The sequence below is a fragment of the Sanguibacter sp. A247 genome (assembly GCF_052324925.1).
In the GTDB taxonomy this organism is placed as follows: Bacteria; Actinomycetota; Actinomycetes; order Actinomycetales; family Cellulomonadaceae; genus Flavimobilis.
The window spans coordinates 632,507-690,177 of the sequence record NZ_JBQPRE010000002.1 but is presented as its reverse complement, the minus strand read 5'-3'; the positions used below and the strand labels follow the sequence as shown (position 1 = coordinate 690,177).

The 57,671-nt window shown below is 71.0% G+C and carries 53 protein-coding genes and 1 other RNA gene (2 of these 54 running past the window's edge); 19 read left to right on the top strand and 35 right to left on the bottom strand.

Going from position 1 to position 57,671, the window contains the following annotated elements:
- From ACTVCO_RS07230 to ACTVCO_RS07180, 11 genes are all read right to left on the bottom strand, one after another.
- Positions 1–3,551, bottom strand: the 5' portion of a protein-coding gene (locus tag ACTVCO_RS07230; protein ID WP_443727721.1) for a carboxypeptidase regulatory-like domain-containing protein. 2,590 nt of this gene lie to the left of the window's left edge; only the first 3,551 of its 6,141 coding nucleotides appear in the window; it begins with the start codon at positions 3,549–3,551; the stop codon falls past the left edge of the window.
- Positions 3,548–6,058: a carboxypeptidase regulatory-like domain-containing protein gene (locus tag ACTVCO_RS07225; protein ID WP_443727720.1), complete on the bottom strand. Its 2,511-nt coding sequence runs from the start codon at positions 6,056–6,058 to the stop codon at positions 3,548–3,550. The genes ACTVCO_RS07230 and ACTVCO_RS07225 overlap by 4 nt, the downstream gene beginning before the upstream one ends.
- On the bottom strand, positions 6,058–8,283 hold the full coding sequence (locus ACTVCO_RS07220) for a carboxypeptidase regulatory-like domain-containing protein (protein WP_443727719.1): 2,226 nt from the start codon (positions 8,281–8,283) through the stop codon (positions 6,058–6,060). The genes ACTVCO_RS07225 and ACTVCO_RS07220 overlap by 1 nt, the downstream gene beginning before the upstream one ends.
- Positions 8,280–8,858 (bottom strand): DUF4255 domain-containing protein, encoded by a 579-nt coding sequence (locus tag ACTVCO_RS07215; RefSeq protein ID WP_443727718.1) that lies wholly within the window; start codon positions 8,856–8,858, stop codon positions 8,280–8,282. The genes ACTVCO_RS07220 and ACTVCO_RS07215 overlap by 4 nt, the downstream gene beginning before the upstream one ends.
- 213 nt (positions 8,859–9,071) lie before the next feature.
- Positions 9,072–9,461: a DUF4280 domain-containing protein gene (locus tag ACTVCO_RS07210; RefSeq protein ID WP_443727717.1), complete on the bottom strand. Its 390-nt coding sequence runs from the start codon at positions 9,459–9,461 to the stop codon at positions 9,072–9,074.
- Complete coding sequence (locus tag ACTVCO_RS07205; protein WP_443727716.1) at positions 9,461–9,931, bottom strand: septum formation family protein; 471 nt, start codon at positions 9,929–9,931, stop codon at positions 9,461–9,463. Before ACTVCO_RS07205 ends, ACTVCO_RS07210 begins: the two co-directional genes overlap by 1 nt.
- 11 nt (positions 9,932–9,942) lie before the next feature.
- Positions 9,943–10,407, bottom strand: coding sequence for a hypothetical protein (locus ACTVCO_RS07200; RefSeq protein ID WP_443727715.1), 465 nt, complete (start codon positions 10,405–10,407; stop codon positions 9,943–9,945).
- On the bottom strand, positions 10,404–13,376 hold the full coding sequence (locus ACTVCO_RS07195) for an eCIS core domain-containing protein (RefSeq protein WP_443727714.1): 2,973 nt from the start codon (positions 13,374–13,376) through the stop codon (positions 10,404–10,406). Before ACTVCO_RS07195 ends, ACTVCO_RS07200 begins: the two co-directional genes overlap by 4 nt.
- Positions 13,377–13,477: 101 nt before the next feature.
- Positions 13,478–15,400: an ATP-binding protein gene (locus ACTVCO_RS07190; protein WP_443727713.1), complete on the bottom strand. Its 1,923-nt coding sequence runs from the start codon at positions 15,398–15,400 to the stop codon at positions 13,478–13,480.
- Positions 15,397–16,041, bottom strand: a complete 645-nt coding sequence (locus tag ACTVCO_RS07185; RefSeq protein WP_443727712.1) for a CYTH domain-containing protein — start codon at positions 16,039–16,041, stop codon at positions 15,397–15,399. The genes ACTVCO_RS07190 and ACTVCO_RS07185 overlap by 4 nt, the downstream gene beginning before the upstream one ends.
- Before the next feature lie 164 nt (positions 16,042–16,205).
- Positions 16,206–16,712 carry a MarR family winged helix-turn-helix transcriptional regulator gene (locus ACTVCO_RS07180; protein WP_443727711.1) on the bottom strand — a complete coding sequence of 169 codons (507 nt, stop codon included), beginning with the start codon at positions 16,710–16,712 and terminating at the stop codon, positions 16,206–16,208.
- A gap of 106 nt (positions 16,713–16,818) precedes the next feature.
- Between ACTVCO_RS07180 and ACTVCO_RS07175 the strand changes: the two genes are divergently transcribed.
- From ACTVCO_RS07175 to ACTVCO_RS07165, 3 genes are all read left to right on the top strand, one after another.
- The gene (locus ACTVCO_RS07175) at positions 16,819–17,391 is read left to right on the top strand and encodes an NADPH-dependent F420 reductase (protein WP_443727710.1); all 573 of its coding nucleotides are present in this window, start codon (positions 16,819–16,821) and stop codon (positions 17,389–17,391) included.
- A gap of 148 nt (positions 17,392–17,539) precedes the next feature.
- The gene (locus ACTVCO_RS07170; RefSeq protein ID WP_443727709.1) at positions 17,540–18,052 is read left to right on the top strand and encodes a methylated-DNA--[protein]-cysteine S-methyltransferase; all 513 of its coding nucleotides are present in this window, start codon (positions 17,540–17,542) and stop codon (positions 18,050–18,052) included.
- Positions 18,049–18,666: a DNA-3-methyladenine glycosylase I gene (locus ACTVCO_RS07165; protein WP_443727708.1), complete on the top strand. Its 618-nt coding sequence runs from the start codon at positions 18,049–18,051 to the stop codon at positions 18,664–18,666. The genes ACTVCO_RS07170 and ACTVCO_RS07165 overlap by 4 nt, the downstream gene beginning before the upstream one ends.
- 111 nt (positions 18,667–18,777) lie before the next feature.
- On the opposite strand, the gene ACTVCO_RS07160 is transcribed toward ACTVCO_RS07165, so the two are convergent.
- Both ACTVCO_RS07160 and ACTVCO_RS07155 read right to left on the bottom strand, forming a co-directional pair.
- Positions 18,778–20,478 carry an FAD-dependent oxidoreductase gene (locus ACTVCO_RS07160; RefSeq protein ID WP_443727707.1) on the bottom strand — a complete coding sequence of 567 codons (1,701 nt, stop codon included), beginning with the start codon at positions 20,476–20,478 and terminating at the stop codon, positions 18,778–18,780.
- A 10-nt stretch (positions 20,479–20,488) separates the two neighbouring features.
- Complete coding sequence (locus tag ACTVCO_RS07155; RefSeq protein WP_443727706.1) at positions 20,489–20,662, bottom strand: hypothetical protein; 174 nt, start codon at positions 20,660–20,662, stop codon at positions 20,489–20,491.
- A gap of 109 nt (positions 20,663–20,771) precedes the next feature.
- On the opposite strand from ACTVCO_RS07155, the gene ACTVCO_RS07150 reads away from it, so the two are divergent.
- Positions 20,772–21,029: a metal-sensitive transcriptional regulator gene (locus ACTVCO_RS07150; protein ID WP_443727705.1), complete on the top strand. Its 258-nt coding sequence runs from the start codon at positions 20,772–20,774 to the stop codon at positions 21,027–21,029.
- 122 nt (positions 21,030–21,151) lie between these two features.
- Positions 21,152–22,102, top strand: coding sequence for an SPFH domain-containing protein (locus ACTVCO_RS07145; RefSeq protein ID WP_443727704.1), 951 nt, complete (start codon positions 21,152–21,154; stop codon positions 22,100–22,102).
- Between the two features lie 1,161 nt (positions 22,103–23,263).
- On the opposite strand, the gene ssrA is transcribed toward ACTVCO_RS07145, so the two are convergent.
- The 6 genes from ssrA to prfB all read right to left on the bottom strand — a co-directional run bounded on the left by ssrA (position 23,264) and on the right by prfB (position 28,781).
- Positions 23,264–23,632: a transfer-messenger RNA gene (ssrA, locus tag ACTVCO_RS07140) on the bottom strand.
- A gap of 115 nt (positions 23,633–23,747) precedes the next feature.
- Positions 23,748–24,275, bottom strand: coding sequence for an SsrA-binding protein SmpB (gene smpB / locus ACTVCO_RS07135; protein ID WP_443727703.1), 528 nt, complete (start codon positions 24,273–24,275; stop codon positions 23,748–23,750).
- A gap of 166 nt (positions 24,276–24,441) precedes the next feature.
- Positions 24,442–25,821 (bottom strand): peptidoglycan DD-metalloendopeptidase family protein, encoded by a 1,380-nt coding sequence (locus ACTVCO_RS07130; protein WP_443727702.1) that lies wholly within the window; start codon positions 25,819–25,821, stop codon positions 24,442–24,444.
- Between the two features lie 2 nt (positions 25,822–25,823).
- On the bottom strand, positions 25,824–26,738 hold the full coding sequence (ftsX, locus tag ACTVCO_RS07125; RefSeq protein ID WP_443727701.1) for a permease-like cell division protein FtsX: 915 nt from the start codon (positions 26,736–26,738) through the stop codon (positions 25,824–25,826).
- 12 nt (positions 26,739–26,750) lie between these two features.
- Entirely contained in the window at positions 26,751–27,440 is a 690-nt protein-coding gene (gene ftsE / locus ACTVCO_RS07120; RefSeq protein WP_443727700.1) for a cell division ATP-binding protein FtsE, read from the bottom strand.
- A gap of 219 nt (positions 27,441–27,659) precedes the next feature.
- Complete coding sequence (gene prfB / locus ACTVCO_RS07115) at positions 27,660–28,781, bottom strand: peptide chain release factor 2 (RefSeq protein WP_443727699.1); 1,122 nt, start codon at positions 28,779–28,781, stop codon at positions 27,660–27,662.
- 218 nt (positions 28,782–28,999) lie between these two features.
- Here prfB and ACTVCO_RS07110 point away from each other — a divergent pair, with 218 nt between their 5' ends.
- The 6 genes from ACTVCO_RS07110 to ACTVCO_RS07085 all read left to right on the top strand — a co-directional run bounded on the left by ACTVCO_RS07110 (position 29,000) and on the right by ACTVCO_RS07085 (position 37,021).
- Positions 29,000–31,279, top strand: coding sequence for an LLM class flavin-dependent oxidoreductase (locus ACTVCO_RS07110; protein ID WP_443727698.1), 2,280 nt, complete (start codon positions 29,000–29,002; stop codon positions 31,277–31,279).
- Positions 31,280–31,413: 134 nt separating this feature from the next.
- Positions 31,414–32,229, top strand: a complete 816-nt coding sequence (locus ACTVCO_RS07105; protein WP_443727697.1) for an aldo/keto reductase — start codon at positions 31,414–31,416, stop codon at positions 32,227–32,229.
- 249 nt (positions 32,230–32,478) lie between these two features.
- A complete protein-coding gene (locus tag ACTVCO_RS07100; protein WP_443727928.1) occupies positions 32,479–33,261 on the top strand; it encodes an ABC transporter ATP-binding protein in 783 nt (260 codons plus the stop codon).
- A gap of 145 nt (positions 33,262–33,406) precedes the next feature.
- On the top strand, positions 33,407–34,414 hold the full coding sequence (locus ACTVCO_RS07095) for an ABC transporter substrate-binding protein (protein ID WP_443727696.1): 1,008 nt from the start codon (positions 33,407–33,409) through the stop codon (positions 34,412–34,414).
- Positions 34,411–36,531: an iron ABC transporter permease gene (locus ACTVCO_RS07090; RefSeq protein ID WP_443727695.1), complete on the top strand. Its 2,121-nt coding sequence runs from the start codon at positions 34,411–34,413 to the stop codon at positions 36,529–36,531. Before ACTVCO_RS07095 ends, ACTVCO_RS07090 begins: the two co-directional genes overlap by 4 nt.
- Before the next feature lie 67 nt (positions 36,532–36,598).
- Entirely contained in the window at positions 36,599–37,021 is a 423-nt protein-coding gene (locus ACTVCO_RS07085; protein WP_443727694.1) for a hypothetical protein, read from the top strand.
- A gap of 16 nt (positions 37,022–37,037) precedes the next feature.
- Here ACTVCO_RS07085 and ACTVCO_RS07080 read toward each other — a convergent pair whose 3' ends face one another.
- The 14 genes from ACTVCO_RS07080 to ACTVCO_RS07015 all read right to left on the bottom strand — a co-directional run bounded on the left by ACTVCO_RS07080 (position 37,038) and on the right by ACTVCO_RS07015 (position 47,657).
- Positions 37,038–37,754 (bottom strand): HAD-IA family hydrolase, encoded by a 717-nt coding sequence (locus tag ACTVCO_RS07080; protein ID WP_443727693.1) that lies wholly within the window; start codon positions 37,752–37,754, stop codon positions 37,038–37,040.
- Positions 37,755–37,903: 149 nt separating this feature from the next.
- A complete protein-coding gene (locus tag ACTVCO_RS07075) occupies positions 37,904–38,422 on the bottom strand; it encodes a hypothetical protein (RefSeq protein WP_443727692.1) in 519 nt (172 codons plus the stop codon).
- Between the two features lie 158 nt (positions 38,423–38,580).
- Positions 38,581–38,766: a helix-turn-helix domain-containing protein gene (locus tag ACTVCO_RS07070; protein WP_443727927.1), complete on the bottom strand. Its 186-nt coding sequence runs from the start codon at positions 38,764–38,766 to the stop codon at positions 38,581–38,583.
- Between the two features lie 59 nt (positions 38,767–38,825).
- Positions 38,826–39,509, bottom strand: a complete 684-nt coding sequence (locus ACTVCO_RS07065; RefSeq protein WP_443727691.1) for a hypothetical protein — start codon at positions 39,507–39,509, stop codon at positions 38,826–38,828.
- Between the two features lie 232 nt (positions 39,510–39,741).
- Positions 39,742–40,989 (bottom strand): GmrSD restriction endonuclease domain-containing protein, encoded by a 1,248-nt coding sequence (locus ACTVCO_RS07060; protein WP_443727690.1) that lies wholly within the window; start codon positions 40,987–40,989, stop codon positions 39,742–39,744.
- 60 nt (positions 40,990–41,049) lie between these two features.
- Positions 41,050–41,514: a hypothetical protein gene (locus tag ACTVCO_RS07055; RefSeq protein ID WP_443727689.1), complete on the bottom strand. Its 465-nt coding sequence runs from the start codon at positions 41,512–41,514 to the stop codon at positions 41,050–41,052.
- A complete protein-coding gene (locus ACTVCO_RS07050) occupies positions 41,511–41,948 on the bottom strand; it encodes a pilus assembly protein (RefSeq protein WP_443727688.1) in 438 nt (145 codons plus the stop codon). The genes ACTVCO_RS07055 and ACTVCO_RS07050 overlap by 4 nt, the downstream gene beginning before the upstream one ends.
- Positions 41,945–42,367, bottom strand: coding sequence for a TadE/TadG family type IV pilus assembly protein (locus tag ACTVCO_RS07045; RefSeq protein WP_443727687.1), 423 nt, complete (start codon positions 42,365–42,367; stop codon positions 41,945–41,947). The genes ACTVCO_RS07050 and ACTVCO_RS07045 overlap by 4 nt, the downstream gene beginning before the upstream one ends.
- On the bottom strand, positions 42,351–42,602 hold the full coding sequence (locus ACTVCO_RS07040; protein WP_443727686.1) for a hypothetical protein: 252 nt from the start codon (positions 42,600–42,602) through the stop codon (positions 42,351–42,353). The genes ACTVCO_RS07045 and ACTVCO_RS07040 overlap by 17 nt, the downstream gene beginning before the upstream one ends.
- A gap of 54 nt (positions 42,603–42,656) precedes the next feature.
- Entirely contained in the window at positions 42,657–43,589 is a 933-nt protein-coding gene (locus ACTVCO_RS07035) for a type II secretion system F family protein (protein ID WP_443727685.1), read from the bottom strand.
- Entirely contained in the window at positions 43,586–44,440 is an 855-nt protein-coding gene (locus ACTVCO_RS07030) for a type II secretion system F family protein (RefSeq protein WP_443727684.1), read from the bottom strand. Before ACTVCO_RS07030 ends, ACTVCO_RS07035 begins: the two co-directional genes overlap by 4 nt.
- 1 nt (position 44,441) lies before the next feature.
- Positions 44,442–45,677 carry a CpaF family protein gene (locus ACTVCO_RS07025; RefSeq protein WP_443727683.1) on the bottom strand — a complete coding sequence of 412 codons (1,236 nt, stop codon included), beginning with the start codon at positions 45,675–45,677 and terminating at the stop codon, positions 44,442–44,444.
- Positions 45,678–45,905: 228 nt separating this feature from the next.
- Entirely contained in the window at positions 45,906–46,391 is a 486-nt protein-coding gene (locus tag ACTVCO_RS07020) for an RrF2 family transcriptional regulator (protein ID WP_443727682.1), read from the bottom strand.
- A gap of 42 nt (positions 46,392–46,433) precedes the next feature.
- Positions 46,434–47,657 (bottom strand): multidrug effflux MFS transporter, encoded by a 1,224-nt coding sequence (locus ACTVCO_RS07015; protein WP_443727681.1) that lies wholly within the window; start codon positions 47,655–47,657, stop codon positions 46,434–46,436.
- A gap of 70 nt (positions 47,658–47,727) precedes the next feature.
- Between ACTVCO_RS07015 and ACTVCO_RS07010 the strand changes: the two genes are divergently transcribed.
- Positions 47,728–48,462, top strand: coding sequence for an SOS response-associated peptidase (locus ACTVCO_RS07010; protein ID WP_443727680.1), 735 nt, complete (start codon positions 47,728–47,730; stop codon positions 48,460–48,462).
- Positions 48,463–48,473: 11 nt separating this feature from the next.
- On the opposite strand, the gene ACTVCO_RS07005 is transcribed toward ACTVCO_RS07010, so the two are convergent.
- Complete coding sequence (locus ACTVCO_RS07005) at positions 48,474–49,505, bottom strand: adenylate/guanylate cyclase domain-containing protein (RefSeq protein WP_443727679.1); 1,032 nt, start codon at positions 49,503–49,505, stop codon at positions 48,474–48,476.
- Positions 49,506–49,529: 24 nt separating this feature from the next.
- Positions 49,530–50,393, bottom strand: coding sequence for a biotin--[acetyl-CoA-carboxylase] ligase (locus tag ACTVCO_RS07000; RefSeq protein WP_443727678.1), 864 nt, complete (start codon positions 50,391–50,393; stop codon positions 49,530–49,532).
- A gap of 184 nt (positions 50,394–50,577) precedes the next feature.
- Between ACTVCO_RS07000 and ACTVCO_RS06995 the strand changes: the two genes are divergently transcribed.
- The 7 genes from ACTVCO_RS06995 to ACTVCO_RS06965 all read left to right on the top strand — a co-directional run.
- A complete protein-coding gene (locus tag ACTVCO_RS06995; protein WP_443727677.1) occupies positions 50,578–52,206 on the top strand; it encodes an acyl-CoA carboxylase subunit beta in 1,629 nt (542 codons plus the stop codon).
- Positions 52,203–52,769: a hypothetical protein gene (locus ACTVCO_RS06990; RefSeq protein ID WP_443727676.1), complete on the top strand. Its 567-nt coding sequence runs from the start codon at positions 52,203–52,205 to the stop codon at positions 52,767–52,769. Before ACTVCO_RS06995 ends, ACTVCO_RS06990 begins: the two co-directional genes overlap by 4 nt.
- Positions 52,770–52,774: 5 nt before the next feature.
- Positions 52,775–52,999, top strand: a complete 225-nt coding sequence (locus tag ACTVCO_RS06985; protein ID WP_443727675.1) for an acyl-CoA carboxylase subunit epsilon — start codon at positions 52,775–52,777, stop codon at positions 52,997–52,999.
- Positions 53,000–54,188: 1,189 nt separating this feature from the next.
- Positions 54,189–55,472, top strand: a complete 1,284-nt coding sequence (locus ACTVCO_RS06980; protein WP_443727674.1) for a cytidylyltransferase domain-containing protein — start codon at positions 54,189–54,191, stop codon at positions 55,470–55,472.
- Entirely contained in the window at positions 55,469–56,374 is a 906-nt protein-coding gene (locus ACTVCO_RS06975) for an N-acetylneuraminate synthase family protein (RefSeq protein ID WP_443727673.1), read from the top strand. The genes ACTVCO_RS06980 and ACTVCO_RS06975 overlap by 4 nt, the downstream gene beginning before the upstream one ends.
- Positions 56,375–56,412: 38 nt before the next feature.
- Entirely contained in the window at positions 56,413–57,408 is a 996-nt protein-coding gene (locus ACTVCO_RS06970) for a glycosyltransferase family 2 protein (protein ID WP_443727672.1), read from the top strand.
- A protein-coding gene (locus ACTVCO_RS06965) for a hypothetical protein (RefSeq protein ID WP_443727671.1) crosses the window boundary here: on the top strand, positions 57,405–57,671 show its start. Its footprint extends 1,236 nt past the window's final position; only the first 267 of its 1,503 coding nucleotides appear in the window; its start codon is at positions 57,405–57,407; the stop codon falls past the right edge of the window. The genes ACTVCO_RS06970 and ACTVCO_RS06965 overlap by 4 nt, the downstream gene beginning before the upstream one ends.

The following is a 57,671-nucleotide window of genomic DNA, read 5'->3' as shown; positions in this document are numbered from 1 at the left end:
GAGGTGCCGGCGGGGAAGTTCGTCACCGAGTAGGTGACTTTCTGCGCGAGCGTGAGCAGATCTGCGCTCGTCGCCCCGGTGACGCCCGCGAACGCGACGACGCCGTCAAAGGCCCGCGCAACCGGATCCACCGTGAGCGTCACGGTTCCATTGGTGTCGACGCGCATCGCTGACCGTCGCGTGCCGTCGTAGGCCGCGTCGCCGTCGACGACGACGTCGAAGGTGTTGGAGACGAGCACGAGACGCTCGAGGGCCGAGCCGTCCGGATCGGTGCCGACGTCAAAGGTGCCGTCCGTGCGGGTCGTTCCCGAGGCGCTGCCGCGCACCGCGGTGATGCCGTCGTAGCCGACGACGCCCGTGACGGTGACCTTGCGGCCGCCGAGCCCCGTCGGGAGCGTTCCGTCGAGGAAGCTCACGACGCGTCCCGAGAACCTCGTGACCGACGAGGCGACGACGACGGGCCGCGCGACCTCCTGGTTGAGCGCGACCTCGACCCCGGTCGCCACGGTCGTCGTTCCCGAGTCCGGGGCTACGACCTCGATGCGATAGGTCCCCGCGGTCAGGTGCGTGAGAAGAGCCGCCCCGTTGGCGCTCGCCACAACCGTCGACCCGCGCGTCCCGTTGGCCGCGATGGGGGTGACGAGCGCGTTCGGCAGCGGGTCGAGCCCCGAGCCGCCCGTGTCGACGAGGGCTGTCACCGCGATGCGGCCGAGCCGCTCGAGGGTCGCGTCAAAGCGCGCAACCTGTCCCGCGACGAGCGTGATCTCCGTCGCCGCGACCGGGTAGAGGTAGTCGGCGTCCCCCGGCAGGACGGTGACGGTGTAGCCACCTGCCCGCAGTCGCTCGACCTGGTAGGCCCCGTTCGTTCCGGTGCCCGCGCACCGGTGCGGGGCGTCGATCGTGCACGTCGGGCTTCCGTCGTTCGCCGCCGCGACGGTGCACCGGGCCGAGTCGGGCAGGGGTGTGCCCGTCGGCGACACGACGACGCACGTCCCGGAGGGCACCGAACCGACCCGGGCCTGCACGGTTCCCATGATCGAAGGCGACGGGAAGAGCGCGACGTTCGTCGCCGTCACCGTGCGCCCCATGGGCACCTCGACCCGGACCGTTCCCGGCTCGTAGCCGGGGACTGTCAGCTCGACGGTGTAGAGGCCGGGCAGCAGACCGGGCTCGTCGGCCGCGGGGATCGTGTACTCCAGGTCCGGGGTCGTCGTCACGCGTACCGTGCGCGCGACCCCCTCACCGTTCGTCGCCGTGAGCGTCGCGGTGACGAGGCACTCCTCCGTGACGGAGTCCGCGCATTCGATCTGCCCGTTCGAGCGGGCGTCGACCGCACGGCCGCGGATGCGGGCATCGGTCGTCACCCCACCGTCTGCGCTCGCGCCCAGGACGAGGTGGGCGAACTTTGTGTCGCCCGGACCGACGACGACCTCGGCCCGTGCGGTCGTCCTCCCGAACGCCTCAGCCGTGACGACGTACGTCCCCGGAACCATGCCGCCGACGCGGAACGACCCCGAGCCCTCAGTCGTCGACATCGTCTTGTACGTCTGCTCGGAGCCCGTCATCGTCACGCCGACGCCTCCCAGCCCCTCACCGTCGGCGGTGCGGACCGTGCCGCCGATCGCGGCCCCCGCGGCGGGCAGACGCACGTCGCTCTGCGCGGTGCGGCCCGTACGCAGCCTGACGGGCTTCGTCACGGGCGTGAACCCGGGGGCAGACACCTCGAGGGTGTACGTGCCCGGAACCGGCAGCCCGTCGAGCACGTACGTTCCCGTGCGACCCGCGGTTGCGGTCGTCACTGCCCGTTCGACGCCCTCGCCGCGGACGACGATCCTCGCTCCGCCGACCGGGCCGACAACCCCGAGGCCGTCGGGGCCGCGCACAGTTCCTGAGAGCGAAGACTCGCCGTGGCGCAGCCGCATCGTCACACGCTCGGCATCCGAGGCGTCGAGCGTCACGAGGCGCGACGCCGTTCCGAGTCCGTCGGCGGTCACCGTGACGAGGTACGTCGACGGCGTCGAGAGACCGTCGACCTCCCACGTGCCGACGTCCCCCCGCGTCCGGGTCGACGTCGTGATGGTGGCCGTGCCGTCCGTGATCGTCACGGTTGCGCCGCCGACGTGGCCGCCGGGGCCCCTCACGACTCCCGAGAGGCGGCCCGCCCCCGCATGCAGCTCGGCATCCAAGCCGGCCGCGGCCTCCGCACCGGTGACGACGCGCCGCACCGTCTGGTAGCCAGGCTTGGACAGCTCGACGAGGTAGGTCGCGGTCGGGGTGAGGCCCGCGACGGCCCACGTGCCGTCCTCAAGGGTTCGCGTCGTGCGCTCGCGTGCGAGCGTCGACGTCTCAGGGACGAGCGCCCCCGCGGGCGTGCGGGTGAGCGCCGCCCGCTCGGCGCGCACCGGCTCGACCGGCGCCGCAGCCGCATGGACGAGGACGGCGCGCGCACGGCCGCCGGACGCCCCGCCCGACGCTCCCGCCGCGCTCGCACGGCCGGTCGTGGCACCACGGCCGCCCGACGCTCCGCCGGCGCTCGCGGCGCCGCTCGCGCTCTCTGCCCCACCGACTCCCGGAAGCTGCGCGCCGCGGTAGGGCGAGAGCCGCACGGTGACGCCGCCGGGCTCGTCCGACGTGACGAGACCCGCCGCGCGCACGGTTCCCGCAAGATCGTCGGGAGCCGCGTCGGGCTCCTCACCCTCGCCCGGCTCCGCGCCGGGGGTCGCGCCGCCCGGCGCCGTCGTCCCGGGACCCGCGATCGTCTCGGTCGGAGTCGGCGCCGACTGCTCGCCGACCGCCTCACGGATCCGCGGAATCGCGACGAACAACCCTCCCGCCCACAGCGCAACGACGAGCACGAGCGCAAGCGCCCGCATCATCGCGGCCGTGACGAACGGCATCGCGGTGACCCCGCCGCGGAACGTTGCGGGGGCCTGCTGCCCGTGCGCAGCCAGCTCATAGCCGCGCCGGTCGCGGTGCCCCACCCACGACGGCCGCACGATGCGAGCACGTGCCGAGACCCGCGTCGTCGCCCGCGCGGGCACACGGACCTTCCCGGGGACCTCGATGCGCAGGCCGCGGTCAGCGCGAGAGACCAGGTCAAGCTCGACCGGGTCCTCGCCCGTGTTCGAGACGACGACGCTCACGCGCCGCGAGATCCGAGCCCGTGCCTCGGCGGGTTCGACCGCGAGGACGACGTGACTCGGTGCGTCGACCCGCACCTGCGCAGGCGCAATCGTCGACTGCGGCTCGACTCGCAGCCCCGTCGGGACGGTGTCGACGATGACCGCGCACGCGTACTCCCCTGCCATGGCACCCGCGGGAGCGGTGACGGGGAGCGCGACGGTTCCCGTCTCGTCGGGCGCGAGCGCCGACAGCACGCCCGGGGTCGGCGCCCAGCCGTCGTCGAGGCCGCGCACGTGCACGACGACGTCGAGCGGCACGGACGCGATCGAGCGCACGTGGACGACGAGCGTCGCGGTGCGCCCCGCGGGGGCGTGCGCGTCGTCTGCGACGAGAATCGTGCAGGACGTGCCAGGGACGACGGTGCTCACGGTGCCTCCACGGTGACAGCAAGGTGCGCGGCCTGCGACTGGGTGACGGTGACGACCGCCGACGCTGCCAGGACTGACCCCTGGCTCGAGACGATCTCGACGATGTACGTCGCGGGAGCGTCGACGTCCTCGAACCTGAAGGCGCCCTCGCCGTTCGTCGTCGTCGTGGCCACGGGCGACTGGCCCGTCCCGTACGCGGCCGCGGTCCACAGGCGCGCGGTGACCCCCACGAGCTCCGCACCACCCGAGGTCACGGTTCCCGCGAGGGAGGCCGGGGCAACGAGCACGGGGTCGAACGGCGTCGTCGTGCCCGCCGTCACGGTGACGGTCGTCGACACGGGACGGGTTCCCCGGCGCTCAAACGTCACGGACCACGTGCCCGGCTCCAGGTTCTCCACGACGTACTCACCACGGTCGGCCTCGGTCGTCGCAGTGCGCACCCGCAAGGTCGTCGCACCCGAGGTGAGGGTCACAGCAACCCCGCCGACACGCGTCGCGTTGCCGTCAAGGTCCTTCTGCGACACCGTGCCGACGAGAGCTCCACGCGCGGCCCTCATGGGCGTCCGCACGCTTGAGGTCGCCGCGCCACCGGCACGCATCGCCCCCGTCGCATCAAGGCTCACGGACACCACTTGCGTCCCCAGGTCGGCGCGCGAGAGCGTCACGGTGTAGGTCGAGGGCACAGGAAGTCCGGCGACGCGCCACGCCCCCGCGGGCTTCGTCGTCGTCACAGTCTGACGAGTCACGGCGCCGTCGGTCACGGTGACGAGCACGCCGCCCGGGCTCGTCCCCTGGGGGACGGTCACGAGACCGGCGACGCTTCCCGACGCGACGCCGAGCGAGACGGCGACGCCGTCGAGCTGCTGACCACGCGCGAGATCGAGCGCAAGCGTCTCGGAGGCGAGGCCCGGGTGGGACACCTGGACGGTGAACGTCGCCGGCGTCGGCAGGTCGCGCAGCGTGAAGGTCCCCGCGTCCTCACCCTCGGTCTGCGTGAGCGTGCGCACGACAGTGGTGCCCCACGTCGCGACGACGGTCGCCCCCGCCACGGGGCCCGCCGCGCTCGAGACGATCCCGGTAATCGCACCATCCCCCGTGCGCAGGTCGATCTCGACTCCCTGACGATCCTCGCCGGCGCCCACGTCGAGACGGTGGACCTGGGCGGAGAACCCCTCCTTCGACACGACGAGGTCGTAGACGCCGGGCGAGGGGACGGAGGTGAGCAGGAAGGCGCCGTCGGACCCCGCAACCGAGGTGCGCAGAACTGCGCCGTCACCCTCACCCGGGGTCGCGGACGGTGCCGCGCCGTCGGCGGCCAAGACGTCGAGCGGAACCTGCAGCTCGACGCGCGCCCCCGCGACGTCGGGGCCCGACACCGTTCCCGCGATCGTCGCGGGCGTGCCACCGAGCATGACCGTGAGGCCATCGACCGTGCGCCCCCCGCTCAGCTCGATCGGTTCGGCGTCCGCGTCGGACAGCGCAGCCGGGTACCAGACCTCAGCGAAGCCCGCGCCGCGCAAGCGCAGCTTGTACTCCCCCGACGCGAGACCCCCGACGCGGAACGCCCCCGCATCGTCCGACGCGGTCGAGGCGACAACCGCCGTGGCATCGTCGGCCGCGGTCACGTCGACGGACACACCAGTGAGCGGCGCTCCGTCCGGTTGCATGACCCGGCCGGCGAGCGTTCCTGTGCCGGCGATCGTCACATCACGGTCGCGGGCCTGAGCAACCGTGATCGCGAGATTCCGGTCAGCCTCGGACCGCGCCAGAACCGAGCCGAGCCCGACCGAGATGACGACCGCGAAGACCGACACGGCCGCGAGGAGGCCAAGCATCGACAACAGCCCGCGCGAGAAGCGCGGTCGCTGCACGAAGGCGCCGAGCGCAAGCGGCCGCGACCCAGGGTCGGGCGCGTTCGCGGCCAGGTCGTCGGAGGCGTGGACCTCGATCTGCCGCACGACCGGCGAGCCAAACCACGCGCGTCGTGCGCGCAGCTCGACCCGCCCGGCGAGGTGCTCGCCGGGGGCGAGGTCGAAGGTCGCCGGGTCCGCGACGAACCGCGTCGCAGCTTCGGGGTCGACGCCGTGCAGGCGCCCCATGAGCCGCGTGTTGCCCTCGTTGGCGACCTCGACCGAGAGGATGCCCCGGCGTCCGCCCGTCACGGTTGTCGGATCGAGGCGCACGCGCAGGCCTGGCGTGGCGGGGACGTGCACGGTGAGGTCGAGGATCTCGATCTCGTCGTCCGTCGTCGTGGCCCGCACCTGGACCGCAAGGCGTCGCGGCCCCGCCGCGACGCCCACGGGAAGCGTGAGCGCGATCCGCACCGTCCCCGTCGTGCCCGGGAACAACCGGGGCTCGCCGTCGACCTCGACCCAGCGCGGGTCCACACCCAGGACGCGCACGTCGTAGGCCGCGATGACCTCGGACGTGTTCGTCACGACAACGCTCACGTACGCGGGGCTTCCCGGGACGCCGTCGAGGACCGCAGGGGTGAGTTCGGCGCGCATCACGCGGTCCGCAGGTTGCAGCGGGCCGTCGAGCCCGCTCGGACGCGGGCGAGGCCGGTTGCGGACCGGCCAGAGTCGGCGGACGCGGTCACCGTGTAGGTGCCCGGAGCCAGAGCGGGGAAGACGTACGCCCCGGTGTCCGTCGTCACGGCTTCACGCTCGGTGAGGCCGTCGGTGAGGATGACGCGCGCTCCGGCGACGGCCGCGCCGGTCGCCTCGTCCCTCACAGTTCCGCGGACGTCGCCCGTCGCGGCCCCGAGCCGCACCGTGAGCGCCTCGGTGGCCGCGGCGGTGCCACCGTCCTCGGTCACGACGCGGCCCTCAGCGTCGAGGTTGACCGGGATCGAGGTCGTCGCGAGGCCGTCGGCGCTCACCGTGAAGGTGTACGCACCGGATGCGGCAAGGCCGCTCACGGTGAAGTCCCCCTTCTCCTTCTCAGTGAGAGTCGTGACCGTGAGAGGTTGCGCACCGCCCGAGACCGTGACGGTTGCACCCCCGACGCCGGTTCCGTCCGGGCCCAGGACGCGGCCGGTCACGGTTCCGGCCCCGTCGACGAGCTCGACGACGTCGGCCTCGCGGACTTCGCCCGCGGCGAGCGTGAGAACCGCGGTGGTCGAGCCGAAGCCCTCACGCGAGAACGTGAGGAGGTAGGTTCCGGGCGTCGGCAGGCCAGGCAGGACGTAGCGGCCGACCTCGCCGAGGGTCGGCGTCCCGACCGTGAGGTCGCGTCCGGCGACGGACGTCGTCACAGTGACGCCGCCGAGCGGGCGGCCACCCGCGGTGACCGTCCCCGAGATCTGGCCGGGGGTCGTTCCAAGGCGTAGATCGGGGACGAAGCGCGACTGCCCGCCCGCGACCTTCTCGCGCGTCACGGCCGGCTGGTAGCCCTCGGCGGACGCCGTGATCTCGTACGTGCCGGGCGCGGGCAGCTCGGCGACGCTCCATGTGCCATCGGCGCCCACCTCGGCGGAGCGCTCGGGTTCGTCCTGCGACCACGTGGCGCGCACCGTGACCGTGACCTCGACGTCGTCGTCGCCCGTGATCGCGCCCGTGTCGACGCGGCCGTGCAGGGTCGCCGGGTCCCCCACGACGACGACGTCGACGGTGCCCGTCACGTCACGGCTCGAGGCCCGCACCGGGGTCCACGAGCTGGATCCCGTCGCGTACCACGTCGTCTCATAGCCGTCCGCGCCGACCTTGACGAGGTACTCCCCCGGGAAGAGTCCGGCGATCGTGAAGGTCCCGTCCTCGAGCGTCGCCGACGAGGCGATCGTCACGAGCCCGTCGTCCGTGCGCCGCACGGCCTCGACCGTCAGCCGTCCGACACCCTCGCCCGAGGCCGCGGAGGTGACGCGACCCGTCAACGTCCCGCCGACGCCCGCAGGCACCTGCCCTTCCTTGGGAAGGGCTCCGTCGGGCGCAGGACCCACCGTTCCGGGCGCGGCACCCTCGGCGGGCGTCGCGGCAAAGTAGGACGTCGGCGCCGTGCGCGTCACGGGATCGGCGCCGAGCGCACCGCGAATTCCGAGCAGCAGGACGACGGCCCACAGCGCGATGATGAGCACGAGCGTGAGGACCGTGAGCAGGCCGCGCGAGAGAACGGGCTTGCGTCGCAGGACGAGCTCGAGCCCGTCCGTGAGGTCTCCTGCGGTCGCCTCAAGATGCACGGTGAGGTCCTGCTCCGACCCCGTCCACGCGAGCGGTGCGCGCACGCGCACGCGCGTGGCGCGCGAGCCGCCCGCAGGGACGGAGAGCGTCGAGGGAACAGGCTCGCAGCGCAGCGTGCGCTCGGCATCGCGCGCCCGCAGGGCGACGTCGACCGGGACGTTGCCCGTGGCGAGCACCTCAACGTCGAAGAACACCTCGCGTCGCGCGCGGATGCGCGAGGGTGCGGCGCGCAGCGCGAGCCCCGCAGCCGCGGGAACGACGACCTCAAGGTCGTGCTGCGCGACGGGGGCCCCGCTCGCCGAGGTCACGAGGACGGCGACGAGGTGGGAGCCCGCGGGAAAGTCGCCAGGAAGGTCGAGCGCGAGGACAAGATCGGCCGACGCCTCAGGGAAGAGGCCCACCGCGTCGGACGTGCACGTGACCGTCTCTTCGGGCAGGCCGACGACGTGCGCGGAGAACGAATCGATGACGCCCGTCGTGTTGACGACGGTGAGCGGGATGCGGGCACTGCCCTCGGGCGTGACATCAACACGCGTGAGCGCGCTCAACACCCTCATGGCGTGGCGACCCCGGAGCGCGGCAGCACGCTCGTCGCGGCCTCGACTCCCGTGACCTGCGGCGGAGCGACCTCCCAGGCGTGGACGTCGGCGACAACCGTGACGACGATCCCGAACGACGCCTTGACCTGGCTGCCGAGCGTGCCCCACAGGTCGCGCGGCCGATGGGCGTCGTCCGTGCGGACCGCGATCTGCACCGAGGACGCGAGCGTCTCGGGAACAGCCCACTCGGGAACAGCCTGTGCGCCGAGCAGGCGCGTGAGCGCCTCGCCGAGCAGCTGGTGCTCGTCACGCACGGACCCCGCCCACGCCGAGACAAGGTAGGAGAGCTCGACGAGGGGCTGGGGCGGCCGACGTTCGAGGCGACCGTCCGCGCCGGGTCGCTGCTGCGCGGGCCGTGGCGGCTGCGGGCTGCGGGCGACCTGGTGGAGGAAGAGGTTGACCGTGAGGCGGTTGACCTGCGCGGACCACGTTGAGGTGGGCGTCTCGAACGAGATGTCGCCCTCGTGGTCTGAGAGTGGGAGGGTGCGGCGCAGAAGCTGCTCGAGCGCGCGGTCGACGTCGGGGATGAGCACGGTTGTTCCTCCCAACGTCGTCGCGGTCCCGTCCGGGGAGTCGCACCTGCAGGTCTCGGCGTCGTGCCGCGGCCGGCCGGCTTCGGGCGCGGCGGCACGCCGCGTCACCTGGACCGGATGATCGACGGTAGGACGCAGGTCCCGCACGCGGCATCGGTAATCGCTACCGAATACCGCGACGAGCTCGCTGCAGCACCCGCTGAGCGGGTGAGATCAGCCGGTCTGCGTGCGCACCGTGCCGGGGACGACGACCTGGATCGTGCCCCCGAACGCGCACTGGCACGAGGCTCCCTGGACGAGCGCGGGCTTGCCCCCGATGAACACGGTCATGGAGCCACCCACCCACGGCGTCGTCACCGGTATGCACGGCATGGGCGTGAGGACGCCGAGCGCCGCGGCCGTCGCTGCCGCGACGGTCGGGTTGGCGAGCGACATGCACATACCGAAGGACGGCACGTTGACCATGGGTGCGGCATCGAGAACCGTCGCGGCCGGCTTGCCCTCGACCAGGACGCGCGCTGCTGGCAGAACGTTGAGCGTTCCCGGTCCGGCGGCGAACGGGCACACGAGCGTGGCCGTCCCCGCCACCTGGCGGCGTCCCACTAGCTCGTCCCTCCGCGCACCGACGCCGTCAACTGCGCGCCCGTCGTGGTGACGAGGCACAGGACCGAGCGGTCGCCGTCCTCCCAGCCGCGTGCGTTGGGCTGCAGGTACGTGAAGAAGAGGTCGGAGTCCCGGTAGTCGACGCCGACGTAGCCCTCGAACTCCGAGGCGCATGCCCCGTCAGAGAACGACTTGAGCCACGCATCGCCCGGGAACGTGTCGATCTCCGCGCCCGACTCGTCGACGACGGGCACGGACGCGTAGGCCTCCTGCTCGTGCGGGTCGGAGCACGCCACGCGCGTCACGGTCTCGACCTCGCCGCTCACCTCGGCCGGTGCGCGCAGGCAGTCCCCGACGACGACGTCCGTCACGTGAGGGGCCTCGTCATCGTCGGACGTGCACCCCGCGAGCGCGCACGCGAGGACGGCGCACGCGCCCGCGGCGCGCCATGCCGTCGCCGGACGTCTCACGCGGGTCGTCCTCATGCGTCGAGCACCGCCGCAACCGTCGCGGGTGGCACCGTCCCGGCGACGACACCTGCGAGCGGCTCGCGCACGAGCGCCCACGTCGCGCGCACCTCGTGCGCGGCCGTGTCGATGAGGCCACCGAGGTCCTCGGGCAGCAACGTGAGGTCGCCGGTCGCCACCGCAGAGCGCACGGCCAGGAGCCCGAGCGCCATGTCGATCTCCACGGCAGTCGTCGACAGTCGGGAGTTGAGGTACGCGGAGGCGAGGGCGACCCGTTCCCGGTCGCCCTGGGGCACGACGTCGTCCGCGACGGCGTACACGGTGATGCCCGCGCGCACCTGGGTGACCACGCCGACGGTGCCGTCCGTCAGGGTGAACGTCTCTTCACCCCAGTCCATCGTGTGCTCGATGCCTGCGGCGTCGAGCGCCGCGTGGGCAGCGTGGGCGAGCTGGCTCGCGAGGGGCGTCTCACTGGTCACGGGGTGCCTCCTGCGGTGGCTGCGGTCTTGGCCTTCTCGGCGAGGAAGAGGAGGACCGCCTCGCGGACGGTCGCGGGGTTCCGGGGGTCGTTGAGGGCGTGCTTGAGCTCGCCGTCGGTCGAGTTCTCGAGCACGGCGAGGACCGTGGCGGCACTCGCCCCCGCGGGGATCTCGGTGGGGCCGACCCAGCCGCTGCGGTGTTCCTCGCGGCGCAGGTCTGTGCGTTCCATCCGCCGCTCGTGCGTCTCGCTGCGTGCGAACATCTGGCCGAAGCGCCACATGAGGCCGCGGTTCTTGCCTTCGGGGCCGCCTTGGGCGGCGGTGTCGCGGTCCATCGCGTTCTTGCTCGAGGCCATGCGTCCAGTGTCGCGGAACCGGTCGAGAACTGAGCCGCCTGCCTCTTTGACGGTCGACGCGTAGCGGTTGAAGATGTGGGCCGGGTTGCCGTCCTCGCCGAGCTCGTCGAGAACAGCGTCGCGGACCTTGACGAGGGTGTCGTCGCCCGAGCCGTCGTCGAGGTCCGATGTCGAGACGCCCGCGAGCATCGCGGCGTCGACGGGCGTGTCGTCGACCGAGAAGCCGGAGAGGAAGGACAGCGCGATCGCGTCACCTCCCGCGGCACGCACGATGATGCCGTCGACGGCCGTCGCGGGGCTGCGCTCGAGCAGCTTCTCGGCGCTGCCCTCGAGCCGCCCGGTCTCCTCGCGCAGCGCGCTGCGCTCAAGTCCGCGCAGAACTTCGTTCGCGATCATGTGGCCGACGTCGTGCAGCGCATCGACGACGGACATGCCGACGCCGACGGCTGCGGGGATGCCGAAGCCACCCGCGGTCGCAACCGTCGCGATGGCGACGCCTAGGTCACCGACCGCCTTGCCTGCGCTCCATGACGCCTTCTCCAGGTTGATCGTCGTCGACTGCGCGACCCGCAGCAGGGGCCGCACCATGACGTCAGCGCCGTTGTTGTCCTTGCCGCGCACGTAGGCCTGCGTGAGGTTGCCCTTCGTCGTGTTGAACGCACGGGACGAGGCAACGACGTCGGTCACGGCCGAGACGACGCCGAAGACGGTCGTGACGATGTTGAGACCGGGAACGACCTTGGCGACGTTGTCGCCCACCTTGTCTGCGACCCCGGCGGCGAACTTCGCGGTGCTCGTCGCGGTCGAGCTCAGTGCGCCGAGGGCGTCGGCTCCCGACTTCACGCTCGTGAGCATCTCGCCTGTGTTGACACCCTCGGTGTGCATCGTGCGCGCCGAGGCCACGAGCTTCTTGAGGTTGACGACGGCCGATTTGAGATGCGTGACGATCGACAGCGCGTCCCCGAAGACCTCCGTCGCGGCTTCTTGCTTCGACGGGTCGTCCTTCGCGTCCTCGAACTGCTTGTCGGTGCGCAGGCCGTCCTTCTTGCGCTTCTTCACGTCGGCGATCGCGTCGACGAGCTCGCCGGCGCCGAGCGGCGTCTGGGCGAGGGCTCGTTCTCCGGCCGACTTTGACCGGTCGGTCATGCCGCTCAGCCCGGCGACCGTCTCGAGGCCCTCCGTAGCGGTGTCGAAGCCACTCTCGACGCGCCCGGCGGTGAGAAGCGGGTTGGCCTCGGGTTCGGGCGTCTCGCGCTCGGCGCGCACGATCGCGCGGCGGCGCATCTCGAGGTCGAGGGTTGAGCCGGGTGTGGGGCGCTTGCGCCGCAGCTTCTCGGCTGCTTGCGCCCATTCAGCCTCGATGAGGGTCGACGCACGCGCCCCCACGTCGACGGGTGCTGCTCCCCCGCCGGGCGGAGCTGTCGGCGCGGCTCCTGAGGCGCGAGCCGCCGCTTGGGCGGCGACGCTGCTGCCCTGCGCACGCTGGGCCTGGCGCGCCTCCTCCACGGCGGCCTTCGCCGCGCGCACGTACACCGCCTCAACATCACGTTCGAGGAGGCCGCCCGCGTCATCGGTCGCGTTCGAGGCGGCCGTCGCGTGCGCTCGTGCCTTGCGGATGAGCGACATGAGCCGCTCGGACTCCGTCCCGCGCGCGGGTGCCCATGGCCCCAGGTGCTCGTGGGTTCCGCCGGGCAGCCACGTCTCGTCGTAGGCCGACTGCGCTGCCTCGGCCGCGCTCATCCCGGCGTCGGCCTTGCTCGAGGCGAGGTCGGACTCTGCCGCGAGCGCCTCGGCGAACTCCTTGTTGATGTCCGTGACCTTCGACTGCGCGGCCCCCAGGTCGCTCGTCGTGCCCGGTGCACCGTAGATGTCGGTCACGGCCGACGCCCGCGCGGCCGTGTTCGTCTCGCGCTGCTGCTTGAGCTTCGCGTCCTCGTTCTTCTTGCCCTTCTTCCCTGCCTCCAGGTCGGCCTTCGCAGCCTCCTTGGCCGGGTCCTTCGGGCCGAAGATCGCCGACTTGAGCGTCCCGAAGATGCGACGGACGCCCGATCCGGTTTCTTGGACGACGTGTGCGATCTCGTGCGCGAGAACGCGCGTTCCTTCGGCCGAGGACGTGTCGACGTCGCCCAGGAACACGTCGTTGCCCGTCGTGAACGCCGTCGCCGACATGCCGCGTGCGAGGGAGCGCGCGGTCGCGTCGTCGTGGATGCGGACGTGACCGAGGCTCGTCCCAAACGCGCCCTCAAGGTCGCGGCGCACGGGGGCGTCGAGCGCGCGGCCGGCGCCGCGTCGCGATTCGATGCGGCTCGTCGTGGCGGTGTCAAGATCGCCGCCTGCGCGCCCGACGGCCGCACCGCTCATCGGGGTGGCGTGCCGGCGCAGGTGGCCGCAGCCCGCGTCGTGCGCGTGCGGTCCGTCCTCACCCTGCGCCTCGCGTGCGCCGGCAAGTCGCGTGAGCACGGTGTCGGCGAGCGCGTCGGCCCGCTCCTCAGCGTGATCGTCGGCGGCGCCCACCGTGAGCGGCACGGGCGCCGCAGGGGCGGGGCCTGCGACGGCGGGCGCGGCTGCGTCCGGGGTCGACGTCGCACGGGTGTGGTCGTGCGTGACGGTCATGGTCCCTCCCCGGGGCACGGCGCGCTGTGGTCGGGACCATCGTCCCGCGCGGCCAGCGGCCCGGTCGTCGGTAGTCGCTACCCAAATCGCGCGGTGCGCACTCAGAACGCCGGGCTGCGGCGGCCGAGCTTGGCCAGCTCGCGGCTTGCTGCTGTGGCGAGGTGACGCATGCCCACGGTCTCGCCTGCGGCGACCGCGTCGTGCGTCGCGGCGAGCACGACGTTGCGTATATCTCCGCCGGCGACCTCGAGACGGGCGGCGAGCACGGCGACGTCGATCGGGTCGGCGGCATCTGTTGCGGGCAGCTGCGCGAGGTGGTGCTGCCACAGCCGGGCGCGGGTCGCCTCGTCGGGATCCGGGAAGTGCACCATGAACTGCAGGCGACGCGCGAACGCTGGGTCGAGGTTGCCGCGCAGGTTGGTCGCGAGCACCGTGATGCCGTCGAACGTCTCCATGCGCTGCAGAAGGTAGGCGACCTCTTGGTTCGCATACCTGTCACGCGAGTCGCCCACCGCCGAGCGCTTGCCGAAGAGCGCGTCGGCCTCGTCGACGAAGAGCACGCAGTTGAGCTGCTCGGCCTCGGCGAAGATCTTCTCGAGGTTCTTCTCGGTCTCGCCCACGTACTTGTCGACGACTGCCGAGAGATCGATCTGGAAGAGCTCCATGCCGAGCGAGTCGGCGACGACGTGCGCGGCGAGGGTCTTGCCCGTTCCGGGACTGCCTGAGAAGAGCGCGGCGACGCCCGTTCCCTTGCCGCCCTTGCCGTGGAGGTCGCCGAGCGCGGCGACGTCGTCGCGGTGCCGACCCCAGGCGACGAGCCGTTCGATCTCGGCCCGGGCATGGGACGGCAGGACGAGGTCGTCAAGGGTCGCCCCTGCTCCGCGCCGCGTGGTTCCGCGCCCAAGCCTGCGCACGGCGGCGATGAGCGTCGCGTCGTCGGGGTCGTGCTCGCCCGCGTCGACTCGCGCGCGTTCCGCCGCGCGCGCGACATCGCGCGGCGCGAGCCTGAGCGTTGCGACGGTCGGGCCGGGCTCGAGGCCATCGAGGTGGCGGCGCCACAGCACGGTGCGCTCGGGCGTCGTGAGGACCGGAGCCTCGAGCGTCACGGGAAGCCACGTGGCCCAGCGTGCGTCCCAGCGCCGGGCTCCGACCGCGAGGACGGGCACGGGTGAGGCGAACAGCGCGGGCATGCACGCGGAGGCCGCGTCTGCGCCCGCGAGGATGAGCGCGTGTCCGTCGAGAAGCGCCTCGAGAAGGAGTGCGTCGACGATGTCCGCGGTTCCCGCGAGCGATCCCGGGCGGAGGTGGTGGTCGGCGTGCGCGAGGTCGGCGACGAGGCAGCCGATTCCGAGGGCTGTGCAGGCCGCGGCCGCGAGGGCTGCGCCGGTCGCGCCGGGTCCCGACTCGATCCACACGAGCGGATCGTCACGTTCAAGCGCTGCCATGACCTCGCCTGTTCCGGTGACCGCGACCGCGACCGGCGCTTCGATGAGGTCGGCCACGAGGGCGGCGGGCGCGTCGTCACCGCGCATGTGGTCGGCGACGCGCTCGGGGACGACGGCACGGCGCGCAAGAAGTGGCAGGTCGCCGGGGGTGCTGAGGAGACCCGTGGCGCGCAGGGGCGCGGTGGCCGCGAGGTGGCGCAGCGCTGCGGGGTCGGTCGCGGGCAGGCCCGCGAGCTCGAGGGCCGACGCTGTCGTCGGCCGGGCGGGTTCGCCGTCGCCCGCGAGCAGACCCGTGAGGTGCAGGGCGAGAGGGTGGAGCTCGGGCAGGAGCGCGGCGGCGAGGATCCGGGCCGCGCCGTCGTCGAGGCCGGTGCGCCGGGCAAGGGCGTTGAGGCGGGTCTCGGCCGTGCGGACGAGAGCGGAGCCGGCGAGGTCTGCGCGGATGACGTCGCACAGCGTGCGTGCGGTCGCAGCGTGGTCCCACCCCACCTCGCTGCGGCGTGCGACGGCGGCGTCGAGCCGCGCGAGAACCTCGCGCAGCGGCGTCGTCCGGGCAGGCGCCGCGGAGACGGCGCTCACGCGAGCGGGCTCGCCAGCGTGTTCGTGCCGAACCCTGCCGCGAAGCGCGGCCCCTCGACCGCGAGCTCGGTCGCGAAGGTGTGCTGCCACGTGGGGAAGGGCGAGTGCGCGAGCGACTCGTTGGCGAAGCGGCGGTCTCCCGTCACCTCGGTGACGCAGAATGCGGGGATCGTGAGGTCGGTGACGGGGGCGCCGCGCTCGCACTCGGCGATGATGAGGCCGCGGTTGCGGCCCGCGAAGACGTCGACGACCCAGCCGTCGGTCCCGAGCCAGGCGGAGTAGCGGTTCTTGATGATGCGCGCGCCGCCGCGACGCATCATCTCGACCCCGACGTGGACGTCGATCTCGCGCTCGGCCTCGTAGCGGGTGCCGCCGGCCTCGGGGCCCTTGACGGTGAGGGCGCAGAAGTCGAACCGGTCGGCGTGCGCGTCAAGAATATCGACCGCGTCGAGGTTGGCGGCGGGGTCGAGGAGGATGCCGTCGGCCTGGACCCTCAGTCGCATGGCGTAGCCGTCGACGGCGAGGAAGTAGGACTGCACGATGAGTGTGGGCGTGGGGTCGTTGCGGACCTCGTCGGGCAGGCTGCGCACGAAGAAGCGCCGCTCGAACTCGAAGTCGCCGTAGCCGGTCTCGGTCGTCATCACAGGGTCCTGAGGTCGGGGCTGGGGTGCGACGGCGTCGTGCCGTCGGCCCGAACGTAGCACCGTCCGGCCTGGAATGGCGGGATCTCGCGCCCAACAGGTCGTTCAACAGCGGATCGGCACACGTGCGCGTCGATCGACCACCCCGCCGACGGGGCGGGGGGCTAGCCCTCGTAGGGCAGGGATCGCCTGCCGTCGGGGTCGATGCGCTCGAGGATCGTGTCGCTGATCCGGTGGAGATCGGCGACGTCCTTCGGCGTGAGCCCCGCGAAGACGGCGTCGCGGACCTGGGCCGCGTGCCCGGGCGCGGCGGCGACCACGGTGCTCCACCCGGCGTCGGTGAGCGTCGCGTTCATGGCGCGGCGGTCCTCGGCGCACTCAGCACGGACGACGAGGCCGCGCTTCTCGAGCCGGGTGACGACGTGCGAGAGCCGTGGGAGCGTGGAGTTCGTGCGCGCGGCGAGGCCGGTCATACGCAGGGTGCGCCCGGGCGCCTCGGAGAGGATCGCGAGCGTGTAGTACTCGAAGTGGCTGAGTCCCGATTCCCGCTGCATCTGCGTGTCGAGGACGCCGGGGAGCAGCTGGACGACGGCGATGAAGCGCACCCAGGCGCGCAGCTCGTCGTCGCGGAGCCAGACGGCCTGGTCGGGGGTGGGTTCGGCGGTCGACATGACAGACAGCCTACCGCATAGGTTGACGCTTAAATCATTACGGGGTAGCGTGTTGGTTGTTGCTTAAACCAAAGACGGCGGTTCCGCCGCGTTCGAGGAGGACCTCATGACCACGTTCACCATCATCGGCACCGGATCCATGGCACAGGCGATCGGTGGCGTGCTCGCCGCAGGCGGCGCCTCCGTCCAGTCCGTCCCCCACGCCGAGACCCCCACGCTCACGGGCGACGTCGTCGTCCTGGCGGTCCCGTACCCCGCCCTCGCGGATGTCGTCGCACGCTTCGGCGCACAGCTCGACGGCAAGATCGTCGTCGACATCACCAACCCCCTCGACTTCTCGACGTTCGACTCGCTCGTCGTGCCGGCGGGCTCCTCCGCAGCAGCCGAGCTGGCCGCACAGCTTCCGGGCGCGCGGGTCCTCAAGGCGTTCAACACGAACTTCGCCGGAACGCTCTCCTCGGGCACCGTGGGCGCTGCGACGACGACCGTGCTCGTCGCGGGCGACGACGCCGACGCGAAGGCCACGCTCCTCGCCGCCGTCGAGGCAGGCGGGCTCGCCGGCGTCGACGCGGGTGCCCTCTCGCGCGCTCACGAGCTCGAGGCGATCGGCTTCCTCCAGCTCACGCTCGCGGCCGGCGAGAAGATCTCGTGGACGGGCGGCTTCAACCTCAGCCGCTGACCCCCTCTCCTGCGGGCAGCGCCCCTCGTCCTGCCCACAGGTGGACGGCATCCCCTGGCCGTCCACACGACGCCCCCGTCGCACTCCGCGACGGGGGCGTCGTGGCGTAGCGTCGGCACCACCCCGACGACCGCCCGCAGGAGGACGCATGACCACGACCGAGATCGCCGTGAGGACCGTCGCAAGCCCGGTCGGCGACCTGCTCCTCGCAGCAACCCCCGTCGGCCTCGTCCGGGTGGCGTTCGCTGCCGAGGACCACGAGGCCGTGCTCAGCGACCTGCGCCGGCGCGTCTCCGCGCGCCTCGTCGAGGCGCCCTCCCGCCTCGACGAGGCGGCACGCGAGGTCGACGAGTACTTCGACGGGCGCCGCACACGCTTCGACATCCCGCTCGACCGTCGTCTCTCGGCAGGCTTCCGGCTCGCCGTCCTCACCCATCTGTCCGCCGTCCCCTTCGGGCGCACCGAGTCCTACACGCAGGTCGCGGCGGCTCTCGAGAACCCACGCGCGGTGCGCGCGGTGGGGAGCGCGTGCGCGACCAACCCCCTCCCCGTCGTCGTGCCGTGCCACCGCGTGCTGCGCTCCGACGGCGCCCTTGGCGGGTACATCGGCGGGCTCGAGGCCAAGACCCTCCTGCTCACTCTCGAGGGAGCCCTCGCGTGACGACCCCCTCCCCGAGCGTCCGGCCCACCGATCTCGTCATCGGCGACGACGGCCTCCGCCGACCGCGGTGGGCGGCATCCGACGCGCTGCTGCGCGAGTACTACGACACCGAGTGGGGCATGCCCGTGCGCGACGAGCACGGCGTCCTCGAACGACTGAGCCTCGAGGCCTTCCAGTCGGGGCTCTCGTGGGCCACGGTCCTGCGCAAGCGTCCCGCGTTCCGCGAGGTCTTCGTGGGGTTCGACCCCGAGGCCATCGCGCACTTCGGCGACGCCGACGTCGCGCGCCTGCTCGAGGACGCGCGCATCATCCGCAACCGCGCCAAGATCCTTGCCACGATCCAGAACGCACGGGCGACGCTCGAGCTGCGCTCGGACGCCGGTCTTGCCGAGCTCGTCTGGTCGTTCAAGCCCGAGGTCAACCTCGCGCCGCGCACCCTCGCCGACATCCCCTCGACCTCCCCCGAGTCACGCGCGCTCGCCAAGGAGCTCAAACGACGCGGGTTCTCGTTCGTCGGCCCGACGACCGCGTTCGCGCTCATGGAAGCGATCGGTATCGTCGACACCCACCTCCTCGGGTCTCACCGGCGCGGCAGCTCAGGCATCTGGCCCTGAGCAGGACCACCTGGCACCGGGCCGGCGACGCCGGTGCGGAGCCCACCGCGCCCCGGTGCTCGTCACGGATGACGCCGTGGGGCACCCAGGGAGCGCGGTGGGCCCGGACGGTCAGACGGTCGCGGGAACTGTTCGCGAGGCGGTCACCCACGTCTGGTACCCGCCGTCGAGGTTGGCGACGTCGTAGCCAAGCTGGGAGAGGATGCGCGCTGCGGTGTGGCCACGTTGACCAACGGCGCAGTGGACGACGATCGAGTGGCCCTCGAGCTCGTGGTGACGGTCGCGAAGCTCGTCGACGGGGATGTTGCGCGCGCCAGGGATCGCGCCGCCGGCATTCTCGGAGGCCGTGCGCACGTCGACGAGCACGGCGCCGGCCGCACGTGCGTCCGCGAGCTCATGCCACTGGAGGGTGCGGGTCGTTCCGGACGCGAGGTTGTCGGCGATCATGCCGAGCATCGTCACGGGGTCCTTGGCTGAGCCGAACTGCGGAGCGTACGCGAGCTCGAGATCGGCCAGGTCAGACGCGGTGAGGCCACCGCGCATCGCGGTCGCGATGACATCGATGCGCTTGTCGACCCCTGATTCGCCGACGCCCTGCGCGCCGAGGATCGCGTCCGTCGCGGCGTCGATAACGAGCTTGAGCGCCATGCGCCGCGCTCCCGGGTAGTAGCCCGCGTGGTCAGATGGGTGGGTGTGGACGACGCGCACGTCGCGGCCCGCGGCGCGAGCCCGCTTCTCCGACCACCCGGTGGCCGCCGCGGTGAGCCCGAAGACTCCGACGATCGCAGTTCCCAGGACCGGCAGCGCATGCACCTCGCGTCCGACGATCGCGTCGGCCACGAGTCGCCCGTGCCGGTTGGCTGTCTGTGCGAGCGGCACGAACGCGTCCGCGTCGTCGACGAGGTCACGCTTGAGCGCGACGTCACCGACCGCGTACACGTGAGGATCCTGCGTGCGCTGGGCGTGGTCGACGAGGATCGCGCCGCGCGCCCCTGTCTCGAGGCCAGCCTCGCGCGCGAGTCGGGACTCGGGGACGACCCCGACGGCCATGACGAGCAGGCCCGCGGGGACACGCGAGCCATCGGCGAGGATGAGGTCGTCGCCCTCGACCGCGGTGGCCCCAGTTCCGGTGCGGACCGTGACGCCGTGGGTGTCGAGCCGATCCTGGACGAGTCGCGCCATCTCGGGGTCGAGCGGTGGGAGCACCTGGTCGGCGAGATCGACGAGCGTGACGTCGAGACCGCGGTGAGCGAGGTTCTCGGCCAGCTCGAGCCCGATGAAGCCAGCGCCGACGATCGCGGCGGTCCGCGGTGCCGCCGCGACCTGCGTCGGGCCGCCCGCGCCGAGCACGGCGTCCGCGCTGGCCGCGCTGAGCGCGGCGACGATGCGATCGACGTCGGCGATGTCGCGCAGCACGTGGGCGCGTTCGGCGCCCGGAATGCTCGGGCGCACCGGGGCGGCGCCCGTCGCGATGACGAGGTCGTCGTACGCGATCGACTCCTCGCCGGCTGCGGTCCGGACGGTGACGGTGCGGGCGTCGCGGTCGATCGACCGCACGTCGTGGCCGGTGCGGACGTCGAGGTCGAAGCGCACGCGCAGCGCCTCGGGCGTCTGCAGGAGGAGCGCCGAGCGCTCCTCGATGACGCCGCCGACATGGTAGGGCAGGCCGCAGTTCGCGAACGAGACGTGCTCACCGCGCTCCAGGACGATGATCTGGCGGAACTCGTCGAGGCGGCGCAGACGGGTTGCGGCCGACATTCCGGCGGCGACGCCGCCGATGATGACGGTGCGTGGACGACGATTCTCGGTCACGACGGCCCCCTCAGCGACCGAAGAGCCGCGAGAAGAAGTTGCCCGACGGCGCGGCGGGTGCGGCATCACGGTCGCAGCGGCACCACTGCGCGGCGGGAACGCCCGCCTTGACGCTGTCGACGTGCTGGCCGCAACCGGCCCAGGTGGTTTTGCCGCAGGTGGCGCAGGTGACGGGACGGCACATGACGAACTCCTCGAAACTCGGTCTCGATACCCCCACGGGTATCGCTTGAGTTCGAGAGTACACACCCCGGGGGGTATCGGCAAAACACCCCGGGGGGTATGCTGACTCCATGCTCCTGCCCGACGACACGACCCAGTCAGCCCTCCGACGCCTCAAGCGCGCACAGGGTCAGATCGGCGGCATCGTCCGCATGCTCGAAGAAGGCCGCGACTGCGAGGACGTCATGGTCCAGGTCGCAGCCGTCGCCAAAGCCATCGACCGTGCCGGGTTCGCGATCATCGCGGGCGGCATGCGCGAGTGCCTGATCTCCGAGAGCGGCGACGGCAGCACGGAGCGCCTCGAGAAGCTCTTCCTCTCCCTCGCCTGACGCGCCCAACCCGAGAGCCCCTCCAAACTCCGGCCACCTGCCCACACAACCGACTGGCGCACGCGGTCAGTAAAGTGATATCACTTTGCTAGCAGCACACCGGATCGAGAGAAGGGCACCCCATGAACGACATCGACGAATCCGTCGGAGGCACCCCGAGCGCCGTCCCTGTCGGCCACGACGGCGTCCGGGTCGACGTCGACGAGCGCACCGTCACCATGAAGAACGGATGGGCCGCGCTCGCGATCGCAGTTCTCCTGCTCGCCGCCGCAGTGGGCTCGTTCGTCGGGACCGAGCTCGTCGAGGGCGCAGGACTCACCGCGCTCTTCGCCGTCCTCGGCGCCACCCTCACCATCCTCTCGGTCGTCATCTTCAGCGCGCTCACGATCGTCAACCCAGGCCAGACGAAGGTCGTGCAGTTCTTCGGCCGCTACGTCGGCACGATCCGCCGCACAGGCTTCGTCCTCACCCCGCTCCTGTCCAGCCGCAAGACCGTCTCGGTGCGCGTGCGCAACTTCGAGACGAGCGCTCTCAAGGTCAACGACGCTGACGGCAACCCCGTGAAGATCGGTGCGATCGTCGTCTGGCAGGTCGCCGACACCGCACGCGCGACGTTCGCCGTCGAGGACTTCGTCGACTTCGTCGAGGTCCAGGCCGAGGCAGCGCTCCGGCACGTCGCAACCTCGCACCCCTACGACAACGCCGACGCAGGCGAGGCCACGTTGCGCGGCTCGACCGACCAGGTCTCTGCAGAGCTGGCTCACGAGGTCGCCGAGCGCGTCGCCCTCGCCGGCGTCGAGATCGTCGAGGCCCGCATCTCGCGCCTCGCCTACGCTCCCGAGATCGCCCAGGCGATGCTCCAGCGTCAGCAAGCTGGGGCGATCATCGCGGCCCGCGAGAAGATCGTCGAGGGCGCCGTGAGCATGGTCGAGACTGCGCTCGAGCGCCTCGAGAGGGACGCGATCGTCACGCTCGACGACGAGCGTCGTGCCGCCATGGTCTCCAACCTCCTCGTCGTCCTGTGCGGCGACTCGCGCGCGACACCCATCGTCAACGCGGGCACGCTCCACTGAGGCACGGATGACGGAGGCGCACCACGACCCGCAGGACCCGGACGCCGCTGGCGATCCGGGTTCTGCGGCACCCGCGCGCCGACCCCGCGCAGCTCGCAAGCAGGTGCTGTTGCGGCTGGACCCGGCGGTGCACGACGCCGTCGCCCGCTGGGCCGACGACGAGCTGCGGTCGGTCAACGCTCAGATCGAGGTTATCCTCCGCGAAGCGCTCGGCAAGGCAGGTCGCGCGCCACGGAACGCCGCCCCGATCCCCCGCCGAGGCAGGCCCCCAGCTCCCCCTCCCTAGCTCCCCTCCCCAGCTCCCCTCCCTAGCTCCCCAGCTCCCCCTTCCCCGGTCGATAGGCGATCCGCACAAGTCACGTGTCCCGATCCGCTATCGACGCTCGCGGGTAGGGCACAGCCTCGCGGGTAGGGCACGGCCTTGCGGGTGCAGCACGACGACGGGCCCCTCGCTGGCGAGGGCCCTTCGTTCACAGCCGAGGCAGGCCCCCAGCCCCCTTCCCCAGCTTCCCCTCCCCAGCTCCCCTTCCCCCGTTCCCCCTCCCTCAGTCGATAGTCGATCCGCACAAGTCACGTGTCCCGATCCGCTATCGACGCTCGCGGGTAGGGCACCGCCTCGCGGGTAGGGCACATTCTCGCGGGTGCGCGGGCACGGCACGCCGAAGGGCCCCTCGCCAGCGGCGAGGGGCCCTTCGCTCACAGCGAAGGCCGGCTCCCAGCCCCCCTCCCTAGTTCCCCTTCCCCGGTCGATAGGCGATCCGCACAAGTCACGTGTCCCGATCCGTTATCGACCCTTGCGGGTCGGGCACAGTCTCGCGGGTAGGGCACGGCCTTGCGGGTGCAGCACGACGACGGGCCCCTCGCTGGCGAGGGCCCTTCGTTCACAGCCGAGGCAGGCCCCCAGCCCCCTTCCCCAGCTTCCCCTCCCCAGCTCCCCTTCCCCCGTTCCCCCTCCCTCGGTCGATAGGCGATCCGCACAAGTCACGTGTCCCGATCCGCTATCGACGCTCGCGGGTAGGGCACAGCCTCTCGGGTGGGCACAGCATCGCGGGTGGGGCACCGCCTTGCGGGTACGGCACCGCCTTGCGGGTCGGGCACCGCCTTGCCGGTACGGCACGCCGAAGGGCCCCTCGCTAGCGGCGAGAGGCCCTTCGTTCACAAGGGTGGAGGTGCGGGGAATCGAACCCCGGTCCGGTGACGCGTATCCAGATCTTCTCCGGGCGCAGTCTGCTAGTGGATTTTCTCGGCCTCAGCCCTCGAGCAGACGCTCAGCTGACAGGCCCAGTCGCCTAAAAGTCCCCGCGTCGTCAGCGACGAACGACGCGAGCAGTGGCTTCCTGGATGACGCCAGGACCCGGGACGGAAGCTAGCCCGGACTGACGGACTTCGAGGCTCGCTCAGGCGGCGAGGGCGAAGTCGGTGCGCTTGGAATCGGCACCTATTGGTTTGCAGACATCGTTGACGAGATGAGTCTGCATTCTCGGCCCGCTTCTTCTCGAAGCACGACCACCGTCGAAACCGATCACCCCCTGTGAAGTTGTCAAGCACTGCCCGTGAAGGCGGCCCCGCGGGGCGTACCTGACGAACATGACCACTGTAGTCGATGAACGCTCAGCGGCTCCACGTTATTTCCGCGGGCGCCGGTCTACCCGAGCTCTCGCTTCCGCATCGCACGGTGCGCCTCGAGGTTGTCCTGGCGTTCGCGGAGCGTCTGCCGCTTGTCGTACTCCTTCTTGCCGCGCGCGAGCGCGATCTCGACCTTGGCACGGCCGTCGAGGAAGTAGATCTGCAACGGGACGATCGTCGTGCCCTTGGCGTCGGCGTCGTTCGCGAGCCGCACGATCTCCTTCTTGTGGAGCAGGAGCTTGCGCTTGCGTCGCGGCGAGTGGTTGGTCCACGTGCCCTGCGCGTACTCCGAGATGTGGGCACGCTCGAGCCACGCCTCGCCGCGGTCGATGAGCACGAACGCGTCGACGAGCGACGCGCGGCCGGCGCGCAGCGCCTTGACCTCGGTGCCCGTGAGCACGATCCCCGCCTCGTAGACGTCCTCGATCGTGTAGTCGTGGCGCGCCTTCTTGTTGCTCGCGACGAGCTGCCGCACGGGCGCGCGGTCCGTATGGGTCCGCTTCTGCGTGGAGCCGTCGGGGATCTGGTACACCTTGCCCTTGGCCATCACCCCTCCTCTCCGTCGCGGCGCACCTCGCCGCACACGTATGCCCCGTGGGTTGCGGGGACGACCTCAACGATACCGGTGGGGTACGCGAGGGCACGAACGCATTTGCGCGCGGACCGCGCCCGCTGCGCCGCGCATCAGAGCACCGCGCCCGCTGCGCCGCGCGTCAGAGCATCGACATCGGGTTGACGGTCTGCCCGTCGACGTACAGCTCGAAGTGCAGGTGGCAGGCCGTGCTCGTTCCGGTCGTGCCCGAGTAGCCGACGAGCTGGCCCTTCTTGACCTTCTGCCCGCTCGAGACCGCGAAGCGTGAGAAGTGGTTGTAGCTCGACATGAGGTTGCGGCCGCCCACCTCGCCATGGTTGACGAGCACCTGGTTGCCGAACCCGCCGCGGTACTGCGCCCACACGACGGTCCCGCCCGCGGCCGCATAGATGGCGGTGCCGCAGTAGGCCCGGAAGTCCGTCCCGGCGTGCAGGCGCACGTAGCCGAGGACGGGGTGCAGACGGTACCCGTACGACGACGTGATGTGGGGAACCTTCGTCGGGTAGGAGAAGAACCCCTTGCCCGCAGGAGGACGCGGGTCGCTCGGGGGCGCGGGGTTGCTCGGCGTCTTGCCGTCCTTCTTCGCCTCCTCAGCCGCGCGCCGCGCCTCCTCCTCGGCCTTCTTGCGGGCGGCGGCCTTGGCCTTGCGGATACGGTCCTTCTCTTTCTTCGTCAGACCGATGATGTCCTGGATGTCGTTCGCGAGGTCCTGGGACGCCTGCTCAGCCTCGGCCTTGGACGCGAGCTGTGCGGTCTTGCGCTTCTCGATGACAGCGAGGTCCGCCTTCTCCTTGGCGAGCAGTCCCTCGACGGTCCTGCGCTTGTCGGCGGCCGTCGTGCGTGCCTTCTCGGCGGCGACGACGGCTGCGTCGGCCTGCTTCTTGAGATCGGCGATCGTGTCGCGCACGGCCTCGAGCCGCGCCTGGGAGTTCTTCGCGGTCGCCTCGGACTCCTGCAGGTCGGTGAGCGTGTTCGTCTGCACGCGCAGGGCCGCCTGCGACAGTGCGTAGCGATTGACGAAGTCGGTCGCGGACTCAGCTCCGACGACGAGGCTCATCGAGTCGGGTGCGCCCTCGCCGCGGTAGGCCCGGCGCGCGAGCTCGGCGATCGACGCCTGTGTGGTCTTGGTGAGCTTGGCCTGCTCGTCGATCTTGGCGACGAGGGCCGCTTCTTCAGCCTTGGCGTCGACGAGGCGGTCGGCGAGCTTCTTCGCCTCGCTCTCGGCTGCCGTGAGGCGGGCTTGCGCGACGTCGAGCGCTGCTTGTGCGACGCCGAGATCGGCGCGCACCTGCGTGAGGCGCACGTATGCCGCGGCCATCGCGTCGTCCGTGTCTTCGAGGTCGTGCTCGAGCGTCTCGATCGTGCTGTCGGCGTCGGCCTTGCGCTTCTCGGCGGCGGCCTGACGTTTCTCGAGGTCTCCGAGCGTGTCGGCGCCTGCGGGCGGCGCGAGGACAGCCAGCAGGACGGCGGACAGGAGGACGGCGAGCATTCGGCGCAGCATGATCACACCTTCATGTACCGGCGCAGGGTAACGACCGACGCGACGAGCGCGAGGATGATCGCAACAGCGAGCAGGAGCGGCGCAACCGTCAGGACGTCGGACTGTCCGACGAGCGGCACCCAGGCGACCTCGCCGGCGAGCCAATCGGTGATGAGGTACTTGACACCGAGCCAGAGGCCGCCGCCCGCGAGCAGCGCGCCGATGCCCGCGGCGATCGCACCCTCGAGCATGAACGGCAGCTGGATGAAGAGATTGGAGGCGCCGACGAGCCGCATGATGCCGGTCTCACGGGAGCGGGAGAGGGCTGAGAGCCGGATGGTCACCGTGATGAGCAGGGTCGCGGCGACGAGCATGAGCGCGGCGAGCCCGACCGTCATGACGGAGGCACGATTGAGGACGAGGAAGAGCGAGTCGAAGATCTTGCGCTGGTCCTCGACCGACTCGACGCCGGGGCGTCCCGAGAGGACGTCGGAGACGATCTGGTAGCGCTCAGGGTCCTTGAGCTTGATGCGGAACGACGACTGCATGTTCTCGACCTTGATCGCCTGCGCCCAGTCTTGGCCCTCGAAGTACTCCTGGAAGGACGCGAATGCCTCTTCCTTGGTCTCGAACCAGGTCTCCTGGATCTCGGGGGCGAGCTCGGGCGAGGTGAGGAGCGCCTTGACGCCCTCGATCTGCTCGGGGGTGGCCTCGCCGTCTGCGCACTGCACCTTGGCGGAGCCCGTCGGGCACAGGAAGACCGAGACCTCGACCTTGCCGTACCAGTCGTCCTTGAGCTTGCCGACCTGGATCTGCAGGAGCCCGGCAGCGCCGACGAACGTGAGCGAGATGAACGTCACGAGGATGACGGCCACCGTCATCGAGAGGTTACGGCGCAGGCCGATGCCGATCTCGGACAGGATGAACTGAAGTCGCATCGTCGTCCCCTCTCAGCGCTGCGAGCCGTAGACGCCGCGGCGCTGGTCGCGCACGAGCTCGCCCGTGGCGAGCTCGAGGACGCGCTTGCGCATCTGGTCGACGATCTCGTCGTCGTGCGTCGCCATGACGACGGTCGTTCCGGTGCGGTTGATGCGGTCGAGCAGGCGCATGATTCCCAGGGAGGTCGTCGGGTCGAGGTTGCCGGTCGGCTCGTCGCACAGGAGGATCGGCGGCCGGTTGACGAAGGCGCGTGCGATCGCGACGCGCTGCTGCTCGCCGCCCGAGAGCTCGTGGGGGCGGCGCTTCTCCTTGCCTTCGAGGCCGACCATCTCGAGGACGTCGGGCACGACCGTCATGATGTGGTGCTTGGGCTTGCCGATGACCTGGAGCGCGAACGCGACGTTCTCGAACACGGTCTTGTTGGGCAGCAGCCGGAAGTCCTGGAACACGGCGCCGATCTGGCGGCGCAGTGCCGGCACCTTCCAGCTCGAGAGCGTTGCGAGGTCTTTGCCGGCGACGGTGACGGAGCCCGACGTGGGGCGTTCCTCGCGCAGGACGAGGCGCAGGAACGTCGACTTTCCGGAGCCTGAGGCACCGACGACGAACACGAACTCGCCCCGCTCGATCTCGAGGGACACCGAGTCGAGCGCGGGCCTCGCGCCGCGCGCGTAGACCTTACTGACGTTGTCGAGGCTGATCACGAGTGGTGCACGTTCCGTTCGGTCGGGTCGGGCGGCCGGCCGCGAGCGGGCACGACGGGATCGTGCGGCAGCGAGGCCCTCTCGAGACTAGGCACGCGCTGGCGTCGATCCGTGCGGGACACGCCGCGCACGACGTCCAGGGACCTCACAGGCTCACCGGACGCGTGACGGCCGCGGCCCTTGGGGGCGCGGCCGTCACGGCAGGCGGTCCGGGCTGCGTCAGCCCTGCTCGGCCTCGATCTGCAGGTTGCGTCGCCAGCGGATGCCGGCGGCCATGAAGTCGTCGATGTCGCCGTCGAAGACCGCGGAGGTGTTGCCGACCTCGTGACCCGTGCGCAGGTCCTTGACCATCTGGTAAGGCTGCAGCACGTACGAGCGCATCTGGTCGCCCCAGGACGCCTTGATGTCGCCCGCGAGCTCCTTCTTCTTCGCCTTCTCCTCGGCCTGACGTTCCAGGAGGAGGCGCGACTGCAGGACGCGGAGCGCTGCGGCACGGTTCTGGATCTGTGACTTCTCGTTCTGCATCGAGACGACGATCCCGGTGGGCAGGTGCGTCATGCGGACGGCGGAGTCGGTCGTGTTGACCGACTGACCACCGGGGCCGGACGAGCGGAAGACGTCGACCTTGATCTCGGACTCGGGGATCTCGACCGAGTCGGTGTGCTCGATGAGCGGCACGACCTCGACCGCGGCGAACGACGTCTGACGTCGCCCCTGGTTGTCGAAGGGCGAGATGCGCACGAGACGGTGCGTGCCAGCCTCGACCGAGAGGTGACCGAACGCGTAGGGCGCCTTGACCTCGAAGGTTGCGGACTTCAGGCCCGCCTCTTCGGCGTACGAGGTGTCGAGGACCGCGGTCGCGTAGCCGTGACGCTCGGCCCAGCGCAGGTACATGCGCATGAGCATCTCGGCGAAGTCAGCGGCGTCGACGCCACCGGCGCCCGCGCGGATCGTGATGACGGCCTCGCGCTCGTCGTACTCCCCCGCGAGGAGCGTGCGGATCTCGAGCAGGTCGATGTCGCGGCGGATCGTGGCGAGCTCGGCTTCGGCTTCGGCCAGCGTGTCGGCGTCGTCGTCCTCGACGCCCATCTCGACGAGGACCTCGAGGTCATCGATGCGTGAACCCATGCCTGAGACACGTTCGAGCTCGGCTTGCACCTGCGACAGCGCCTGCGTGACCTTCTGTGCCGCGTCGGGGTCGTCCCACAGGTCGGGGGCGGCCGCCTGCTCGGTGAGGACCTCGATCTTTGCGCGGAGCGCTGCCGGGTCGCTCACGGCGGCGATCGTCTCGAGGGTCGTCCTCAGTGCGCTGATCTCAGCGGGAAAGTCAATGGTGGCCACGGTCCCCAAGGGTACGCGACTCATGGGCCGCCGGGTCGCGGGGAGCCCCGTGGCGACCAGACGTGGGCACTGTCACGCCCGCGGACGTGCCCCGAGGTCCGTCAACGCCCACCGTCGCGCACGGGCGTGCACCGACGTGCGGGAATGGAGACACGTGGCAAAGCATTGGACGGGGTGGGGCGGCGTGTGCCGCGGCCACGACGACGGAAGGATGCGACGTGCACTACGGACACCGGGTCGAGACGGGGGTGTTCCTCACCCCGACGGCGCGTCCCGCGCAGAACCCGGTGAGGCTCGCCCAGCTCGCCGAAGAGCTCGGCTTCGACCTCGCAACCTTCCAGGACCACCCGTACCAGCCGTCGTTCCTCGACACGTGGACGCTGCTGTCGTGGGTCGCGGCGCAGACGTCACGGATTCGCGTCATGGGCAACGTCCTCAACGTTCCGTTGCGTCAGCCTGCCGTCCTCGCGCGTTCGGTCGCAAGCCTCGACCTGCTTTCGGGCGGACGCGTCGACCTCGGTCTGGGCGCGGGCGCGTTCTGGGACGCGATGGTCGGGATGGGCGCGGACCGTCTCAGCCCCGGCCAGGCCGTCACGGCGCTCGGCGAGGCGATCGACGTCATCCGTGGCGTGTGGGACGAGCACGAGCGGCGTCCGCTGCGGGTTGCCGGGGAGTTCCACCGCGTCGATGGCGCCAAGCGTGGCCCGCAGCCGTCGCGTGAGGTTCCGATCGTGCTGGGTGCGCTCAAGCCCCGCATGCTGCGGCTCGTCGGGCGCAAGGCCGACGGGTGGCTGCCGTCGCTCGCCTATCTCGCGCAGATGGACTCCGGGACGGGGGTTGAGGCGTTCGTCAAGGGCAACGCGACGATCGACGGGGCCGCCGAGGACGCGGGCCGTGACCCGCGTGAGGTCAGGCGCCTTCTCAACATCGCAGGTCGCTTCTCGCCCGTCCGCACGGGGTTCCTCCAGGGGCCTGCGGATTCGTGGGTCGAGGACCTGCTGCCGCTCGTCGCGGAGCACGGGCTGGGGACGATCATCCTCAGCACAGACGAGACCGCGGTCATGCAGGAGTTTGCGCAGGAGGTCACGCCCGCGCTGCGCGAACGCCTCGACGCCGAGGTTGCGGGCGGCGCGAACGGCGTGCGGGTGCGCTCGCGCAGATCGCTCGAGCTGCGGACGTCGACGGTCGAGTACGACGCGGTTCCCGCGTCGCTCGCCGAGATGGCCGTCGAGCCGGGTGATCGCGACTACCAGCGAGCTCGTGGCGGCTATATGCGCGGGGGTTCCCCCGCGCTCGTGCTGCGGCCTCGCTCGACCGACGAGGTCGGCGACGCGCTCGCGTTCGCGCGACGGCACCCGGACGCTCCCCTCGGGATCCGCTCGGGCGGTCACGGCATCTCAGGACGGTCGACGAACGACGACGGGATCGTCATCGACCTTGGCCTCATGCGGACCGTCGAGGTCGTCGACGAGGCCGCACGCCTCGTGCGCGTCGAGCCGGGTGCGCGCTGGATGGATGTGGCGCGTGAGATCGGGCCGCGCGGGTGGGCGATCAGCTCGGGCGACTTCGGCGGGGTGGGTGTCGGCGGTCTGGCGACCGCGGGCGGCATCGGCTTCCTCGGTCGCGAGCACGGCCTGACGATCGACCACGTGCGTGAGGTGGAGGTCGTGCTTGCCGACGGCTCCGTCGTCGTCGCGAACGCCGAGGCGAACCCGGAGCTCTTCTGGGGCGTGCGCGGTGCGGGCGCGAACCTCGGCATCGTCACGTCGTTTGTCCTCGAGGCCGCCGAGGTCGGCGAGGTCGGCTGGGGTGTGCTCACGCAGGACGCGGAGGACACGGCGGGGTTCCTCGAGCGCTGGGGCACGTACGTCGAGGACGCGCCGCGCGACACGACAAGCTTCCTGCTCATGGGGCGCCCGCGCGCGGGGCAGCCGCCCGTCGTGCAGACGATGACGATGGTTGCCTCGGCGGACGCGACGACGATCGTCGAGCGGCTCCAGCCGATCGCCGCGATCTCGCCGCTCTACGGCCAGGACGTGCGCCTCACGACGTACTCGCAGGTCATCACGAACGCGCCCGAGGAGGGGCACGTCTCCGAGGGCGAGCCGCACTCGCGCTCGGGCCTGCTCGAGCGGATGACGCCCGAGTTTGCGGCGGCGGCGGCCGAGATGCTCGCGTCGGGCGACGTCTTCTTCTTCCAGATCCGCGCAACCGGCGGTGCGGCCTCCGACGTCGCGCCGGACGCGACCGCGTACGCGCACCGCTCGGCGTCGTTCGCGGTGAGCGCGATGGGTGTCGACGACGCGCGCCTCGAGCGCGCGTGGGCGCCGCTGCGCGCGCACCTCGTCGGGCTCTACTCGTCGTTCGAGACGGACGTGTCACCCGACCGCGTACGTGAGGCGTTCCCGCCCGCGACCCTGGCGCGCCTCAAGGCGCTCAAGGCTGCGGTGGACCCGGATGACGTGTTCAACGCGAACTTCGACGTGACGAAGGGGTGAGCCGGCTCCCACAGCCACCTGCCACCCACGTCAAGACGGACAACCTCGTGAAGGCGCTCCGCGGCGTGCTCTGACACCTCACCGCAACCGCTCGCGCGTAGCCTCGGAGGAACCGCTACCGACGAGGAGAACCCATGAGCATCTTCACCACGACGACGACCTTCACCAACGGTGTCGAGATCCCGACGCTCGGCCTCGGCACGTGGCAGGTCCCCGACGGCCCCGAGACGTACGACGCGGTCGCCGAGGCCCTGCGCGTCGGCTACCGGCACGTCGACACGGCGCGGGCCTACGGCAACGAGGCGTCGGTCGCCCGGGCAATCGCCGACTCCGGGATCCCGAGCGAGGACATCTTCGTGACGACAAAGATCCCCGCGCAGCTCAAGACGTATGACGAGGCGGTCGAGTCCATTCGTCGCTCGCTCGACAAGCTCGGCCGCATCGACCTCCTGCTCATCCACGCACCGTGGCCGTGGGACGCGATCGGCTCTGACCACACGGCCGGCAACGCCGAGGTGTGGCGGGCCATGGAGGAGGCGTACGAGCGCGGTGAGCTCCGCGCGATCGGCGTGTCGAACTTCGAGGTCGAGCACCTCACGGCGCTCCTCGGCACCGCGAAAATCACGCCGCACGCCAACCAGATCCGCTACTTCCCGGGACACGCGCAGGCGAGCGTCTCATCCTTCTGCGCCGACCGCGGGATCGTCGTCGAGGCGTACTCGCCGCTCGCGACGGGTGCGCTGCTCGGCAGCAGCGAGCTCGCGGCGGTTGCTGAGCGGTACGGCCGCACGGTCGCGCAGCTCTCGATCCGGTACGTCTTGCAGAAGGGTGCGGTCGCGCTGCCCAAGACGACGACGCCGTCGCGCATGGTTGAGAACGCCGACGTCGACTTCGAGATCTCCGCGACGGACATGGCCTACCTTGACGGGCTCGCCGACCCGACGGCCTGACCTTCGGGCGCACCAGGGAGGCCCGTCACGCTCACGCGTGGCGGGCCTCCGCCGCGTGCGGCGGACCTCCGCTGCCTGTGGCGGCCGCCGCGACCGTCGGAGGTGATCAGATCGCGAGACGCGTTCGTCATCGACTTTGGTGAGGCTAACCTCACTCGGGTGACGTTATCTTCGACCGACGACCATGCGGCCCCCGACCCCCGAGCCGACTGCCGCGCCGACTCCCCACGCCTCGACGGCACGGACCTCGTGCTCAGCTACGGGCGACGAACCGTCGTGCACCGCGCAAGCCTGCGCCTCGAGGCCGGGCGCGTCACTGCGCTCATCGGCCCGAACGGTTCGGGCAAGTCCACCCTGCTGCGCTCGCTCGCCCGGCTGCACAGGCCGACGTCGGGCCGCATCAGCCTGCCGGACGAGCCCGACGCGCTCGTCCTCCACCCCAAGGACTTCGCGCGGCGCGTCACCCTGCTGTCGCAGACCCGCCCAACCCCCAACGGCGTCACGGTGCGCGACGTCGTCGGGTACGGCCGCCACCCCCACCAGGGGCGGCTGCGCAAGGGAGACCCCGACGGCGCCCGCGCGGTCGCCGACGCGATGGAGGCCACCGGTGTCGCCGACATGGCCGACCGCGGCATTGACGAGCTCTCTGGCGGAGAGCTCCAGCGCGTGTGGCTCGCGACCTGCCTCGCGCAGGACACCGGTGTCCTCCTCCTCGACGAGCCAACGACCTACCTCGACCTGCGCTACCAGGTCGAGATCCTCGACCTCATGCGGGACGTCGCCGACGACCACGGGGTCGCCGTCGGCGTCGTGCTCCACGACCTCAACCAGGCAGCCGCCGTAGCCGACCACGTCGTCCTGCTGCGCGACGGCGTCGTCCAAGCATCCGGCCCGCCGGCCGACGTCCTGCAGGCCGGCCTGCTCAGCGCGACCTACGGCCTGCGTATCGATGTGATGCGCGACCCCCTCACCGGTCTCGTCCGCACCGAGCCGGTCGGCCGCCACACCGGCCGCGCCGCCGTCCCCGCCTAGCGCCTCCCCGCTCGGCGCCGCCGCATTGCGGCAGCGCGGTCAGGCGGGCGCCGTGCATACGCACCACCCCGCTTCTCGTCACGTCCTGCCACGAGGCCGGACGCCACCGCCGCATGCAGCGGCCCATCATCCCCGAAGGACTCCGATGCATCTTCCCAGATCCCTAGCGCGCCCTGTCACCCTGCTCGTCGCCGTGCTCGCCCTTGCCGCGTGCGGCAGCACCGAGGCAGCGACCACATCGCCCTCCACACCGCCGACGCCGCCCGCCGCGTCGAGCGGGACTGTTACATACACGGACGAGCGCGGCGAGCACACGCTCGACGCGCCCGCGAGCGCCATCGTCTCCCTCGAATGGGGTCTCACCGAGAACCTCCTCGCCCTCGGTGCGGCCATCGTCGGCCAGGCCGACGTCTCCGGATACAACACCTGGGCGCAGGCCATGCCGCTGGACGCGGGAACGCCTGACGTCGGCACGCGCGGCGAGGCGAGCCTCGAAGCGGTCAGCGCGCTCGAGCCAGACCTCATCGCGGTGACGACCGACACCGCCGAGCCGGTTCTCGAGCAGCTCGAGAAGATCGCCCCGCTCGTTGTGCTGCGCGGCTCGGACGGATCAGACCCGATGAGCTACATGCGTTCGACCGTCGAGACGCTCGCGACCGTCACGGGCACAACCGCGAAGGGCGCAGAACTCCTTGCCGCATTCGACACGAAGGTTGCCGAGGCCAAAGCTGCGCTCGCTGCCGCCGACGTCGCCGGTGCAAGCTTTGCGATGGCAGACGGCTGGATCGCAAACGCCACCGTGTCTGTGCGCATGTACACCCCTGGGTCGTTCTTCGGCGCGCTCGGCGACGAGCTCGGTCTCGTCAACGCGTGGCCAGGCGAGGGCGACCCCGTCTACGGCCTCGAGACCACGGACGTCGAGGGCCTCACGGCACTGTCCGGCGCCGAGGACCTGCACTTTGTGTATGCGAGCAACGGCGACGCCGAGGCTGACCCGTTCGCCACCGGCCTCAAGGACAACGCGATCTGGAAGCAGCTGCCGTTCGTCGCGGCCGACAACGTGCACCGCCTGCCTGACGGCATCTGGATGTTCGGAGGCCCGGCCTCCGCGTCCAAGTACATCGACGCGCTCGTCGCTGCGTTCACCGCGTGAGCACCGCGCAGGAGCGGATCGGCGCGGCGCCCTCCCCCACGGATGACAACGGGCAGCCCAGCTCACCAGCTCTCCGGGAGGCCGTTCCGCTCCTGCGCGCGGCCACGGTGTTCTGCGGCGCAGCTCTCGTACTGCTCGCCCTCGTCGCGGTCCACCTCACGCAGGGCACCGCGTCATTGACTGTCACGGACGTGCTGCGCGCCCTGGTGCGGCCCGTCGACGGCGACACCGCGTCGGCGGTTCTCGTCGCGTCCCGCATGCCACGCCTGGTGGCCGCGATCCTCGTGGGCGCGGCGCTCGGCGCTGCGGGCGCGGCGCTGCAGTCGATCGCACGCAACCCTCTCGCCTCCCCCGACACCCTGGCCGTCAACGCGGGCGGCTACGCAGCGGTCGTGGGCGCAGCGGTCGTGGGCGTGTCCCTGCCCTTCTACCTTTCGGGTCTGCTCGCATTTGTCGGCGGGTTGGCAGCTGCGGGCCTCGTGCTCGCCCTTGCGCAGGGCGGGCGCTCCGGTCCGACGCGTCTCATCCTTGCCGGCGCTGCCACAACCCTCGCGCTCAGCTCCCTGACGAACATGCTCCTCGTCGTCTTCCAGCAGGAGACCACTGGGCTGTTCGCCTGGGGCAGCGGGTCCGTCGTCCAGTCCGGAACGCGCGTCGTCACGCTCGCCGCGCCCGTGATCCTGCTCGGCCTGACATCGCTTGGGCTGCTCACCCGGCGCTTGGATCTGCTTGCGCTCGGTGATGACGCCGCGCAGGTTCTCGGGGTCGACGTGCGGACCACGCGGGTGTTCACCGTCGTGGCCTCAGTCCTGCTGGCTGCCGCCGCCGTCACGGTCGCAGGTCCGATCGGCTTTGTTGGACTGTGCGCGCCCGTCCTCGCACGGTTGGTGGCGGGGCGCGTTGGCGGCTTGAGCCGGCACGCAGTGCTCGTGCCACTCGCCGCGGTGCTCGGCGTCATCGTCGTGCTCGCGGCCGACGTCCTGCTGCGCGCCGTGCTGCCCGCTCAACACAGCGCCGCTGTTCCCACAGGCATCGTCACGAGCATCTTCGGCGCCGTGGTCCTCGTCGTTCTCGCACGCCGGCTCCGGGACACAGGGCCTGGGGGCGCTGCGACGCGGGTTCGACCGCGCACGCAGCGACGATCGGTGATCGTGGCTGGGGTACTCGCGGTCCTCGTGGCGGGTGCCGCCGTCACGGCGGCGTTGCTCGGTGATCGGATGCTGCTGCTCGGCGACGTTGTGCACTGGATCGACGGCGTCGCGGGACGCCAGGTGGCTTTCACGCTCGATCAGCGCATGCCGCGTGTGCTCGCGGCGTTGCTCGCTGGCGCTGCGCTCGGGCTTGCGGGCTCGATGGTGCAGTCGGCGTGCCGCAATCCGCTCGCTGAGCCAAGCTTGCTCGGCGTCACCGCCGGTGCAGGTCTGGGCGCGGTGTCCGTCATCATCTTCTTGCCGTGGGCGCCGGTGTGGATGCTGTCCGCGGCGGCGGGCGTCGGCGCACTTGTCGCGTTCGGGGGCGTGTACGCACTCGCGTGGCGCGGGGGTTTGAGCTCGGACCGATTGGTGCTCATCGGCGTCGGGATGAGCGCGGGCGCCGCGGCGCTGACAACGCTCGTCATCGTCGTGGCACAGCCGTGGAACCTCAACCTTGCGCTCACGTGGCTCGCTGGGTCAACGTACGGGCGGACGTTCGAGCATCTTGTCCCGGTGATCGTTGCGCTGGGTGTGGTGACGCCTGTGGCGGTGTGGCGACGGCGAGACATGGATCTGCTCGCGCTTGACGAGGACATTCCGCGGAGCCTCGGCGTTTCGCTCGAGCGGACGCGACTCGTGCTGCTGGGATCAACAGTCATCGTGACGGCTGCTGCGGTGTGCGCGGTGGGCGTCGTGGGCTTCGTTGGGCTCGTTGCTCCGCACGCGGCTCGGGCGCTCGTGGGGTCAAAGAATGCGCAGGTGGTTCCCGTGGCCGTACTCCTCGGCGCGCTGCTCGTCAGCGTCGCTGACACACTCGGGCGCACCGTCGTCGCACCTGCGCAGATCCCGGCCGGGCTCACGACAGCGCTCATCGGTGCACCGTACTTCGTGTGGCTCCTGTGGCGAGGGCGAGCTCGGGAGTAACGAGCGTCTCGTGCGTACCGCCGCGTTCCGGTGAGGTCGGCCCCGCGCGGGCGTCTAGGCTCGGAGGGTGGCGACCTTCTCTTCTGTGACCCGACAGCACATCCTCCAGGCGATCGCCGAATACGACGATCGTGGGGCCGAGGACTTCCTCGGCGTCTACGGGTTCATGCCGTCACGGGACTACACGCTCACCCACGAGGGTCGGACGTACGACTCCAAGGCGATCCTCGGCGTGGCGCACCGGTACGCGACCGGACGCGCGGCCACGTCCGAGGAGTTCAGCGGGGGGAAGTTCGGCGCTGCTGACTTCCTCCGCAAGCGCGGCTTCGAGGTGACCGAGCCCACGGCGGCTCCGCGCGCCAAGCGGGCGGCGACGCCGCGAAAGGCGGCCGCGCCGCGCAAGCCCGTGATCCCTGAGCGCGTGGCGCCGATCTGCCCGACGTGCTTCATGACGTTGCCCGCGACCGGGGTGTGCGACACCTGCGGGTAGGCCCCAGCCGTCGAGCCTAGAACCCTGCCTCGGGGCCCCGCGTCCCGAGGACCGCTGCCAACCCGTCGTGCCCGATCTCGAGCACGACGTCGCCGCTGTCCCGCCGGACCGTGACGTCGGTGAGGTCGAGGGCACGCGGCAGGCCTTCGGTCGTCGACGACTCGTGCGCACCGACGACAAGCACGCGCGCACCTGCCACGAGGGCCGACGTGATTCCGGCGTCGGCGTCCTCAAGGACGAGGCACTGCTCGATCGGCACGCCGAGAAGCTCGGCGCCGCGCAGGTACGGCTCGGGGTGCGGCTTGCCGTCAGTGACGTCGTCCGACGTCACTGTGACGAGCGGGACGGCCACGCCGCTCACGCCCATGCGCGCGACCGCGAGGTCGCGCGGTGCGCTCGTCACGAGCGCAACCGGGACGCCGAGCTCGACGAGGCGGGCGATGAACGCGGCCGCGCCCGGGATCTCGACGACACCGTCGTGGCGGTCCGACTCCCCCGCGAGCAGCCCGTCCGCGAGCCGCGTGCGCTCAGCCGCTGGCAGGTGCGGCAGGAAGACATCGACCGTGTCGTGCGTGAGCCGCCCGTGGCAGTACGCGAGGACCTCGGCCGGGTCGAGGCCGTGGGCCTCGCTGAAGCCCGTCCACGCGCGCACGACCGCGGCGGTCGAGTCGACGAGGGTGCCGTCCATGTCGCACAGGACGGCCACGGCACGAAGAACGACGGGTTCGGTCATGGTCCGAGCCTAGGTGTACCCGGCCATCAGGTTGGTGGCAGTCGGCTGATCGGCGGCTTGCCTTCGGTCCTCTGCCACCAACGTCCGGGCCGGGTACATCTGGCAGGCGCTACGTGCGCATGAGGCGAACCAGCTTTGAGGACCGAGGCCTACTCGGCTTCGCACGCCACCCCTGCAGCCGCTAGGCGCATGGCGATTCGCGTCTCCACGACGTGTTCGGTGCCCGTGAGGTCGACATAGGTGATCGCGAGAGCCTCGGCAGTTCCGCCGCCAGGGTCGGTCTGCAGTCCGACCTTCACGACATACCTGGACTCCGCCTTGAGGTCGCGTGTCGGGGCAGGCGGAGGCGCGTAGGTGTCGTAGTCGTCCGTGACGACCCGCGCCGCCGGGTCATCGGCGTCGACCATGTCGAACCCGAGGAGCGTGAGATTGTCGGGACTGATGAGAGCGATGTTCTTGATCGCGACGTCTCCTCCGACGGTGTCGACCTCGCTCAGCGCGATAACGGCTCGACCGGTCTCCGCCTGCTGCGGCGAGCAGACGGTCGCTTCTTCCTCATCGGCCACGGTCAGCGAGGACGAGGTGGCCGGTGTGCAGGCGACAACCAAGAAGGGGACACAGGCCAGCACCCCGCAGACCGCGGGGCGCTGGCCGGTTGAGCGTGTCACGGCTTGACGACCTCGGGCATATCTCATCGCGTTACCTCCGGCAGCTAAGCGGGTGGCCCTATGTCTTGCGTGCATGCGTATTCCATCGGGAACTCGGCAGTCGTCGCCCGCCCCTCAGTCCACCTGGTGATTGAGCGGGGGTGCGGTGGATCCCCGCCTCACCTCCGTCCGGCGATCGAAAGCAGTTCTCCGACTTCGCAGTCAAGCGCCGTACAGATCGATAGAAGAGTAGAGAATCGGATGGCTCGGGCGCGACCGTTCTTGAGCACAGAAAGGTTAGCCCGCGTTATTCCCGTCGCCTCAGAGAGGTCCTGAAGAGTCCATCCACGGTCGTGAAGGAGCACCTCGATGTGACAATCGATGGTGAGGGGCTCCGGCCCGTCGCCGGGAACCGGGGTCGCCACTATACGATCTCGCTCAGCTCGTCGGAGTGTCGTCTGGCGGCGCGCAGTACAAGGGCGAGAATCAGCAGGCCGACCCCGACTGCGATGAGTGGCCAACTCATCTCAAGCGCAACGTCATCAGGAAACACCATCGGAGCGGCACCCGTTGCGAGCAGATCTTCTGCCACGACTCGTAGGGCGCGATTCTCAAGAACTCCTGACACGATCGCAGTCACGATTATCGCTCCCCCGCCGTAGGCGCTCGACATGGAGAGTAGTCGAAAGACGTCGCGGTTCCGTGCGACCCGGAGCGCGACAGCCGAGATGGCAACGACGCCGCACAGGAGAACTGCTGCGGGAATGGCTCTTGCGAGGGTGAGGTGGGTGTGCGCCTGAGGGTCGAGGAACTGGACGACGAAGTCAGCGGAGCTGAGCGAGCCCTCGAGGGCGCTGATCGGTGGGGTCGAGTTGAAGACCGGCTCGGGGTCTGCGAGCGCCGAGCCTCGTACCGGTAGTGACACCCGCACCTCGCCCACCGCCAACCCTGTGTACAGAGCTGTCCAGAGCGATCGGAAGAGGCTAGGAATCGTGATCGCAAGCAGTGCGAGCAGGAGCGCCAGAATGCCAGCACGCTCCCAAGCTCCGTTGTCGGACTGTCGCGTCACTTCGGCTTCGTCGTCACTCTTGAGCTTGCTCCGCATCACAGTGCGCCCCCTGTGAGAATCGTTTATCGATCTATGACCGCTCGACCGTGTCGATCATCGATGCGGTGCGCAATGTCTAGGTGGCGGTGTTGTGGTCGCAATGAGGCGCTGCGCGAGGAGCGGGTGCGAAGCCGCCTGAGACGAGCCACCTCCCACCCGGAGGTTCTCGTTCGTTCAATGGTCCCAGCTGCTACCAACGTCCTGGCCGGGTCCACCTAGCAGGCCCGGGACGTCACTCGCAGACGATGCCGTCCTTGTCCCTGTCACGGTAGAAGTGGTACTCGGGATCGCGGCCTTCGATGTACGGGCCGGCGCCGTGCCGCTTGGCCTCCTTGCACGTCCCATAGTTCGGGTCGGCTACCTCTGGCTCGGGCGCAGTCGTGGGCTTGCTCGTCGGCTTCTGCGTCGGCTTCTGGGTGGGCTTCTGGGTAGGCGTCTGCGTCGGCTTCGCGACCGGTGCAGGCTTCTCCCCGGTGACGGTGACGCGCAGCGCAGACTCGGCGACCGGCAAGGGCTCGTCCGGGCACGCGGCGAGGATGCGCGAGATCGCGTCCTTCTCCGCGGTCGTTACCCACAGCCCGTACGCGTGCTTGACCGCGACCTGCCGGGCGACGTACTGGCAACGGAATGCCTTCGAGGGCGGGAGCCACGTCGCCGCGTCCCCGTCACCCTTCTGGTTGTTGAGCGGACCGTCGACGGCGAGAAGGTTGAGGGGGTCATTGCCGAAGGCTGCGAGCGTGTCCGCGTCCCAGCGCTGGGCGCCCTTCTGCCACGCGTCCGAGAGCGCGACGACGTGGTCGATCTGCACGGCGTTCGACGTTGCAGTGCCGCGCGTGAACGCGATGCTCAGGCCCGAGTAGGGGTCGGCGAGCGTGCCTGTCTCGACGACGCAGTCGTGCGTGCCCGGCTTGAGCGTCACGCGGCTGAGGTCGCGGCGCAGGATGTCGTTGCGGGTGTCGCAGCCGTTGCGGTCGAGGTCGACAGCCCGGTACTTGAAGGCATCCCGGTCGTAGCCGGTCTTCGGGGCGCGGCCCTTGACCGCGAGCGCCGCGAGCGCGGCGGCCGCCGTCTGTGCGACCGGGGCACTGCTCGGCTGAGACGGTGAGTCGGCGGCGTCGGTCGGCGTCGCGTCTGCGGCGGGCGTGACCTCGGTGCTGCTGGACGGCGTCGCGCCGACGGGAGGCGTATCAGCGGGAGGCGTGTCGGCGGGAGCCGTGTCTGCCGGGCCCGCGGGCAACGCGTCGTGACCGCCCGCGCCCGCTTCTGTCTGAGGCGGCGTGATTGCGTCGTCGGGAGCGTCGCCGAGCGACTCGGTGCCGGGAGGCGTGGGGGAGGGCCCGGTCGTCGCTGCCGACGCGGACGGCGCAGCGGCATGCTCGCCGGCGGGCGGCTCGCTGAGCGCGCACCCACTGATGAGAGCGAGTGCGACGATCGCCGCGGCACGCTGACGCCAGCGTTTTCCCTGTTCACATAGCCCCATGCCCGGAGGATAGCTGCGGGCGAGGCCCCTGCCGCGCACCGAAGGTCCCGGCGTGGTCCCTCAGGGATCGGTGCGCTGCCGCGCGCGCCCCTCCCCCTCGACAACGATTCCCTCGCCGCCCAGCAGATCGGCGAACGCTCCGACGAGCCACGGCCGGACCGTGGTGCGGAGCGTCACCGTGACGGACGTGTCGTCGGCCACGACACCGACGAGCTCAACGTCATCGGCCATGAGGCTCGTCTCGGCGACGTACGCCTCGACTGACGCGGTCGCACCGCGCGTCGTCAGTGCGGGCACTGTGAGACCGTCGGGCGTCATACCGTCGTACACGTCACGGGCGTTGACGTCGGCTGCGGCGAACGCGGCCGCATTGTCGGCAAGGGAGACGAGACGCTTGCGCTCGAGCATGAGCCCCGAGACGGCCGCAAGCGTCACGGTGATCGCGATCGCAAGGACGGCGGCACCGATGACGAGGACGACGACTTGCCCGTCGTCGCGCGCCAGGCGCGCACGCCACGCGGTCACGGCTTCTCCCGCAGCGACTCGATGACACCACGATGCTGCCCCGAGACCGACACGGCGAGGCCGGGAAGCCCCATGAGGTCAGTTCCGGGAAGGACGACGCGCGTCGCCACGCGAACGTCGACCGCCTCACCGGGTGTGAGGCACGGCGTCGCGGAGCACGTCACGTGGACCCGCGCGGCGTCCGAATCGATCCCGTGGTCACCGAACGCCAGCGCCACGACGGCCTCAGCGCGTCCGACCGCAATCGCCTCGTCGTCCGCGATGACGTACGCGCGCACGGCGTCACGCGCGGCACCCTCGGTCGCGAACGATGCGGCCTGGACCTGCGCGATCGCCACCACGAGGTAGACGACAGGCAGGACGAGCAGGACGACCGCGGCGACAAGCTCGATCGCGGCACTGCCGGCATCCGACCCTGTGGACGAGTCCGTCATGACGGCTCCTGCAGCGCGTGGGCGTCGACCGTGAGGGCGCCAGCCGGACCGAACAGTGCAACGACCGGGAGCGGCGCGTTCACGCTCACCTCGACGAGCACCGCACCGTCGCGCTCGACAAGGGTGGCCCTCACATCGCGCGCGTACCGCGCCGACAGGTTCGTCGTCAGGGCTGAGGCCGCACGCTCACGCGCGTCACCGAGTGTCATCCCGGACCGCGCTCCCAGCCGGGCGCCCTCGGATGCTGCATCGATGACGACGGTGCGGACATGCAGCGCAAGAGCGAGCTGAAGGACCGCGAGCAACAGGATGACGACGAAGGCTCCGGCGATGACGAACTCCGAGACGGCCGACCCCGCGTCTGAGCCGCGCTCGACGGGATGGCACAGGGGCTCCGGTGCGTCAGCCGCGCCGGACACTCGTCACGGCCTCCTCGAAGACCTGTGGCAGCAGCGTCTCAGCAGCAGCCCACAGCGCGAGGACGACAGCTGCGGACATGACGGTGACAAGCACCCACCCCGGGACGTCGCCGCGGTCGGCTCCGCACGCGCGGGCCGCGAGCAGCCGCGAGTGGACGCTCGCCGCAACTCGTGTGCGCAGCGGTGCGGGATGAGTGACGCCCGCTGCGGGGCGGCGCGTACGGGTGAGGGTCATGGGAACTCCTTGGTGCGTCTCGGTGCTGGACAGACGGTGGGGTCGGGCGGCGGGTCACAGGCCACGAACGAGCACGACGGCCGTGGGGTAGAGGGCGAAGAGGATCGTGATGGGCAGGACGAGAAAGACGACGGGGACGAGCATCGCGACCTCTTTGCGGCCGCCGATCTCCATGAGCCGACGGTGGCCGTCCTCGCGGACGTCCTGTGCCTGGGCGCGCAGCACCTCGGCCACGGGGGTGCCGCGTTCGACCGCGACCGCGATCCCCTCGGCGAACCGTCCGAGCGCCGGGATCCCGCTGCGTTCGGCGAGCCGGTCGAGCGCGTCGGAGAGGTTGGACCCCGCGTGGATGTCGGCGAGGGCGAGCCGCAGCTCGCTCACCAGCTCGCCTTCGGCCACGCGGGCCACGCGTTGCAACGCTGCGTGAGGGCTCTCGCCGGCGGAGACCGCGAGCGCGAGGATCTCAGCGATCGTGGGGAACTCCAGGAGCATGGCCTCCTCGCGGCGAGTGACTGCGGACCCGAGACGGACGTCGGGGGTGATCGCACCACCGATTCCGAGCAGCCCGACGAGCACGACGGCGACGAGCGGTGGGATCGCTCCGAGGATGCCGGCGGGGAGCGCGACGGCGAGCCCGAGGACGAGCCCGGCGCAGGCTCCGAGGACCTGCGCGGCCCTCACCTGTTCGACGCTCCGGGGGTCACCCGCACGTCGTAGCCGCCGCGCGAGCTCGTCACTGCCCCCCAGCACGCGGATGACAGCGCGGGTGGCCCCTCGCAGCGGTCCGCCCAAGAATCCGCCGAGCAGGCCGACGAGCGGGGCGCGATCGTCGAGGTGGACGCCGGAGCCGAGGCGCGCTCGGGGCACGTACGGGGCGAGTCGCTGGTCAAAGGTGACGCGCCGGGCCCGCAAGAACTCGGCGACGAGGACGAGCCCGATCCCGAGACCGAACCCGGCCCAGATGCCGATCGCGTCGGGCGGGGTCATCGGAGCACCCGCTTGTCCGTCGGCAGGCGGCCGATCCTCACCATGGCGCGGTAGGCCAGGACGCACGCGAGGCCGCCTGCGGCGAGGACGATCGCACCCGGTGCGGTCGCGTAGGCGGCTGCCGTCCCGGGTCGGGTCGCGAGGAGGGCCAGCATGACCCAGGGGGCAACGACTGCGAGGCGAGCACCCGCGACGGTCCAGCTCTGGCGTGCCTCGAGCTCGCCGCGCGTCCGGTTGTCTTCGCGGAGGAATGCCGACAGTGTGCGGAGCAGGCGGCCGAGGTCGGTTCCACCCACCTGACGGGTGATGCGTAGCGACTCGATGAGCCGGTCGGCAACCGGGTCAGCGAGCCGCGCCTTGAGGTCGTCGAGGCTCTCGTCGAAGCGTCCCGAGGCACGGTGGTCCGTTGCGAACCGCGCGAACTGCGCCCTCACCTGAACCGGGCCCCGGTGTGCGAGCTGACCGAGGGCCTCGGGAAGGGAGAGGCCCGCGCGCACGCCCGAGACGAGGTGGTCGACGACCTCGGGCCAGACCTCGCGCATCTCTTTGGCGCGGGAGCTGGCGCGGGCGCGGATGACGGTGGTCGGCACGGTTGCTGCGATGAGTCCGAAGCAGGCCGCGAGGGGAAGCGCGCGCGTCGCGGCGCCCACCCCCACGGCGACGAGCGTCCCGAGAACGGCGGACACCGCCAGGAGGCTCGCAGGCGTCGCTCCCGAGAGGCCCGCGCCCGCGAGGTCGTCCGCGAGACGTCCGACCGCACGGGAACGTGTGCGGGGACCGGTGGTCGGCCAGCAGGCCATCCAGACGAGCAGAAGCCCGCAGCCCAGGAGCAGTCCGACGACGACGTCCACGTCAGTCCTCCGCCCGCAGGATCTGGGTGAGGTCGATCCCGACCCGTGCGAACGGCTCGAGGCTCACGGGGTAGCCGGCTCCGCGGACGAGCCGATCGCCCTCGGTGCGGTACATCTCGGCGAGCTCGACGACTCCGGCCTCGACCCGGCCGGTGACGAGCGCGATCTCGCGGACGCGGCGTGCGCCGTCGGGGGTGCGCGCCACGTGCACGACGACGTCGAGCGCGGTGGCGACCGAGGGGACGACGAATGCCGGGGTGACGTTCTCGCCTGCCAGCAACGGCAGGATGCACATCTTGGCGACTGCTTCCCGTGCGGACCCGGCGTGGATCGTGCACATGCCCGGGATCCCTGAGGACAGCGCGATGAGAAGGTCGAACGCCTCGGCCTCGCGGACCTCGCCGACCACGATGCGGTCGGGTCGCATGCGCAGCGCCTCTTTGACGAGGCGGCGGAGCGGGACCTCGCCGGTCCCTTCGAGGCTCGACTGCCGGCACTGCATGGCGACGACGTCGCGGCCAGGCAGCCGCAGCTCGAAGACCTCCTCGCACACAACGACGCGCTCGTCTGCGGGGACGGACCCGCCAAGGGCATTGACGAGCGTCGTCTTGCCGGCGTGCGTGGCACCGGCGACAAGGACGTTGAGCCCCGCCCGCATGCACGCGTCGAGGAAGGTGGCCGCCGGGCGCGTGAGTGTGCCGAGGTCGACGAGGTCCTCGAGGCTGCGGGCACGGGCGACGAACTTGCGAATGTTGAGCGACCACTCACGCGTGATGTCAGGGATGACGACGTGAAGGCGTTCCCCGCCCGGGAGGGACGCGTCGACGAACGGGCTCGAGATGTCGATGCGGCGCCCTGTCGGCTCGAGCATGCGAGCGACGAGGTCGCTCACCTGAGCTGCGCTGAGGATCGTCGGGGTGAGCTCGGTCGCGCCGCCACGCGCAACAAAGATCCGAGAGGGCGAATTCACCCAGATCTCTTCGATCTCGGGGTCGTCGAGGTAGGGCTGGAGGGGGCCGAGGCCGGCGACCGCGTCACGGACCGTTCGCTCGGCGTGGGCAAGGTCGAGCAGCGGCGGCACCGCGCCGCGGCCTGCGCGGCGCTCGTAGTCCTCGCGTGCGGAGTCGAGGGCTGCGTCAAAAGCTGCGTGGTCACGTGCGGGGTCGATGCCGCGGGAGCGCACGAGCTCGCGCACCTCTGACTCGAGGATCGCCACCGCGTCCACGTCCACCTCCATGCCAACCGGTCAGAACGCCGCTGACACTAGGCGAACGATTCGGACTGCGCGCGCCGAATGTGGAGAACTGTGGAAGACGGAGCCTGTGGACAGCACCGGTTGGATACCACGAATGACCCGAGGGCCTGCGAAAACGCAACGGACGAGGGCTACCCACCCACGTCTCACACAATGGACGTTGCGGGGGTCTCGCCTCAGGCTCCTGCCGACCTCACTCGGCGGATGAGCTCACGCCGTTCCGTCCCGCCCGGGCAGCGGCCTGGTGACGTACGCGTCGTCGTGCGAGAGCAGCTCGCGCGCCACCGCGGGCAGGTCCCCCGCGACAACGTCGGCGAGCGTCGTCGCCTCGAGAACAGAACGCATGGCCACGCGCAGCGCAACCCACGCCTCACGCAGGTGCTCCGACGCGCCGCGGTAGTCGACGCACTCGGGCTGCGCGCCCGCGATGTTCGCGAGCGGTCCGTCGATCGCCCGGATGACGTCGGCGATGGCCACGTCAGCAGGGTCGAGCGCGAGCCGGTACCCGCCGTCCGCGCCGCGGCGTGACTCGACGATCCCTGCCGTCCTCAGGTCGCCGAGGATCGAGAGCATGAAGGCGCTCGGGATCTGCTGGGCGGAGGCGATCTGGTCGGCCTTGAGCATGCCGTCGGCCCGGTGCGCGGCCAGCTCGAGGCACCCACGCACGGCATAGTCGGTCTTGGCGGTCACGCGCATGGGGTCAGCATGCCAGTCCCCGCGACGCTCCGTCCGGGACGCTCACAACGCGCCCCACGCTCCCCCGCGCCGGTAGGCGGGTGTCGCCATCGCCAGCACCATGAAGGCCACGAGGACCGAGCCCGTCATGACTGAGACCATCGCGACGCCGGTGCCGCCGACGAAACCCACGACGGGGGCGATGAGCCCGCCGAGCGCCGCCTGCATGGCCCCGAGGAACGCCGCCGCGGTCCCGGCCATGTGGCCGTAGTCGTTGAGCGCGAGGACGCTCGCGTTGCCGGGGATGAGCCCCTGTATCGACAGCATGAGCCACAGGAGCGCGCACATGAGCGCGAACCCGCCGAGGCCCGAGGCCGTCACGGCGACGAGCAGGAGACCGAAGACGGCCTGCACGATGATGGCGACGCGCAGGACACGCAGGGGTGCGACGCGCTTGACGAGGTAGGCGTTCACCTGGGCGCCACCGACGAGCGCGATGCCGTTGATCGCGAAGAGGAGCGCGAACTGATGACTGTCGAGGCCGTGCTCACGCTGGAAGACATACGTCGAGCCGACGACGTAGCTCATGATGACGGCCTGAGCCATACCCGGGATGAGTGCGAGCGCCATGAACCTCTTGGTCCGCACGAGCTCGAGGTAGCCGCGCGCTACCCCGCGCGGGCCCGCGATGCGTCGTCTCTCCGACGGCAGCGTCTCGGGCATGAAGCGCCACACGAGAACAGCCAGGACGAGGCCGATGCCGGCGAGCACGCCGAAGACGCCGCGCCACGTCCAGGCGGACGCGATCGCGCCACCGGCCGCGGGCGCGAAGAGGGGGGCGACGCCGATGACGAGCATGAGCCGCGAGAGGAGGCGCGCGGCATCGGAGCCGACGAAGCGGTCGCGGATGACGGCGATCGCGACGACCGACGCGGCGGCGTTGAAGAAGCCCTGCAGGACGCGCAGCGCGATGAGCATCGTCATGCTCGGCGCGATCATGCACAGGAGCGAGGTGAGGACGTGACCCACGAGCCCGACGAGGACGGGCAGCCGTCGTCCGAAGCGGTCCGAGAGCGGCCCGATGATGAGCTGGCCGACGGCTCCTCCGACGAGCATCCCGGAGATGGTCAGCTGGGCGGCGGCAGAGCTTGCGCCGAGCTCCGCGCCGACGGTCGGCAGTGACGGCAGGTAGATGTCCGTCGTGATCGCGGGGACGGCGGCGAGCGATCCGAGCAGGAGAACGTACTTCGGACCGGGGTGGTACTTCGCGGGCGCCGGGGTTGTCACTCCCGGATCATAACGTTTCGATCACTGCGGCCGGGGCCAGAAAGTCCGTGGCTCGTGCCACAGTGAAGGCATGTGCGGACGCTTCGCCTCGGCCCGGCAGACCCAAGATCTGCTCGACGCCTTCCTCATCGACCCCACCCTGCCGCTCGACGCCGAGCTGCAGCAGTGGCACGCGTCATGGAACGTCGCCCCGACGCACACGGTCCGCATGGTCGTCGAGCAGCCCCCGCGTGAGGCGCCGGGTGCGGCGCCCGTCCGGCAGCTGCGCACGGCACGGTGGGGCCTCGTGCCCTCGTGGGCCAAGGACCCCTCGGGCGGAGCGCGCCTCCTCAACGCCCGCTCCGAGACCCTCCTCGAGAAGCCCTCGTTCAAGCGCGCCGCGGCCGCGCGCCGTTCCGTCATCCCGGCCGACGGCTACTACGAGTGGCAGCGCCTGGGCGAGGGCACCAAGCCCGCCAAGCAGCCCTACTTCATCCACCCCGCCGACAACACCGTCGCCGCGCTCGCGGGCCTGTACGAGTTCTGGCGCGATACGTCGCTGCCCGACGACGACCCCGGCCGGTGGCTCGTCACGTGCACCGTCCTCACCCGCGCAGCCGGGGGGCCGCTCGCCGAGATCCACGACCGCACCCCCGTCATGCTCACGGACGCGACTATCGACGGCTGGCTCGATCCCTCGACCGACGCCCGCGAGGCACTCGACCTCGCACTTTCCGACGCCCCAGCGCTCGCCTGGCACCCCGTCTCACCCCGCGTGGGCCGCGTGAGCGAAGACGACGCGATGCTCGTCGCCGAACACGCGTAGAGCGGCGCGCGTCAGTCGCGCGCGAAGTCCAGACGCACGGGCGTGAGCGTCCCGAGCCCGGGAACCTCACGGGGCTCGAGGTTTGTCAGCGCAAAGTGCGGGTTGGACGCAAGCCGGTGCGCCGTGACCTCGTCGAGCAGAACGGTCGACGGCTGCGCCTGGTCCGTGAGGCGCGAGGCAAGGTTGACCGACGGCCCAAAGACATCACCGAAACGCGCGAGCACGCGCCCCCACACGAGGCTCACCCGCACCGGCCGGCCCGCAATGCCCTCAACTCCGAGGTCGTCCTCGGTCGCCTTCGCCAACCCCAGAGCAACGCGTGCGCCCGTGACGACGTCGTCCGCGATGAACAGCAGCGCATCACCGATCGTCTTGACGACCCGACCGCCGTTCGCCGTGACGATGTCGCGCGCCCGCGCCTCGAACGCCTGGATGAAGTTTGAGAAGTCCTCGGGCGACATCGTCGCCGTCATCCGCGTGAACGAGACGATGTCAGCAAAGCCCACAGCGCGTGGGAGGGGCAGATCCCGGCCCGAGCGGATCGACGCGGCGTCCTGGTCGGCATCGCCGAACTCGGCAGCCATCCGCGTGACGAGCGCAGCCGTCTGACGACGCCACGCATGCACGAGCTGCCGCTCCAGGACCGGCGCAAGACGGTCCATCGCGCGGATGACAGCGCGGCGGGCATCCGGGTCCAGCAGGCCCTGCTGCCGCACCGTGTGGTCGACGAGCGCCTCGAAGTGCCACCACGACAGCCGCTCGGTCGAATGCCCCACCGACCTCACGAGCGACGCGAACGTGCGCGCATCGAAGTTCTCCTGGTCGGCAACCGCGTGGAGGTCGGCGAGCGCCTCGACATCACGGTGCGTGTACTCGCGCGCCTCGGGGTTCGAGCCCGGCAGGCCCATGAGCTGCCAGTACCGCGCGACCCACGCGTCATCGACGCCCGACTCCTCGGCGAGCTCGTGCAGCGTCGTCGATCGTTCGCCCCCGAGGAGCCGAGCGACAACACGCTCGACCTCTTGCGACCACTCGTCCGACACGTCGGCCATCCTATGCCGCTGCCCTCACTCGACCCCGATGACGCGCAGGTGCTGCACGTCGCCGCTGACGATCCGTTCGACCTCACCCGACGTCACCCGAACGAGCAACGCCCCGTCGGCGCCAAGACCGGTCGACGTGCCCCGGACCTCGCGACCCCCCGCCACCGTGACGCGCACATCCGTGCCCACCGACACGCACAGCGCCGCCACCTCGTCGGCAAGCCCCGCGGCGACCGCATCACCCGCATGCTCGCGCCACAGCGCGAGGATCTCCACGAACGAGTTCTCGAGCGCCGCGACGAGCAGCTCACGCCGCTGCGACGCGCCGTGCGCCGCGAGCGACGAGGCCGACGCGACCGGAAGCTCCTCCGCGCCCTGGTCGACGTTGATTCCCAGGCCGACGACGACGCGCTCGTCGTCGACGACCTCGGCAAGGATGCCGCCGACCTTGCGCCACGGCCCCCACCCGAGCAGGTCATCGCCATCAGGCGCGGGCACGAGCACATCGTTGGGCCACTTCGTGCGGACGTCGAGGCCCGTCATGCTGCGCAGCGCGCGCGCTGCCGCCAAACCCGCGAGAAGCGGCAGCCAGCCCCACGTGGCGCGCGGGGTCGAGGGCGCCACGAGGAGTGAGGCGGTGAGCGCCGTGTGCGGGGGTGTCTGCCACGCGCGGTCAAGACGCCCGCGGCCCGCGGTCTGGTGGTCCGCGACGAGGAGCGACGGAATCGGCCACGCGTGCGGGGCCTCCCGTGCCTCCGCGACAAGGACCGTGTTCGTCGAGGTCACCTCGGAGCGGACCTCGACCCGCGCGAGCACGCCGACGGGCGCGCGCAGCAAGTCCCTCAAGAGCTGTGCGTCAAGCGGCTCACGTGGCGCGTCGGAGGTCATGACCCCATCCTTGCGCACCTTGACGGGGCCGACACAGCCGCGCCCCGCGCAGCACCGCACGCGAGCCCGAACAACCCGTAACTCTTGTGCGACGTCGACATCGTGAGTCCCGGCACGACAGCCCGCCCGTGCCACGTTCACGCCGCCTTTGTCGACTTCCGACAACTCCCGCGTCGCAACACGCATGAGACGCACGGCTCCCCCAGCGCCGCTTCGCCCTACTCTCGGAAGAGTGACCGAGACCCCCCGCACCGCCGCCAAGCTCGACGACCTTCGCGCGCGCCGCCGCGCCGCGATCGACGACCACGAGGCCGTCGCGCGCGACAAGCAGCACCCGCGCAACAAGAAGACGGCCCGCGAGCGCATCGAGGTGCTGCTCGACGAAGGCAGCTTCGTCGAGCTCGACGCGTTCGCGACCCACCGTTCGACGAACTTCGGCCTCGACAAGCGCAAGATCGCGGGCGACGGCGTCGTCGTCGGCCACGGCACGATCGACGGCCGTCAGGTCTGCATCTACTCCCAGGACTTCACGACCTTCGGCGGGTCGCTCGGCGAGGTCCACGGCGAGAAGATCACCAAGGTGCAGGATCTCGCCCTGCGCACGGGCGTCCCGATCATCGGCATCTCGGACGGCGGCGGGGCACGCATCCAAGAAGGCGTCGCCGCTCTCACGCAGTTCGCGGAGATCTTCCGCCGCAATGTTGCGGCCTCAGGCGTCATCCCGCAGATCTCGCTCATCCTCGGCCCGTCGGCCGGCGGCGCGGTGTACTCCCCCGCGCTCACCGACTTCATCGTCATGGCCGACGGCACCTCAAACATGTTCATCACGGGGCCGGACGTCATCCGCTCCGTCACAGGGGAGGACGTCGGCTTCGAGGAGCTCGGCGGTGCGCGCACGCACAACGAGCGCTCAGGTGTCGCCCACTTCATGGGCGCCGACGAGGACGACGCACTCGACTACGTCCGTCACCTCGTGGGCTTCCTCCCCCAGAACAACCTCTCGGACGCGCCCACCTTCGCCGACGAGGCCGAGCTCACGACGACCGAGGAGGACCTCGAGCTCGACACGCTCATCCCGGACTCGGACAACCAGCCGTACGACATGCGCACCGTCGTCGAGCACGTCCTCGACGACGGCGACCTCCTCGAGGTGCAGCCCCTGTACGCCCCCAACGTCCTCATCGGCTTCGGCCGCGTCGAGGGCCGCTCGGTCGGCGTGGTGGCGAACCAGCCGCTGCAGATGGCCGGGACCCTCGACATCGCCGCAGCCGAGAAGGCCGCACGGTTCGTGCGGACGTGCGACGCGTTCAACATCCCCGTCCTCACGTTCGTCGACGTGCCCGGGTTCCTGCCCGGCACGCACCAGGAGTGGGACGGCATTATCCGCCGCGGCGCCAAGCTCATTTTCGCGTACGCGGAGGCCACGGTCCCGCTCGTCACCGTCATCACGCGCAAGGCCTACGGCGGCGCGTACATCGTCATGGGTTCCAAGCAGCTCGGGGCCGACATCAACCTCGCCTGGCCCACCGCGCAGATCGCGGTCATGGGCTCGGGCGGTGCGGTGAACATCCTTCAGCGGAGCGCGCTCAAGGCGGTCGCGGACGCGGGCGGCGACGTCCAGGCCGAGCGCCAGCGCCTCACCGACGAGTACGAAGAAGCGATCGTCAACCCGTGGGACGCGGCCGCGCGCGGCTACGTCGACGACGTCATCGAGCCGTCGACCACGCGCGTGCAGATCGTCCGCGCCCTGCGTGCGCTGCGGACCAAGCGCGCTGCGCTTCCCGCAAAGAAGCATGGGAACATCCCCCTGTGAACATCAACGACGCGACCCCACAGACTCCTGACGACAACGGTCCGGACGCGGACGACGTCGACCCCGCGCACCTCGCCCCGCTCGTCTTCGACGCGAGCGAGCTTCACGCGCACATCGAGTCCCTCACCGCAGCGCTTCACCGCTACGTCGATCTTGCCGTCGGCGCCCGCGCCGAGTTCGACGCGGCGACCGTCGAGGTCGACCCGCGCATCGAGGCCGCCGAGGACGAGATCGGCCTCATCAACGCCGAGATCTCCAGGATCTTTGACGCTGACCTGGGGCTCGTCTCAGGTCATACGACCGAGGCGTGGGACGGGCGCGAGGTCCCCTTCCTCCTTGACGAGGACGATGACGACGAGGACACCCCCGGCGCAACCGTCATCGACATCAGCCTCACCGTCGCCCCGGGCCCCCTCCACACGGGTGCTGACCCCCTCGAACGTGCACTTGAGATCGTCGAGAATGCGGCTGACGACGTGACGGCCACGCTCGAAGACGCCGGGTACACGGTCGACGGCTGGTCCGTGAGCCGTGAGCTCGCGGACGACGACGAGGACGACTGACGGAGATGACTCTCATGACTGACGCGTTCCCCGGCGTCCGGGTTCTGCGCGGCGCCCCCGACGACCTTGAGCTCGTCGCGCTCGTCGCAGGGCTCGCCTCAGCGTCCCCCGACGACCCGGTCGACGAGACGCGCCCGCCCCGTCCCGTGTGGGGCCGCGATCGCGGCATCCGAGGCGCCCAGGCGTTCGGGGTCGCGGACGACACGTGGCGCTGGAGTCTCCAGCGCTGAGCGCGCGAGCCACCACGTCCCGCTCGGCTGCACGAGGGGCCGCAGCACGGCCCGCACGGGTGTGCTCGCGAGGGCGCAGCTGAGCGCGATGCCGACGACGACGAGCGCGACGAAGTCGCGCGGAGAATGGACCGCGTCGAAGAGCCCGACGCTCTTGGCCTGCTGCACGAGCACGGGGTGCACGACGTAGACAGTCATCGACCCCGCCCCCAGGAGCGTCCACCCCGCGATGCGTCGCGTCGGGGTGAGCGCGAGCAGCCCCAGTGCGCCCGTCGCGCCGAGCACGAGGACCAGGCCGCGCACGCCGGCCTCGACAACCTGGTGCTCCCAGCCGCCGCTGTACATCCCCGCGAACCGCAGGACTCCACGTCCCATGAATCGTGAGAGCACGAGCAGGCCCGCCGCCGACACGACGAGGGCGACGCCACCCGCGAGCCGCGCGCGCGTCGTCCCGACGAGCGCTCGCGCGCCACGGGCCCGCAGCCGCCACCCCAGCCAGAACAAGGGCAGGTAGACGAACGCACGCGACCCCGCGAACGACTGACCGAGCTGCGGCATGAACCCCGCGCCCAGCGTGAGCACGACGACGAGTGCCCCAGCCCCCCGCACGCGCGCCAGGAGCGGGAGCGTCAGGCGCCACCAGAACAGCGCAAGCAGGAACCACAGCCCGAAGGCCGGGTAGAGCGGCTCGTACCGCCACAGGTCGTCGACGATCCCGCGCCGCACGAACGCGATCGCGTCCCAGAGGAGGTAGACGCCCAGCACGTTGCGCAGCAGGACGAGCAGCCGACGGTCGTCGAGCGGACGCGCGTCCGAGAAGTAGCCGGCGACGAGCACGAAGAGCGGCACGCGCAGCGGCCACGTCGCCCAGTAGAGCCACCCAGCGATCTCGGAGCGCGCCAGAACGGGCTCGAGCAGGTGCATGACGACGATGAGCGTGGCCGCAACGAAACGCGCGTTGTCAGCCCAAGCGTCGCGCTGCGTGCGCGCAGAGGCAGATCTCACTGTCGCACCGTAGGTCGTGGGCGACGCCCCCGACGCCCGCACGCAGACTGGCCGGTCAACGTTCCCGGGCCGTTCAACGCTGCGACAACGCCCGGCCACACCGCGCCGTGCCGTCCCCTGCTCGCCGTCGCCCGGACACGTCCACCTCACTCTGGCGACACCGGGCGCTCCTAGCGTCGGCGAGGTGAGAGCGAACACCTCAGAGCACGACGCGCACCTGCCCGTCCGCCCCTCCGACGCCGAGCCCCTGGCCGTCGTCGTCATCCCCGCGCGGGGAGGCTCGCGCGGGATCCCCCGCAAGAACCTCGAACGCGTGGCGGGACGCAGCCTCGTCGCGCGGGCCGTCCGGTCAGCGATCGGCGCGAACGTCGGCCTCGTCGTCGTCTCCACGGACGACGAGGAGATCGCGGTCGAGGCAGCCCGGCACGGCGCCCGCGTCGTGCGGCGTCCCGCCGAGCTCGCCGGTGACACCGCCGGGTCCGAGGGCGTCGTCCTGCACGCCCTCGACCAGCTCGTCGCACACGGCGAGCACCTGCCCGCCGTGACCGTGCTGCTCCAGGCGACGAGCCCGTTCGTCGACCCGCTCGACCTTGCGGTCGCGGTCCATCGGGTCGCCGACGGCGTCGCGGACGTCGTTCTGTCGGCGACCAAGGATCACTCGTTCCGTTGGACGCACGACGCCGACGGCGTCGCGTCGCCCGTCGGGCATGACATGTCCTTCCGCGCACGCCGCCAGGACCTGCCGCCGCAGCTGCGCGAGACGGGCGCGTTCTACGTCATGCGCACGGCTGGCCTGCGCGAGCACCGCAACCGGTTCTTCGGCCGCGTGACGCTCCACGAGGTGCCGGGGCTCACGTCGATGGAGATCGACACGCCCGCCGACCTCGCGCACGCCCGCGCGATCGCCTCGCACCTGTTCGACCCGTCGACGGCACCGCACGTCGACGTCGACGCGATCGTCACCGACTTCGACGGCGTCCACACCGACGACCACGCGAGCCTCACGGCCGACGGGACCGAGCACGTACGCGTCCACCGCGGCGACGGCCTCGGGGTCGCACGGGTCCGCCGCGCCGGCATGCCGTTCCTCGTCCTGTCGACCGAGCAGAACCCCGTCGTCGCCTCACGCGCCCACAAGCTCGGCGTCGAGGTCGCGCACGGGATCGACGACAAGGCAGGCGAGCTGCTCACGTGGCTCGCCGCCCACGACCTCGACCCCGCGCGGGTCGCGTACGTCGGCAACGACATCAACGACCTCGGGCCCATGTCGCTCGTCGGCTGGCCCGTCGCGGTCGCTGACGCGCACCCCGAGGTGCGAGCCGCAGCACGCCACGTCCTCACCCGCTCGGGTGGTGACGGCGCCGTCCGCGAGATGTGCGACCTCGTGCTCGCCGCACGCGACGAGCACTCCCCCCATGTCCCCACCTTTGCGGCGCCCGTCGCCGCCGTCACCAGGAGCCAGTCATGACCTCGAACCTCAACGGCCAGGCCACGGCCGCCGCACCCGTCGCGCTCGGCGAGCAGCTCGTCGGGACGGGTCAGCCCGTCTACGTCATCGGCGAGATCGGCATCAACCACAACGGCGACGTCGAGATCGCCAAAGAGCTCATCGACGTCGCCGCCGACGCCGGCGCGAACGCCGTGAAGTTCCAGAAGCGCACGCCCGAGATCTGCACGCCGGCCGCGCAGCGCGACCAGATCCGCTCGACCCCGTGGGGCGAGATGACGTACCTCGACTACCGCTACCGCGTCGAGTTCGACCGCGCCTCCTACGAGAAGATCGCGATGCACGCCGCTGACCGCGGGCTGCACTGGTTCGCGTCACCGTGGGACGTCCCATCGGTCGGGTTCCTCGAGGACCTCGGGGTCGTCACCCACAAGGTCGCCTCGGCCTCCGTCACCGACCTCGAGCTGCTCCGAGCACTCGAGTCGACCGGCAAGCCGATCATCCTCTCGACCGGCATGTCGACGATCGAGCAGATCGACCGCGCGGTCGAGACCCTCGGGACCTCGCGCCTCATCCTCATGCACGCCACCTCGACGTACCCGCTGCCGCCCGAGGAGGCCAACCTCCGCATGATCTCGACGCTCTCCGAGCGCTACGGCGTGCCCGTCGGCTACTCGGGCCACGAGCGCGGCCTGCAGATCTCGGTCGCTGCCGTCGCCCTCGGCGCCGTGACGGTCGAACGCCACATCACCCTCGACCGCACGATGTGGGGCTCGGATCAGGCCTCGTCGCTCGAGCCGACGGGTCTGAAGAACCTCGTCCGTGACATCCGCATCGTCGAGCAGGCGATGGGCGACGGCATCAAGCGCGTCTTCCCCGGAGAGCTCGCCCCGCTGTCGCGCCTGCGCCGGGTCGACGCCTGAGCATGGCCACGGTCCTGCCCGCGTCGGGACGACCGCGTGTGAGCGTCGTCGTCCCGGCGCGGGACCAGGCCGACCACATCGAGGCGGCCCTCACGAGCCTCACCCGGCAGCTCGACGACCCGAACGAGCTCGAGGTCATCGTCGTCGACGACGGCTCGGTCGACGGCACGGGCGACCTCGTCGAGGACCTCGCGGGCCGGTTCGCTCGGCTCGAGCTCGTGCGCAACGACATGCCGACGGGGGTGGCCAACGCGCGCAACCGCGGCCTCGCGCTCGCGCGCGGCCGCTACATCGCCTTTCTCGACCCCGACGACTGGTTCGCGCGCGGCCACCTGCAGCACGTGAGCGACGCGCTCGAGGCTCTCGGCGTCGACTTCGTCCGGTGCGACCACGTGCGCGACGAGCACGGCAACCGCTCCGTGCGCGCCGTTCCCGAGCACCGCCGCAGTCTCGTGCTCGACCCGCGCGAGGGCATCGGCCCGGCCCACCTCACGAGCCCTGTCGACTACCCGTTCGTGCCGTTCGGTCTCTACGACGCGCGTCTACACGACGAGGGTCTGCTCAGCTTCGTCGCGGGCCTGCACACGGCCGAGGACCGCGCGTGGATCTGGCGCATGCACCTGCACGCCCGGACGTGGGCGGTCGTCGACGGGCTCGGCGCCTTCTACCGCCGGGGCACTCCCACCTCGCTCACGCGCGTGCTCGACCGGCGTCAGCTCGACGTCGTGCTCGCCTACCGCGAGATCTTCCTGCTCGTGCGACGCGACCCGGCGCACGAGCAGCACTGGCCCAAGGCAGTCCGGCAGCTGCTCGCGATGGCGTGCCATCACCTCGCGCGCTTCGCCGGCGCTGACGATCCACTCGCCGACGAGCTGCGCGACGGCGTCGACGTCACGCTCGCCATCGCTCCGCCCGACGTCGTCAGCACGGTTCTGGACGGGCTCTCGCCGCAGCGCCGTGCGCTGCTCCTCGGGGAGCCGCAGCATGCCGGCGACGCACCGCGCGGCACCTCACGTCTCGGGAGCTCACGTTGACGCAGATCCTTCTCGTCACCTCACCGCGTCAGATGCTCCTGCTCGCCGCGGCGATCGACCACGGGGCACTGCCCGCCACGTCGGCGGGGAGGATCGTCGCGCTCGCCGACACCGTTCCCGTCCCGGAGACGGGGCCCGAGCTCTCACGTTCGGCCGCGCTCGCGCCGCTGCGCAACCGCACGACGGCCATCGTCAGCTGGACGGAGCTGATCGCGCCGCTGCGTCCCGCCTCGTTCGTGCCGCGCCGTGACGAGCAACCCGTG

Bases quoted from the DNA above. Each gene is read 5' to 3' on its own strand.
- ACTVCO_RS07195 (WP_443727714.1), bottom strand. From the start codon at position 13,376: ATGACCGTCACGCACGACCACACCCGTGCGACGTCGACCCCGGACGCA.
- ACTVCO_RS07020 (WP_443727682.1), bottom strand. From the start codon at position 46,391: ATGCGCGTGACCGCCAAGACCGACTATGCCGTGCGTGGGTGCCTCGAG.
- ACTVCO_RS07155 (WP_443727706.1), bottom strand. From the start codon at position 20,662: ATGTGCCGTCCCGTCACCTGCGCCACCTGCGGCAAAACCACCTGGGCC.
- ACTVCO_RS07180 (WP_443727711.1), bottom strand. From the start codon at position 16,712: ATGTCGACCGCCGAACCCACCCCCGACCAGGCCGTCTGGCTCCGCGAC.
- ACTVCO_RS07010 (WP_443727680.1), top strand. From the start codon at position 47,728: ATGTGCGGACGCTTCGCCTCGGCCCGGCAGACCCAAGATCTGCTCGAC.
- ACTVCO_RS07095 (WP_443727696.1), top strand. From the start codon at position 33,407: ATGCATCTTCCCAGATCCCTAGCGCGCCCTGTCACCCTGCTCGTCGCC.
- ftsX (WP_443727701.1), bottom strand. From the start codon at position 26,738: ATGCGACTTCAGTTCATCCTGTCCGAGATCGGCATCGGCCTGCGCCGT.
- ACTVCO_RS07145 (WP_443727704.1), top strand. From the start codon at position 21,152: ATGAACGACATCGACGAATCCGTCGGAGGCACCCCGAGCGCCGTCCCT.
- ACTVCO_RS07175 (WP_443727710.1), top strand. From the start codon at position 16,819: ATGACCACGTTCACCATCATCGGCACCGGATCCATGGCACAGGCGATC.
- ACTVCO_RS07040 (WP_443727686.1), bottom strand. From the start codon at position 42,602: ATGACCCTCACCCGTACGCGCCGCCCCGCAGCGGGCGTCACTCATCCC.
- ACTVCO_RS07185 (WP_443727712.1), bottom strand. From the start codon at position 16,041: ATGACGACCGAGACCGGCTACGGCGACTTCGAGTTCGAGCGGCGCTTC.
- ACTVCO_RS07225 (WP_443727720.1), bottom strand. From the start codon at position 6,058: ATGCGCGCCGAACTCACCCCTGCGGTCCTCGACGGCGTCCCGGGAAGC.
- ACTVCO_RS07105 (WP_443727697.1), top strand. From the start codon at position 31,414: ATGAGCATCTTCACCACGACGACGACCTTCACCAACGGTGTCGAGATC.
- ACTVCO_RS06975 (WP_443727673.1), top strand. From the start codon at position 55,469: ATGACCTCGAACCTCAACGGCCAGGCCACGGCCGCCGCACCCGTCGCG.
- ACTVCO_RS07000 (WP_443727678.1), bottom strand. From the start codon at position 50,393: ATGACCTCCGACGCGCCACGTGAGCCGCTTGACGCACAGCTCTTGAGG.
- ACTVCO_RS07080 (WP_443727693.1), bottom strand. From the start codon at position 37,754: ATGACCGAACCCGTCGTTCTTCGTGCCGTGGCCGTCCTGTGCGACATG.
- ACTVCO_RS07170 (WP_443727709.1), top strand. From the start codon at position 17,540: ATGACCACGACCGAGATCGCCGTGAGGACCGTCGCAAGCCCGGTCGGC.
- ACTVCO_RS06995 (WP_443727677.1), top strand. From the start codon at position 50,578: ATGAGACGCACGGCTCCCCCAGCGCCGCTTCGCCCTACTCTCGGAAGA.
- ACTVCO_RS07050 (WP_443727688.1), bottom strand. From the start codon at position 41,948: ATGACGGACTCGTCCACAGGGTCGGATGCCGGCAGTGCCGCGATCGAG.
- smpB (WP_443727703.1), bottom strand. From the start codon at position 24,275: ATGGCCAAGGGCAAGGTGTACCAGATCCCCGACGGCTCCACGCAGAAG.
- ACTVCO_RS07060 (WP_443727690.1), bottom strand. From the start codon at position 40,989: ATGGGGCTATGTGAACAGGGAAAACGCTGGCGTCAGCGTGCCGCGGCG.
- ACTVCO_RS07035 (WP_443727685.1), bottom strand. From the start codon at position 43,589: ATGACCCCGCCCGACGCGATCGGCATCTGGGCCGGGTTCGGTCTCGGG.
- ACTVCO_RS07025 (WP_443727683.1), bottom strand. From the start codon at position 45,677: ATGGAGGTGGACGTGGACGCGGTGGCGATCCTCGAGTCAGAGGTGCGC.
- ACTVCO_RS07150 (WP_443727705.1), top strand. From the start codon at position 20,772: ATGCTCCTGCCCGACGACACGACCCAGTCAGCCCTCCGACGCCTCAAG.
- ACTVCO_RS07130 (WP_443727702.1), bottom strand. From the start codon at position 25,821: ATGCTGCGCCGAATGCTCGCCGTCCTCCTGTCCGCCGTCCTGCTGGCT.
- ACTVCO_RS07220 (WP_443727719.1), bottom strand. From the start codon at position 8,283: ATGAGGGTGTTGAGCGCGCTCACGCGTGTTGATGTCACGCCCGAGGGC.
- ACTVCO_RS06985 (WP_443727675.1), top strand. From the start codon at position 52,775: ATGACTCTCATGACTGACGCGTTCCCCGGCGTCCGGGTTCTGCGCGGC.